Source organism: Oerskovia sp. 140933 (assembly GCF_059651515.1).
Window position 1 is genome coordinate 1 of record NZ_JAMXIO010000028.1, and the last position, 57,671, is coordinate 57,671.

Sequence of the window (57,671 nt, forward strand, 5' to 3'; positions counted from 1 at the left end):
ATCGAGCACTACAACACCCACCGTCGCCACCAAGCCCTCGACGGCCAACCCCCGATCAGCAGGCTGTAACCAACCTCCTGGCCGGGTACACCTAGTCGGTCACGCCGACGCGGGGAGCGGACGGAGCGGGTGGAGTGGTCGGCACGCGGACACGACGACGGAGCGGACCGAGATGTTCCTCGGTCCGCTCCGCGGTTCGCTGTCTCAACGAGTGTCCGGAGGGGGACTTGAACCCCCACGCCCGATAAAGGGCACTAGCACCTCAAGCTAGCGCGTCTGCCATTCCGCCACCCGGACGGGTGTTCCGGTGTCGCCACCGGGTGTCGCACAACGAAGCGGACCGAGGTTTCCCTGGTCCGCTCCGCGGTTCGCTGTCTCAACGAGTGTCCGGAGGGGGACTTGAACCCCCACGCCCGATAAAGGGCACTAGCACCTCAAGCTAGCGCGTCTGCCATTCCGCCACCCGGACAGGTGTCAGGTCCCGGCGTTCCCGCCGGGGGCCTTGCGGGGAAAAACATAACACGTTTCGGGCGCCGAGCGTGCATCCGGCCCGTGGTGCAGACTGGGGAGCGTCCCCGGACCTCGGGCACCGGTCGGTGCAGGTCAGGGGTGGTTTCACGTTCGGACCGACACTGGATGGGGTGCTCGTGACTGAGGACAGGGACGCGCGGCCGGAGGATGCCATGACGGCGAGCCCAGGGATCCCGAGCGAGCGACCGACGGCCTCGATGAAGCACCTGGCCGGGCTGAGTCCCGCCGCCAAGAAGGTCGCGGGCGCACGGAGGAACCCGTCGGTCGTGGGCGTCGACGAGTCGGTGCCCGCCTGGTTGCGCACGAGCGCGGGCTGGTCGTGGCGGATCCTGCTGCTGGTCGCGGCGGTCGGGCTGATCTTCTACGCGACCGCGCAGGTGCAGATCGTGTTCATCGCGGTCTTCCTGGCGCTGGTCATCACCTCGGTGCTGCGGCCGGTGACCGACTGGTACGCGAAGATCATGCCGCGTGCTCTCGCGACCGCGTTGGCGATCCTCTCGGCGTTCCTGGTGCTGGGCGGCCTGCTGACCTACGTCATCACGTCGGTCGCGGGCCAGTGGGACAGCCTCGCGGGCCAGTTCAACAGCGGCATCGAGAAGATCTTCGACTTCCTCGAGAACGGTCCGCTGCCCGTGACGATCACCTCGGCCGACATCGAGACCTGGATCGAGAACGCGCGCACGTGGATCGCGGAGCACGGCGGGGACATCGCGAGCCAGGCCGCAGCCAGCGCCGGCTCGGTGTTCGAGGGCTTCGCCGTCCTCGCCCTCGCCATCTTCTGCACGATCTTCTTCCTGGCGCGCGGCAAGGACATGTGGACCTGGTTCCTCAACCAGCTCCCGTCCCGCTCGCGGGAGACGTGGATCGCGGCCGGCGGGGCGGGCTGGTACACGTTCTCGGGCTACGCCCGCGGCACGGTCATCATCGCTCTGGCCGACGGCATCCTCGCGGCGATCGTCCTGGTGATCCTGGGCGTCCCCCTCGCGGCGCCGCTCGCGGTCCTCGTGTTCATCGGCGCGTTCATCCCGCTCATCGGTGCCCCGGCCGCGATGGTCGTCGCGATGGTCGTGGCGCTCGCCGCGAACGGCGTCGTGAACGCTGCGCTCGTCGGGATCTTCATCGCCCTCATCGGCCAGTTCGAGGGGCACATCCTGCAGCCGCTCGTGATGGGCAAGCAGGTCTCGCTGCACCCCGTGGTGGTCGCGCTCGCGGTCACGGCCGGGACGTTCATCGCGGGCATCCTCGGGGCCGTGGTGTCGGTCCCGCTGGTCGCGGTCGCGTGGGCCGTGTTCAGCAAGCTGAGGCGCAAGGACCCGCCCATGGAGGAGGACATCCCGACGGCCAAGGAGATCGCGCTGTCCGGGCGCGGCCGTTCCTCGAACGGCGGCGCGAGCGGGGGCTCGGGCGGCCGGGGGAGCGACAGCGAGGCGACCGCCGAGGCCTAGACCAGCCGGACCAGGGGACGGCCTCGCCCGTCGCCGCGGCACGACGCTGCCGAATAAACCTCGCCGCGGACCGCAGCGGCCTGCCACAGTTCTCGCCATGACCACGAGCACCCGGGCGACCGTGAAGACCACGCCGACTCGCCTGACCAAGACCCTCTGGAGCTGGGCCTCGATCCTCGACGACGGCGCCCGCGAGCAGGCCGAGCGCACCTCGACCATGCCGTTCGTCTACCCGCACCTCGCTCTCATGCCCGACGCGCACCTGGGGCTGGGCGCGACCGTCGGCTCGGTGATCCCGACGCTGCGCTCGATCATCCCCGCCGCGGTCGGCGTCGACATCGGGTGCGGCATGGTCGCGGTCCGGACCCGGTACACGGCCGGCGACGTCGCCGGGCCCGCGCTGCGCGACCTGCGGATCGCGATCGAGCAGGCCGTGCCGACGAGCGCCGGCTCCTACAACCAGCGCCTGACCGACACGGCGGCGGCCCGTGTGGCCGAGCTCGAGGCGCTCGCGGAGGAGGCGGGCTTCGATCCCGCGCGGTACGCGGGGAACTGGCGTCTGCAGCTCGGGTCGCTGGGGTCCGGGAACCACTTCATCGAGGTCAGCCTCGACGAGGAGGACCGGGTCTGGTTCTTCCTGCACTCCGGGTCGCGCGGGGTCGGCAACAAGATCGCGCAGCACCACATCGCGGTCGCGCGCGAGCTCATGGCCCGGTACTGGATCGACCTGCCGGACAAGGACCTCGCGTACCTCGTCGAGGGCACCGACGAGTTCTGGGCGTACATCCGCGAGCTGCGGTGGGCCCAGCACTTCGCGCTCCTCAACCGCGAGGAGATGATGGACCGCGTCGTGGCCGCGTTCGACGCCTGGTCGGGGCTCGCGCCGGTCGAGGAGGCCGAGCGCATCAACTGCCACCACAACTTCACCGAGCGCGAGCACCACTTCCACCAGGACGTGTGGGTCTCGCGCAAGGGTGCGATCCGTGCCCGCGAGGGGGACCCGGGGCTCATCCCGGGGTCCATGGGCACGGCGTCGTACGTGGTCGTGGGCACGGGGAACCCGCTCGCGCTCGACTCGGCGCCGCACGGCGCGGGGCGGGAGTACTCGCGCAGCAAGGCGCGCAAGACCTTCACGCACGAGCAGCTGCGCGAGGCCATGGCGGGCATCGAGTACCGCGACACCGACGCGTTCGTCGACGAGATCCCGGCGGCCTACAAGCCGATCGACCGGGTCATGCAGGACGCGGCGGACCTCGTCGAGGTGCGGCACACGCTGCGGCAGATCGTCAACGTCAAGGGCGACTGACCGGTCGTCGAGGCGTGCCGAGAGCAGGGTCGAGGTCGTCGTGGCCCGGGGACGGCCTCGACCTCGTTCTCGGCGCCACGACCCGGCCCGACGGCGCAGCGCGCCTTCCCGCGGCGGTGCGCTCCGCCGTCGGGCAGCACGGGCGGGCGCGGTCCCGGCGGTCGCGCCCCGGGCGGCGCGGTGCTCTCGACGCGCGGGATCCGCGCGCACGCGACACGCTGGGCGGCATGAGGATCGGGATACCCGCCGAGGTCAAGAACAACGAGTACCGCGTCGCGCTCACCCCGGCGGGCGCGCACCACCTGGTCGCTGCCGGGCACGAGGTGCTCGTCGAGGCGGGCGCGGGGGCGGGGTCGGCGATCTCCGACGAGGACTTCGCGTTCGCGGGCGCGCACGTCCTGGACACCGCCGAGGAGGTCTGGGGTCGGGCCGAGCTGGTGTGCAAGGTCAAGGAACCCGTCCCGAGCGAGTACCCGCTGCTGCGCGACGACCTGCTGCTCTTCGCCTACCTGCACCTCGCCGCGGACCCCCGCGGCACGGCCGCGCTGCTCGACGCCGGGACCACCGCGGTCGCCTACGAGACCGCGCAGGCGCCCGACGGGTCGCTCCCGCTGCTCGCGCCCATGAGCGAGGTGGCCGGGCGCATGGCGACCCAGGTCGGGGCGTACCACCTGATGCGCCCCGCGGGCGGTTCGGGCGTGCTGCTCGGAGGGGTGCCCGGCAGCAGGCCGGGGCGTGTCGTGATCCTCGGCGGCGGGACCGCCGGGCGCCATGCGGCCGAGATCGCGGTCGGCATGCGGGCCGAGGTCACGATCCTCGACCTGTCGCTGCCCGTGCTGCGCGGGCTCGACCGCGAATTCGCGGGCCACGTGCGGACCGTCGCGTCGAGCGCGTACGCGATCGAGCAGGAGGTGCTCGCGGCCGACCTGGTGATCGGTGCGGTCCTCGTCGCGGGCGCCCGGGCCCCGCGCCTGGTCACCAGCGACCTGGTGTCCGGCATGAAGCGGGGGTCGGTGCTCGTGGACGTGGCGGTCGACCAGGGTGGCTGCTTCGAGGACACCCGGCCCACGACGCACGACGACCCCACCTTCACCGTCCACGGGTCGACGTTCTACTGCGTCGCGAACATGCCCGGTGCGGTGCCCGTGACCAGCACGCACGCCCTGACGAGCGCGACGCTGCCCTACCTCGCGCTCCTCGCGGACGGCGGTGCTCGCGCGCTGGCGGACGTGCCGCTGCTGCGCAACGGGCTGTCGACCGTGACGGGGACGCTCGTCAACGAGCAGGTCGGGGTTGCGCTCGGGCTGCCCTGGACCCGTGCCGAGGACGTGCTGCGGGAGTAGGGCCGGTCGCCGGAATGCTCTGGGGCTCGGCCCCGAGGAGTGGCATCCTGTCCGGATGGAGCCTTTCGTCCTCGCCAACGAGCACGTCCGTCTCGCGATGCCCACCGCCGCGGACGTCGATCGCATCACCGAGCTCTGCCAGGGGCAGGACGTCGCGGACTGGACCACGGTCCCCAGCCCGTACTCGCGGGCGGACGCGGCGTCGTTCATCGAGGAGATCGTGCCCGAGGCCTGGCGGACGGGCCGCGGGAACACGTGGGCGATCCGTCGACCCCAGGACCCGGAGGGGCCCGTGCTCGGCATGATCGGTCTCACGAGCGACCAGGCACCGACCACGGACGCGTCGGCCGAGATCGGGTACTGGCTCGCTCCCGAGGCGCGGGGCGAAGGCCTCATGTCGGAGGCCGCGCGCCTCGCGGTCGACTGGGCGTTCGACCCCGAGGGGCTGGGGCTGAGCCGCATCGTGTGGACCGCGTACACGGGCAACTGGGCGTCCCGCCGGGTCGCGTGGCGCCTCGGGTTCCGTGTCGAGGGGACGGTGCGCGGCCACGGGATCCAGCGGGGTCGGCGCCGCGACGCGTGGATCGGCACGCTCCTGGCGGACGACCCGCGCGAGCCCGTGGAACCGTGGCCGTCGGCCGAGGCGGGGGAGCGGGTGGGCTCCGGGGCGCACCCCGGGGCCTCGCCGCACGGGTGACGGCCGAGCGCGTGGCCGTCACGGGGCGGTGCGGGCGTCCCGGCGGGTGCCGCGCCGGGAATGATGTCGTGAGCAGGCCGTGCGCCGGGTGAGGATAGGACGCATGACGAGCACTCTCGACCCGGCCAACCCGTTCGCCGCGGCGTCCACCCTCCCGTACCAGCTCCCCGACTTCACGACGATCCGCGAGGAGCACTACCTCCCTGCCCTCCGCGCCGGCATGGAGGCCGAGCGCGCGGAGATCGAGGCGATCGTCACCGACCCCGAGGCACCCACGGTCGCCAACACGCTCGAGGCCCTCGAGTCCGCCGGGCAGCTCCTGACGCGTGCGGTCACGGCCTTCTACAACGTCGCGAGCTCCGACTCGACGCCCGGCCTCGAGGAGATCGAGGAGACCGTCGCCCCCGAGCTCTCGGCCCACCACGACGCGATCTACATGGACGCGCGCCTGTACGCGCGGGTCCGCGCCCTCCAGGAGGCGGTCGACGCGGGCGAGCTCACGCTCGACGCCGACACGGCCTGGCTCCTGCACACCCTGCTCGTCGACTTCCGCCGCTCGGGCATCGAGCTCGACGCCGCGGACCAGGAGCGCCTGCGCGAGCTCAACGGGAAGCTGACCTCGCTCGAGGCCGCGTTCGGCCGCAAGCTGCTCGCGGGGGCCAACGCCGCGAGCGTCCTCGTCGACGACGCCGCCGAGCTCGACGGCCTGCCCGAGGACGCGATCGCGGCCGCTGCGGCCGCGGCCGCGACGCGCGGGCACGAGGGCAGGTACCTGCTCGAGATGCAGCTCCCGACGCAGCAGGGCGTCATCGCGTCCCTGGCCCGCCGCGACACGCGTGAGCGTGTCCAGCAGGCGTCCATGACGCGCGGCGCGACGGGCGACGACAACGACACGCGCCAGATCGTGATCGACCTCGCGCGGCTGCGTGCCGAGCACGCCCGGCTCCTCGGGTACGACCACCACGCGGCCTACATCGCCGAGGACGCGACGGCCAAGACGACCGACGCCGTCAACGCGATGCTCTCGCGCCTGGCCCCGGCGGCCGTCGCGAACGCCCGCCGTGAGGCCGGCGACCTCGAGGTCGCGCTCGCCCGTGAGGCCGGTCGGCACGCCGAGCTGCGCGCGTCCGACTGGGCGTACCTCGCCGAGCAGGTCCGCAAGGAGCGCTACTCGCTCGACGACGCCGCGCTGCGCCCCTACCTGGAGCTCGACCGCGTCGTGACCGACGGCGTGTTCAAGGCCGCGAACCTGCTCTACGGGATCTCGTTCGCCGAGCGCACCGACCTCGTGGGCTACCACCCCGACGTCCGGGTGTTCGAGGTCTTCGACGGACCGGTCGGCGAGCCCGACCAGGGCCTCGGGCTGTTCCTCGCCGACTTCTACACGCGCGAGTCCAAGCGTGGCGGGGCGTGGATGAACAACCTGGTCGACCAGAACCACCTGCTGGACCAGCCGCCCGTGGTCGTGAACAACCTCAACATCGTCAAGCCTCCGGCGGGCGAGCCCACGCTCCTCGTGTGGGACGAGGTCATCACGCTCTTCCACGAGTTCGGCCACGCCCTGCACGGGCTGTTCTCCGACGTGCGCTACCCGTCGCAGTCGGGTACCGAGGTGCCGCGCGACTTCGTCGAGTACCCCTCGCAGGTCAACGAGATGTGGGCCTGGGAGCCCACGATCCTCACGTCCTACGCGGTCCACCACGTCACGGGCGAGCCCATGCCGGCCGCGTGGGTCGACACCATGCTCGCCTCGCGCCTGTTCAACGAGGGCTTCGGGACGACCGAGTACCTCGCGGCCGCGCTGCTCGACCAGGCCTGGCACCAGCTCGCCCCCGAGCAGGTGCCCACGAGCGTCGACGAGGTCCTGCCGTTCGAGGCCGCGGCTCTCGAGGCGGCCGGCGTCGCGTTCGCGCCCGTGCCGCCTCGCTACCGCACGACGTACTTCAACCACGTGTTCGGTGGCGGGTACTCGGCCGGTTACTACTCCTACATCTGGTCGGAGGTCCTCGACGCGGACACCGTGACCTGGTTCGAGGAGAACGGCGGCCTGAACCGGGCCAACGGCGACGCGTTCCGCAAGAAGCTGCTCGCGCGCGGCGGCTCGGTCGACCCCATGGTCGCGTTCGCCGACCTGCGGGGCCGCGCCCCGGAGATCGCGCCGCTGCTGACGCGTCGCGGTCTCGACGCGTAGTCGTCCCCGCGGCGCCGAGGCGGACCCGTACGGGTCCGCCTCGGCGCCCCGCCGTCCGGGCCGGTCCAGGGTCGGGTCAGGGCGCGGGTGGGGGACACCCCCGATGCGCCCGACGGCGCGCCCTCCCTAGCCTGGAGACGAGCCACCCCGGTGGTTCGCCGAGCGCGGAGCCGTCCGCACCGACCTGACCTGGGAGCCGCGCGACCGACATGACCACCCTGCCCGACGACGACGCCGCCGTCCCCGAGCCCCCCGCGGAGGGCGACGGGCCTTCCCGGCCCGAGCCTCGCCGTCGGCGTCGCCGGGTCGTCGTCCTCACGGCGCTCGCGGTGCTCGTGGTCGGCGGGCTCCTCGCCGGTGCTGCGGTGGCCTTCTCGCGCGGGGTGACGTCCACAGCCGGCGAGGTCGAGTTCACGCGCCCGCTCGCGATCCCGCCTCTCGCGTCCTCGACCGTCCAGGACGGGGTCCGGGTCTTCACGCTCGACATGCAGGAGGGGGAGACGGACCTGGGGCAGGGCGGCCTCACGCCCACGCTCGGGGTCAACGGCTCGTTCCTCGGCCCGACGCTGCGCGCGACGCGCGGCGAGCAGGTCCGCATCGACGTGACGAACTCGATGAGCGAGACGAGCACGCTGCACTGGCACGGCATGAAGCTCCCCGCGGTCATGGACGGCGGCCCGCACCAGCAGGTCGAGCCCGGGCGGACGTGGTCCCCGACCTGGACGGTCGCCCAGCCCGCGGCCACGCTCTGGTACCACCCGCACCTGCACGGCCGCACGGCGGACCACGTGTACCGCGGCCTGGCCGGTCTCTTCGTGCTGGACGAGCCCGCCGGGTCGCCCGAGGCCGCGGTCCAGGACGCGCTGCCGCACGAGTACGGCGTCGACGACGTCCCGCTCGTGGTCCAGGACAAGAAGTTCCACGCCGACGGCCGCCTCGACGACGCCGACCCGTTCCTGTCGAGCACGGGCGTGCGGGGGTCCGTGGTCCTCGTGAACGGCACCGCCGACCCCTACCTCGACGTCACGACCGAGCGTGTCCGCCTGCGGGTGCTGAACGGCTCCAACGCGCGGATCTACAGCTTCGGGTTCGACGACGGCCGCGACTTCCAGGTGGTCGGCTCGGACGGCGGTCTCCTCGAGGCGCCCGTCACGACCGACCGCCTCCGGCTCACCCCCGGAGACCGGGCCGAGGTCGTGGTCGAGGTGGAGCCCGGCGAACGGACCGTGCTGCGCAGCTTCCCGCAGGAGCTGGGCGTGAACCCCTTCACGGCCCGGTTCTCGGGCGGGGACGACACCCTCGACGTCCTCGAGCTGCGGGCCGCTCCCACGCTGGAGCCGTCGGCCCCCGTCCCGACCACGCTCGCCGGCATCCCCTCCGCGGACGAGGGGGCGGCGACCACGACGCGCCGCTTCGAGCTGTCGGGCACCTCGATCAACGGGCAGGACATGGACCTGCGCAGGATCGACGAGGTCGTCGACGCCGGCGCGACCGAGGTCTGGGAGGTCACGAGCCTCGACGACTCGCCGCACAACTTCCACGTCCACGACGCCCAGTTCCAGGTGCTCGACGTCGCGGGCGAACCGCCACCCCTCGATCTCCGCGGCTGGCAGGACACCGTCTACGTGCGGCCGGGCAAGGTCACCCGGCTCCTGGTCACGTTCGGCACGACACCCGACGCCGAGCACCCCTACATGTTCCACTGCCACCTGCTCCGCCACGAGGACCAGGGGATGATGGGCCAGTTCGTGGTCGTCGACCCGTCGGCAGCCCCCGGTACGGCGGGGCGCCCCGCCCCGGGCGACCTGCTGCCGGGGGTGAGCGGCGGCGTCGGGCAGGAGGGCGGGCACGGGGACACGCACGCCGACGACGCGCCGCGCGGCGGGACCGGCCCTCGGCTCCCCGCCCAGGGGCACGCCACGGCCCGAGGGCACGGCTGAGGTCCGACCACACGCCCCGGTGAGTGCCCGACCGCAGGGCGAGACACCCCGCAGACGCTTCGAGGGCGGCGAACCCAGCGGGTACCGTGTGGCCATGACGACCCGTGCCCACCCCGCGAACCCGCCCCAGACCCACCCGACCGCCGAGCAGGAGGTCGCGCGCATCTGCCAGGACCTGCTCCGCATCGACACGTCGAACTTCGGGGACGGCTCCGGCCCGGGGGAGCGCGCCGCCGCCGAGTACGTCATGGCCTCGCTCCACGAGGTCGGCCTGAGCCCCGAGCTCTTCGAGTCCGCGCCCGGCCGCGCAAGCGTCGTCGTCCGGCTGCCGGGGCAGGACCCCACGCGGCCCGCGCTCGTCCTGCACGGTCACCTCGACGTCGTGCCCGCGCAGGCCTCGGACTGGTCCGTGGACCCGTTCGCGGGCGAGGAGAAGGACGGGCTGCTGTGGGGGCGCGGCGCCGTCGACATGAAGGACATGGACGCGATGATCCTCGCGGTCGTGCGGCAGATGGTCCGCGAGGGGCGCAAGCCCGCGCGGGACGTCGTCGTGGCGTTCTTCGCCGACGAGGAGGCGGGCGGCACGTACGGCGCGAGCTGGGCCGTCGACCACCGCCCCGAGATCTTCGAGGGAGCGACCGAGGCGATCAGCGAGGTCGGCGGCTTCTCGGTCGACATCGACGGCAGGCGGGCCTACCTGCTCCAGACCGCGGAGAAGGGCATCGCCTGGCTGAGGCTCGTCGCCGACGGCCGCGCCGGGCACGGCTCGCAGGTCAACACCGACAACGCCGTGACCCACCTCGCGGCCGCGGTCGCGCGCATCGGCGCCTACCAGTGGCCCTACACCGTGACCCCGACCGTCGACGCGCTCCTGCGCGGCGTCGCCGACCTCACCGGGCTGCCCTACGACCCGCACGACGAGACCGGCATCGACGCGCTCGTCGCGGCCCTCGGCCCGGCCGCGAAGTTCGTCGGCGCGACCGTGCGTCACACGTCCAACCCGACCCAGCTCGGCGCGGGCTACAAGGCCAACGTCATCCCCGGACGCGCCGAGGCCGCGATCGACGTGCGCCTGCTGCCGGGGCACGAGGACGAGGGCTTCGCGGTCATCGAGGGACTCGTGGGCGAGCACGTGCGCATCGAGCCCATCCACCGCGACATCTCGCTCGAGGTGCCCTTCGAGGGCGACCTGGTCGACGCCATGGTCGCGTCGCTGCACGCCGAGGACCCGGGGGCCACGGTCCTGCCCTACACGCTCTCGGGCGGCACCGACAACAAGTCGCTCGCGCGGCTCGGCATCACGGGCTACGGGTTCGCGCCGCTCCAGCTCCCCGCGGACCTCGACTTCTCGGGGATGTTCCACGGCGTCGACGAGCGCGTGCCCGTCGAGTCCCTGCGGTTCGGCGTGCGCGTCCTGGACCGCCTGCTGCGGACCTGCTGAGACACCCGACCCCCGACCCCGACCCCGCCCACGTGCGGGGGCGGGGGCGGGGGCCGGTCGGGCGGCCCTGCCGCCTCAGAGCGTCGAGCGCACCCGCATGATCTTGCGGCGCAGCCACACCCGGCGCTCGCCGCCCACGTACAGCCGGGTGCGCTCGAGCTCCCAGCGTCCGTACTCGGCCTCGTCCGTCAGGAGACGGACGGCGTCGTGGCGGCTCACGGACCTGTCGATCGTGAGCACGCGGTACTCGTACTGGCTCCCGGGCTCGGTGCGGCCCGCCCGCTGCGGGGGAGGAGTGCTTGCCATGCGTCACCGTCCTCGAGTCGTCCTGGGCCCGGCGAGCCGTGAGCCGTACCTCACTCTGCCGCGCCGGGATTCCGAGTGCCATTGTGCCTCGCGCAGGGCTACCGTCAGGGTATGACCGCTGACCCGCGTGCCGCCCTCGACCGATTCATCGCTGCCCTGGAGGCCCACTACAACGCCGTCGCGGCACGGCGCGGCGAGGACGACCCGGCGGTCGACGACGCCTACTACGTCCTGGCCGACGCCTACGAGGTGTACGACGAGGCGCTCGCGCAGGTCCACGGCGAGGCGACGCCGTTCTACCTCGCGGAGGACGACGACGATGACGACGACAACGATGACGACGACAACGATGACGACGACGACCGCGACGAGTCGGACGAGGACGACGACGAGCGTGACGACGAGGAGTCCGACGAGGAGTTCGACGAGGTCGACCTGCACGACGGCGCCAGCCGCTGAGCGCCCCCGCGCGTCCCTGACGCGGCGTCCTACCAGCGTTCGGGGTAGCCGAACGAGAGCGCGCTGACGTCGTCGAGCGCGTGGTGGACGGCGTCGGGCAGCTCGAGGTCGCTCGCCGCGAGCGAGGCCCGCAGCTGGGACGGCGTGCGCGCGCCGACGATCGCGCTCGACACGGCGGGCCGCTGCAGGAGCCAGGCGAGGGCCACGTCGAGCGGAGCACGCCCCAGGCCGTTCGCGGCCGTCACGACCGCCTCCACGATGCCCGACGACGGACCGTCCAGGTACGGCTGGACGAACCCCGCGAGGTGCGAGGACGCCCCGCGGGAGTCGGCCGGGAGCCCCCCGCGGTACTTGCCCGTGAGCACCCCACGGCCCAGGGGCGACCAGGCCAGGACGCCGAACCCCATCTCGGTCGCGGCAGGCACGACCTCGCGCTCGACGCCGCGCTGCAGCAGCGAGTACTCGAGCTCTACCGCCGCGAGCCCGACGTCGCCGCGCCCGTCGAGCGTCGCCGCCGCGCGCGCAGCGGCCCACCCGGGGTGGTTGGAGAGGCCCACGTACCGGGCGCGACCGGTCGTCACGGCCAGGCGCAGCGCGGAGAGCGTCTCGTCGAAGGGCGTGCGCGGGTCCGGGGTGTGCACCAGGAACAGGTCGACGTGGTCGGTGCCGAGGCGCGCGAGCGAGGCGTCGAGCGAGTCGAGGAGCGCGCCGCGCGACGCGTCGACCGTGTTGCCGTCCGCGGTCGTGCGGATGCCGGCCTTGGTGCACAGCAGCACCTCGCTGCGGTGGACCTTCCCGGCGCTCAGGAGCGAGCCGATCATCGACTCGCTCGCTCCGCCGCCGTACGACGCCGCGGTGTCGACGAGGTTGCCGCCGGCGTCGACGAAGTCGCGGAGCTGCTCGGCCGCGTCGATCTCGTCGGTGTCCCGTCCCCACGCCATGGTCCCGAGGGCCAGGGGAGAGACGCGAAGGCCGGTCCGGCCGAGCTGACGAAGTTCCATGCGCGGCAGGCTACCGGCGAAGAGGGCGTCATGCCCGGAGACGAGCCGCCGTGAGAGGGTGAGGTCCGTCGCTGCGCGACGCGGCGTCCCGGTGCCCCGGCCTGTCCGACGGGGCCGCGACCCGCTCCGCCGGTAGGGTGCGGTGCGTGAACGCGTGGGAAGCCGCACTCCTCGGCCTCGTCCAGGGCCTGACCGAGTTCCTGCCTGTCTCCTCGAGCGCGCACCTGCGCATCGTGGGAGAGCTCATCGGCTCGTCGGACCCGGGGGCCGCGTTCACGGCGATCACCCAGATCGGCACCGAGACGGCGGTCCTGCTGTACTTCCGCAGGGACATCGCGACCATCTGCCGTGCCTGGTGGCGTGCCCTGCGGGGGGCCAACGGGACGGACTGGCGGGCCCGGCTGGGCAGGGGGGACCACCACGCGGCCATGGCCTGGTTCATCGTGCTGGGCTCGATCCCCATCGTGGTCCTCGGGCTGCTCTTCCAGGACGCGATCGAGGTGTCGCTGCGCAACCTGTACATCACGGCGTTCATGCTCGCGGCGTTCGCCCTGCTGCTCGGGCTCGCGGACCGCGTCGGGGCCAAGAGGCGCACGCTCGACGAGCTGACCCCGCGCCAGGCGGTCGGGTTCGGCCTCGCACAGGCGCTGGCCCTGGTCCCCGGCGTCTCCCGGTCCGGCGGCACCATCACGGCGGGCCTGCTCATGGGCTTCACGCGCGAGGCCGCGGCACGCTACTCGTTCCTGCTGGCGATCCCCGCGGTCCTGGGCTCGGGCTTCTACCAGCTCGCGAAGTCGGTCGCGGCCGACCCGGTGCCGGGCTCGCCCGGGTTCGGCGCGACCCTGATCGCCACGCTCGTCGCGTTCGTGGTCGGGTACCTGGTGATCATCGTGTTCCTGAAGATCGTCTCGACGTTCAGCTACACGCCGTTCGTGGTCTACCGGCTCGTGCTCTCCGGGGTCGTGGTGCTGCTGCTCACGCTCGGGGTGCTGCAGCCCCTCGCATGAGGGGTCCCGGGCCGCAGCGGGGGACCGGCTACATCCACCCCGCCTTCTTGAACACCCGGTACAGCACGAAGCACCCGACGGCCATGACACCGAGCGCCAGGGGGTAGCCGAGCGTCCAGTGCAGCTCGGGCATGTGGTCGAAGTTCATGCCGTAGATGCCGCCGACGATCGTGGGGAACACGAGGATCGCGGCCCACGCGCTGATCTTGCGCATGTCCTCGTTCTGGCGCACGGAGACCTGTGACAGGTGCACCGAGAGCATGTCGGACAGCAGGTCGTCGTGCGCGTCGAGGTGCCGGTCGATCCGTTCGACGGTCGACACGAGACGGTCCATGAGCCTCTTGTCGAACGTGATGTGCGACCGGGCGCTGCCCGGCACGAGCTCGGGCAGCTCGGCCGTGATGGGCAGCAGCGCCCGCCGCGCCTCGGTGATCTCGCGCTTGAGGTCGTAGATCGGCAGGACCGGGTCCGAGTGCCGCCTGGGCTCGAACACGATCTTCTCGACCTCCGCGACCGCGTCCCCCAGGGCGAGCTCGACGTCCGTGGCGGTCGCCACGAGCGAGAACAGGGCCTCGCCCGCGACGTGCTGAGCACCGGTGCTGCGGCCGTGCGACGGGCCGGTGAGGTGCTCGCGCATCCGGTCGTGGACGCCTGCGGCCCCCTTCTCGACGGTCACCACGACCTCCGGTCCCACGAGGAGGCAGAAGCTGCCGGTGCTGACCTGCCGGTCCTGCTCGGAGAAGGCGACGGTCGGGGTCACGACGAGCAACCAGTCCATGCCGACGTGCTCGACGTGCGCCAGCGGGTGCCTGCCGTGGTGCACGGGCAGGTGGCCGTGCACCGTCTGGGCGCTCAGCCCCGCCCCCAGGGCGTCGGCGGCCGCCACGAAGTCGTCGAGCGTGCGGACCTCGTACCAGCGTGCCCGCGGTCTCGGTGCCGGGGGCCCGCCGGGGCTGCCGTCCGGTCCGCTGCCCGCCGAGGTGCCCCGCTCGACCGGCCGGACCCGCCCGTCGTCGCCCTCGACCCACAGCTCCTTGTAGTGCACGGGTTCGGCGCGGGGTGCGTCCGGTGCGGGCTCGTCGGGGGCGGGCGGGTGGTCGCCCGTGGGGCGTGTGGGTTCTGTCACCCCTGCATTCTTGCCCGACGGCGCAGGCGCGCCACCCAGGACCGGTGAGCTGCGCCGTCGGGCAGCGGGGGACACGGAGGGCCCTCGCTGCGGCGAGGACGCGCGCCGGCACCGCGCCGGTTCGCGGCTAAGGTTGTCGCGTGCACAGCTGGCCCATGCCTCAGATCCCGTCCCTGCCCGGCCGAGGACTCCCGATCCGGGTGCACGACAGCACCACGGGGGAGCTCGTCGTCGCCGCGGAGGGGAAGACCGCGACCATGTACGTGTGCGGGATCACCCCGTACGACGCGACCCACATCGGGCACGCCGCGACCTACGTCGCGTTCGACCTGCTCAACCGTGCCTGGCGCGACGCCGGGCACGAGGTCACCTACGCCTCGAACGTGACCGACGTCGACGACCCGCTGCTCGAGCGCGCGACCGCGACCGGCGTCGACTGGTGGGACCTCGCCGTCGAGCAGACGGCCCTGCTCGCCGAGGACATGACGGCCCTCGGCGTCGTGCCCCCCGACGTGTACCGCGGCGCGGTCGAGGCCATCCCCGACGTCGTCCAGGCCGTCGAGGCGCTCATCGAGGACGGCTTCGCGTACCGCGTGCCCGTCGAGCCCGGCGCGGGCGGCGACACCCCCGAGCTCGGCGACGTGTACGCCGACCTCAGCGCCGACGCGCGCTTCGGCGCCGTGTCCCGCCTCAGCCGCGAGGACATGCTGCGCCTGTTCGGCGAGCGCGGGGGAGACCCCGGGCGCGACGGCAAGAAGGACCCCCTCGACCCGCTCCTGTGGCGGCGCGAACGCCCGGGCGAACCCACCTGGGACGGCGCGAGCCTCGGCACCGGACGCCCCGGCTGGCACATCGAGTGCGCCGTCATCGCCCGTGACGGCCTGGGCCTGCCCTTCGACATCCAGGGCGGCGGAGCGGACCTCCTCTTCCCGCACCACGAGATGTCGACCTCGCACGACCGCCTCCTCGACCACGGGTTCGGCGCGCGCAACCACGTCCACGCGGGCCTCGTCGCGTACCAGGGCGAGAAGATGAGCAAGTCGCGCGGGAACCTCGTGTTCGTCTCCGCGCTGCGCGCCACCGGCGTCGACCCCATGGCCATTCGCCTGGCCCTCCTGGCGCACCACTACCGCTCCGTGTGGGAGTGGACCGACGCTGACCTCCCCGCCGCCGTCCAGCGCCTCGAGCGCTGGCGCTCGGCCGTCTCCGGGAACGGTGGGCCCGACGCCGACGCGACCCTCGCGGCCGTGCGCGCGGCGCTCGAGGACGACCTCGACGCCCCCACCGCGCTCGCGGCCGTCGACGCGTGGGCCGACGTCTCGCTCGCCGAGGGCCGTGACACCTCGGGCGACACCGAGGGCGCGCCCGGCGTGATCTCGCGCGCCGTCAACGCCCTGCTCGGGGTGCGGCTCTAGGCGTTCTGGCTCGTGACCTCGGTGACGCCCGGAGGGTGGTCACGATGCCGGGGCACGGTCCCGAGGGTGGTGCGTGGCCAACGGGACACGCGACGGCCTGGTCAGGGACGTCCGGTGACGATCCTGCCCTCGGTGAGCTCAAGGCGCTGAGGGTGCGGGATGCTGGCGAGCGCTTCTTCCAGCTGTGTCCAGACGCGGTGTCGCCGGCGGAACGATACGTCGTGGCGACCGACACGACCTCGCGGACCGCACCGAGGGCTCGACCCGCTCGCCGTACCCGACGACGGCCCGCACCCCCCGAGCCGGGGTGCGGGCCGTCGTCGGTGGAGGCTACGCGAGCGGGCCGCCCGTGCCGTCGTCGCGGCGCTTGAGGTAGCGCTCGAACTCGCGCGCGATGGCCTCGCCGCTCGCCTCGGGCAGCTCGGCAGTGTCCTTGGCCTCCTCGAGCTGGTGCACGTACTCCGCGATCTCCTCGTCCTCCGCGGCGAGCTCGTCGACGCCGTGCTGCCACGCCTCGGCCTCCTCGGGGAGGTCGCCCAGGGGGATCGGGTCCGACAGCAGCTCCTCGACCCGCGACAGGATCGCGATCGTCGCCTTGGGGGAGGGCGGGTTCGCGACGTAGTGCGGCACCGCGGCCCACAACGACACGGACTGCATGCCACGCTCGGCGGCGGCGTGCTGCAGGACGCCGACGATCCCCGTCGGCCCCTCGTACGCGTTCGGCTCGACGTCGAGCACGGCGCGCAGGCCCGCGCTCTCCGACGTGGCCGTCATGGGGATGGGCCGGGTGTGCGGGACGTCGGCCAGCAGCGCACCGAGCGTCACGACCGTGGTCACTCCCTCGCGCTCGGCGAGGTCGAGCAGCTCACGGCAGTAGCGGCGCCAGCGCATCGACGGCTCGATCCCGTGGACCAGCAGGACGCGGCGCCCGCTGCCCGGGACGGTCGCGGAGACGACGGTCGTCGCGGGCCACGTGATCTCGCGGCGCCCGTCCTCGTCGGTCCCGACGACGGGCCGGATGACCTGGAAGTCGTGATACTCCTCGGGGTCCAGCGTGGCAAGGTCCTGGGCGTCCCAGAGGTCGTGCAGGTGCAGGAGGGCGGCGGTCGCGGCGCCGCCCGCGTCGTTCCACCCCTCGAAGGCGGCGAGCATCACGGTCTCGCGGTGCTCGGCGGCTGCTTCCGGGAGAGTCGGCTCGGGCAGGTCGGCCGGGTCGAGCGGTTCCCTGGTCTCGTTCATCGTCCCAGCCTAGGACGCGGCGGGTCCGGCGGCTGACGCGGCGGGCCCGGCGCGTGCGCCACCGGTCACCGCAGGGTGGGCTCCGGGAGTCGCGCACAGGGGCGCGGGCTAGGGTGGCAGGACGGCCACGAACCGTTCCCCGAAGCATGGAGTACCCGTTGAACCCCCTGGAATCACCCGATCTCGCACGCCCCGACGCCGCCTCTCGCGAGGCGCTCGACCTGCCGCAGGCCGTCCTGTGGGACATGGACGGCACGCTCGTCGACACCGAGCCCTACTGGATCGCCGCCGAGCACGAGCTCGTCGAGGCGCACGGCGGGACCTGGTCGCACGAGCAGGCGATGCAGATGGTCGGAAACCCGCTGACCGAGTCGGCCAAGATCCTCCAGGCCGAGGGCGTCGACCTTCCCACCGACCAGATCGTGGACTTCCTCCTCACCCGCGTGAAGGAGCAGGTCCGGGCCGAGGTCCCGTGGCAGCCCGGCGCACGTGAGCTGCTCACCGAGCTGCGCGAGCGCGGCGTGCCGTGCGCGCTCGTCACGATGTCCTACCGCTCGCTCGCCGAGCAGGTGGTCGAGAACGCCCCGCCCGGGGTGTTCGAGACGCTCGTGTGCGGCGACGAGGTCACGCACGGCAAGCCCCACCCCGAGCCGTACCTCGTGGCGGCCCAACGCCTGGGCGTGGACGTGACGCGGTGCGTCGCGGTCGAGGACTCGCCCACGGGCATCGCGTCAGCCCGGGCTGCGGGCGCCACGACGGTCGGCGTCGAGGCGGTCGTGCCCGTGCCGGTCCTGCCGGGCCTGAGCCGCACGCCCTCGCTCGCGCTGCTCGACGTCGACGCCCTGGCCCGCATCCTCGCGGGCGACGTGGTCGACCTCATCGGGGGCTGACACCGGCACAGGAACCCGCAGGCGCCGGGCGCGCCGGCAGGAGAGGGGTGCTGTTGCTGCGGCGCGCCACCGATCGTTGGCGCTCCGCAGCAACAGCAGCCACCCCCCGAGGGGGGCCGACCGACGTCCGGGCGGGTCGCAGGGCGGCGCCGCAGGGTGGCCGCGACCAGCGCTCAGGACGCCACGGCCTCCGGTGAGATCCCGAGCGTCAGCTCGACCGCGCCGTCGGGGATCTCCGGCGGCGTCCCGCCGAACTGCGGGCAGATCGCCTGGTGCGCGCACCACCCGCACAGCGGGGTCCTGCGCGGCGTCCACTGCCCGGTGCGCGCCGCGGACGTGATGGCCGACCACAGGTCGCGCACCTGCTCCTCGACCGCGACGAGGTCCGCCTCCTGGGGCTCGGCCCGCAGCACCTGGCCGTCGCCCAGGTAGACGAGCTGGAGCATCTTGGGGATCTCGCCCCGCTCGCGCCACAGCACCAGGCCGTAGAAGCGCATCTGGAACAGGGCCGACCCCTGGTACTGCGGGCGGGGCGACTTGCCCGTCTTGTAGTCCACGACCCGCATCGCGCCGTTCGGGGCGACGTCGAGACGGTCCACGATGCCGCGCAGCAGCGGTCCGTCCTCCAGCTGGGTCTCGACGAACATCTCGCGCTCGGCCGGCTCCAACCTGTTGGGGTCCTCGAGCGTGAAGTAGGTGCCCAGGAGGTCACCGGCCCCGTCGAGCCAGGCCTGCACCCCGCCCGTGCCCGGGCCCTCGGCGCCCGGAGCGTCCCCCGCGAACAGCTCCGCGTACCTCGGCTCGGCCTCCTGCAGCCGCTCCCACTCGCCCGGCAGCATGGCCTGCGCGGCGTCGAGCGTGCGCTCTCCCAGCGGTGCGTCGTACAGGCGCTCGAGGACCGAGTGGACCAGGGTCCCGCGCGCCGCTGCGGAGCTGGGAGGCTCGGGCAGCCGGTCGACCACCCGAAAGCGGAACAGCAGCGGGCACTGCATGAAGTCGTTCGCGCGCGAGGGCGAGAGCGCCGGACGGCGGCGCTCTCGCGGGGCGCGCCCCAGGAGCTCGGCCGTCTCGACCGACTCGAGCGGCTCCGCCGCGGCCGCCGGGCCGCCCGGCACCACGGGCCCGTCTGGAGGGTTGCCGGCGAGGTCGGGGGCGAGAGACGTCATGCGTCGAGCCTACGTGTCGACGCCCACACGTCCGCCACGCTCCACAGCCCAGGTTCGGCACAGGTGCCCGACATAGGGTGTCGACGTGGAGACCACCCCGGCAGCCGCCCGTCGCGCCCCCCGAGACCCGCAGCTCACGAAGGGCTGGATCATCGGGAGGGTGTCGGGCGCCCCCGTCATCCTGACCCCGTCCTGGTTCCTCGCGGCCGCGGTCCTGACCATCCTGTTCGTGCCCACGGTCAACAGCTTCGCGCCCGGCCTGGGCGTGGGCACCTACCTGGTGTCCTTCGTGTTCGTGCTGCTGCTGTTCGTCTCGGTCTTCCTGCACGAGGTCGCGCACGCCGTGGTCGCCAAGTCCCGCGGGCACCAGGTCACGGAGCTCGCCGTGACCCTCTGGGGCGGGCACACCGCGTACTCGGGCACCTCGCGCCGCCCGCTCGACGGCATCCTCGTCTCGGTCGTGGGCCCGCTCACGAACCTGGCGCTCGCGGCAGTGTGCTGGCTCGCGTTCCAGGCGCAGCCGACCATGACGATCCCGGCCCTGCTGCTGTACGCGGCCGCGTTCTCGAACGCGTTCGTGGGCGTCTTCAACCTGCTGCCCGGCCTGCCGCTCGACGGCGGCCAGATCCTCGAGTCCGCGGTCTGGGCCGCGACCGGGTCCCGGACCACGGGCACCATCGTCGCCGGCTGGGTCGGGCGCCTCGTGGCCGTCGGGGTCGTGGCCTGGGCACTCGGGTGGCCGCTGCTCAGCGGCTACGACGTGTCGATGTTCACGGTCGTGTGGGCCGCGCTGATCGGTGCGTTCCTGTGGTCCGGGGCCGGTGCGGCCATCCGGAACGGGCGCACGCGCGAGGCGGTCGCGGGGCTGTCGGTCGCGGCGCTCGCGTACCCGGCCGTGGCGGTGCCCGTGGCGAGCACGGTGTCCGACGCCGTCGCCGCCGCCCAGCGTGCGGGCGCGGCGCACGTCGTGCTCGTCGAGGCCGACGGCCACCCCGTGGCCTATGCCGACCCCGCAGCCGTCTCGGCCGTCCCCGCCGCCCAGGCGCCGCTGACCCCGGTCGGTGCCGTCGCCGTCGGGCTGCCTCCCACCGCGTGGGTCGACGTCCACCTGCGCGGCCAGGCCATGCTCGACGCCGTGGCCGCGGTCACGCGCGACGCCCAGGTGCTCGTCGTGACCGACGGCGGGCGCGTCGTCGGGCTCCTCGACGTCTCGCACGTCGTGGCGGCGCTCAAGGGCGCCCGCGCGCGCTGACGGACCGGACGAGGGCTCGCCCGGCCTGTCCGGGCGGGGCGAGCGCCCGGCCCGACTAGGATGGTCGCCCGTGACCCACGACCCCGCGCACGACGCCCCCGCATCGCCCGTCCCGGCCGACGACCACCCGGCCGAGCCCGCGGCCGAGCCCACGACGCCGGCCCCCGAGGCGACCGGCGCTGCTGCGCGCCGCGGCCCGCTGCGCCTGGGGGACAAGGTCCAGCTGACCGACCCTCGTGGCCGGCTCCACACCATCACGCTCGCGACGGGCGCCACGTTCCACACGCACCGCGGCTACCTCAACCACGAGGACCTCGTAGGGCTGCCCGAGGGGTCGGTCGTGCGCAACACCGCAGGCATCGAGTACCTCGCGCTGCGTCCGCTGCTCGCCGACTACGTGCTGTCGATGCCGCGCGGCGCGGCCGTCGTCTACCCCAAGGACGCCGGCCAGATCGTCGCGATGGCCGACATCTACCCGGGCGCGCGCGTCGTCGAGGCGGGCGTGGGCTCGGGCGCGCTGACCATGTCGCTCCTGCGCGCCGTCGGCGACCAGGGCTCGGTGCACTCGATCGAGCGTCGTGAGGACTTCGCCGCGATCGCCCGCGGCAACGTCGAGCTGTTCTTCGGCGGGGAGCACCCCGCGTGGGAGCTGTCGGTCGGCGACCTGTCCGACGTCCTGCCGCAGGTCGCGGAGAAGGGGTCGATCGACCGGGTCGTGCTCGACATGCTCGCGCCGTGGGAGAACCTCGACGCGGTGGCCGACGCGCTCGCGCCCGGCGGCGTCCTCATCTGCTACGTCGCGACCGCGACCCAGCTCTCGCGCCTCGCGGAGGACCTGCGGGCCGACGGCCGCTACGCCGAGCCCTCGGCATGGGAGTCCCTCGTCCGCGGCTGGCACCTCGAGGGCCTCGCGGTCCGGCCGCAGCACCGCATGGTCGGGCACACGGGCTTCCTCCTCACGGCGCGTCGCCTCGCGGACGGCACGGCCGCCCCGCTGCGCAAGCGCCGGCCGGCCAAGGGCTCGTACCCCGTGGCCGAGGAGTGGACCCCCGAGGACCTGGGGGAGCGCTCGGTGTCCGACAAGCGCGTGCGCCGCGTGCGCCGCGACGTCGGTCAGGGACCCCAGCTCGACCCGCGAACGGGGCAGCCGCTCGAGCCCGTCGCCCCCGAAGACGCCGACGCGACGGCGCCGGACACCCAGGACGAATCGGGCACCGCCGCCGACAACGATTGAGGAACGGTCGTCTCATCCCGGGTGCTCCTGCAGCGCTCGCGAGAGACTTGTGCGTAAGGTCGTGCCTCGATCACCGGGGCGCCGGGGATCGGTGACGCGCCGGTGACGGGGTCGACAGCACGACCTCCTGACGGTGCCTGCGAGAGGGAGAAGCCGGATGACCGACACACCTGGACTGACACCTGGACAGAGCCCCAGCCGTGACGCGGAGCGCCAGCAGGCGATCCTGTCCGCCAAGAACGAGCGGCTCGCGGAGGCCCTGCGGGCCGCACGAGACCAGATCGTCGACCTCAAGCGGCAGATCGACGAGCTCGCCAAGCCGCCGGGCACCTACGCGCTCTTCCTCGGCGCACACCCCGACGGCACCGTCGACGTGTCCGCCGCGGGCCGCAAGATGCACGTCGGGGCGAGCCCGGGCCTCGACCTGTCGAGGCTGCAGCCGGGCCAGGAGGTCAAGCTCAACGAGGCCATGACCGTCGTGTCCGCGGGCGGCTACGAGCAGGTCGGCGAGCTCGTGACGGTCAAGGAGCTCCTGGGCTCGGACCGGGCGCTCGTCGTCGGGCGGTCGGACGAGGAGCGGGTCGTGCGGCTCGCGGGCTCGCTCGCCGACTCGCCCCTGCGCGTCGGGGACTCCCTGACGATCGACACCCGCAGCGGGTTCGTGTTCGAGATCGTGCCCAAGTCCGAGGTCGAGGAGCTCGTCCTCGAGGAGGTCCCGGACATCGACTACTCGGACATCGGTGGCCTGGGCCCGCAGATCGAGCAGATCCGCGACGCGGTCGAGCTCCCGTTCAGCCACCCGGACCTGTTCCGCGAGCACGGGCTGCGCCCGCCCAAGGGCGTGCTGCTCTACGGCCCGCCCGGGTGCGGCAAGACGCTCATCGCCAAGGCCGTCGCGAACTCGCTCGCGCACACCGTCGCCAAGGCACGGGCCGCGGCGGGCGAGCTCGCCGGGGAGACGGTCGTCTCCGACCCGCAGGGCGCCAAGAGCTACTTCCTCAACGTCAAGGGTCCCGAGCTCCTCAACAAGTACGTGGGGGAGACCGAGCGTCACATCCGGCTCATCTTCGCGCGTGCCCGGGAGAAGGCCTCGCAGGGCACTCCCGTCGTGGTGTTCTTCGACGAGATGGAGTCCCTGTTCCGCACACGCGGCACCGGGCTGTCCTCGGACGTGGAGACCACGATCGTGCCCCAGCTCCTGAGCGAGATCGACGGCGTCGAGCGCCTCGACAACGTGATCGTCATCGGGGCGTCCAACCGCGAGGACATGATCGACCCCGCGATCCTGCGGCCCGGGCGGCTCGACGTGAAGATCAAGATCGAGCGCCCCGACGCCGAGGGCGCCAAGGAGATCTTCGCGAAGTACCTGACCACGGACCTGCCGATCCACCCCGACGACCTGGCCGAGCACGGCGGCAGCCCGCAGGAGGCCCTCGACGCGATGATCACGAGCGTGGTCGAGCGCATGTACTCCGAGGAGGACGAGAACCAGTTCCTCGAGGTCACGTACGCGAGCGGCGACAAGGAGGTCCTGTACTTCAAGGACTTCAACTCGGGTGCCATGATCCAGAACGTCGTGGACCGGGCCAAGAAGTCCGCGATCAAGGACCTCCTGGCGACCGGGCAGCGCGGCATCCGGGTCGAGCACCTGCTCTCGGCGTGCGTCGACGAGTTCAAGGAGAACGAGGACCTGCCGAACACGACCAACCCCGACGACTGGGCCCGCATCTCCGGCAAGAAGGGCGAGCGCATCGTCTTCATCCGCACGATCGTCCAGAAGAAGGGCGACGGGGCGGGCGGGGTCGCCCGCACGGTCGACACGGTCACGAACACGGGCCAGTACCTGTAGCCGGCACCCGGGCACCGGGCACCGGGCACCACGGGCAACCGTGCGGCGGTGCGCCCCGCGCCAGGACCGGCCCCAGGGGGAGGCCTCCGCTGCGTGGACACGTCGACCCCTGACGGGCGCCCCGGCATAGGGTGGTCCTCGTGACCGTGCGACGCGTGATGGGGATCGAGACCGAGTACGGCGTGCTGCAGCCCGGGCGACCCCTCGCGAACCCGATGCTCATGTCGAGCCAGGTCGTCACGACGTACCGGGCGCTCGCCGCCCGCGCCGACGGTGCCCGCGGCAAGGCCCGGTGGGACTACGACGACGAGGACCCGTTGCAGGACGCCCGGGGGTTCCACCTCCAGCGCGCGGCGGCCCACCCCTCGCTGCTGACGGACGACCCGACCCGGCCGGCGCCGTCGGGCCCCGTGCCCCGGAACCCGGCGAGCGCGGCGTCGTTCCAGGAGGTCGCCCGCCCCACGCACGAGGAGTACGACGACCCGAGCGCGGCGAACGTCATCCTGACCAACGGGGCACGCCTGTACGTCGACCACGCCCACCCCGAGTACTCCTCGCCCGAGGTCACGAACCCGGCCGACGCGGTGTGCTGGGACGTCGCGGGCGAACGCATCATGCTCGCGGCCTCGCGCGAGCTGAGCGCGGTGCCGGGCTCGGAGGTCGTGCTCTACAAGAACAACGTCGACGGCAAGGGCGCGTCCTACGGCACGCACGAGAACTACCTCGTCGAGCGGGAGGTGCCGTTCGGGACGATCGTCGAGCTCCTGACGCCGTTCCTGGTCACGCGCCAGGTCTTCACGGGCTCGGGACGCGTGGGGCTGGGGGCCACGGGCCAGGAGCCCGGGTTCCAGCTCTCGCAGCGCGCGGACTACATGGAGGCCGAGGTCGGCCTCGAGACGACCCTGCGCCGGCCCATCGTCAACACGCGCGACGAGCCCCACGCCGACCGCCAGCGCTGGCGCCGCCTGCACCTGATCATCGGGGACGCGAACCTGTTCGAGGTCGCGACGTACCTCAAGCTCGGGACCACGTCGCTCGTGCTGTTCGTGATCGAGCAGCTCGACGCGCTCGCGTCGGTCGAAGGGCCGACAGGTGCCTCGCTGCGCGCGGAGCTCGCCGGGCTGCGCCTGCACGACCCGGTCGCGGACGTGCAGCGCGTCAGCCGGGACCTCGAGCTCACGGCCCCGCTCCTGCTCGCCGACGGCCGCCGGCTCACGGCCCTGGAGATCCAGCGCGTCTACGCCGACGTGGCGCGCCGCGCGGCCGAGCACCTGGGCACGCTCGACGACGAGACCCGCTCGGTCCTGGACCGCTGGGACTCCGTCCTCGACCGGCTCGGGACGGACCCCGGCTCGTGCGCCAAGGAGGTCGAGTGGGTCGCGAAGCTGCGCCTCCTGGACCGTCTGCGCCGACGCGACCACCTCGACTGGGACCACCCGCGCCTGGCCGCGATGGACCTCCAGTGGTCGGACGTACGCCCTGAGCGCAGCATCTACCACCGGCTGCTCGCCGCGGGGGCCGCCGAGCGCGTCGTCGACGAGCGGGCGGTCGCGCAGGCCGTGCACCACGCCCCCGAGGACACGCGCGCGTACTTCCGGGGCGAGGTCATGGCCCGGTTCGGCGACCAGGTCTCGGCCGCGAGCTGGGACTCGGTGATCTTCGACGTCGCGGGCGCCCCGTCGCTCCAGCGCGTGCCCATGCTCGACCCGCTGCGCGGTACGCGGGCGCACATCGGCGCGCTGCTCGACGCGAGCGAGGACGCCGGTGCGCTGCTCGCGGGCCTCTCGGGCGCCCGATGACGGGCCCGGGGCGGCCCGTGCGGCTCGTCGCACCTCGCGAACCGCACGCAAGAGCCTAGGCTTCAAGAAGACGCGGGCCTCGCGCACGGGACCCGTCACGGACCAGCAGGACAGCACGAGACACCCAGGAGGCGAAGATGGCCCAGGAACGCACCAGCGCATCGCACGAGGACCGGCGTCCCGACGACGACGCGGGCACCCCCGCGCCCGTCGCACCGCAGGCGCAGAGCCGGGACGCCGAGGTCGACTCGCTCCTGGAGGAGATCGACGAGGTGCTCGAGTCCAACGCCGAGTCGTTCGTCCGAGGTTTCGTCCAGAAGGGCGGCGAGTAGCCGGGACCGGCCAGGAGCTGATGACCATGGACTTCTCAGGGCGTCTGCCGCACGCCTTCACCACGCCGGGCTCGTCCTCGTTCGTGGAGTTCCTCGCGAGCCATGCCCCTGACCTCCTGCCGTCGGCGCGAGGCGCGGCCGCGGGCTCCTCGGCCGGTCACGGTGCGGGCGGTGCGCAGCTCGCGCCGCACGCGACGACGATCGTCGCGCTGACCTTCGGGACCCCGGGCGGCCCGGGCGACGTCGGCGTGGTCATGGCGGGAGACCGCCGGGCGACCATGGGGTCGATGATCGCCAACCGGGAGATCGAGAAGGTCTTCCCGGCCGACGAGTTCTCCGCGGTGGGCATCGCCGGTACCGCGGGCATCGCCGTCGAGCTGGTCCGGCTCTTCCAGCTCGAGCTCGAGCACTACGAGAAGATCGAGGGTGCCCTGCTGTCGCTCGACGGCAAGGCGAACCGGCTCTCGACCATGATCCGGCAGAACCTCGGGCTGGCGATGCAGGGGCTGGCCGTGGTGCCGCTGTTCGCGGGCTACGACCTCGACAGCGGGGTCGGTCGGATCTTCTCCTACGACGTCACGGGGGGCCGCTACGAGGAGCGCGACCACCACAGCGTCGGCTCGGGCTCGGTGTTCGCGCGTGGTTCCCTCAAGAAGCGCTGGCACCCGGGGCTCGACGCCCAGGGGGCCGTGCACGTCGCGGTCGAGGCGCTGTACGACGCGGCCGACGACGACTCGGCGACGGGCGGACCGGACTCGGTCCGCCAGATCTGGCCGGTCGTGGCGACGGTCACGGCCGACGGGTACCACCGGGTGCCCGACGACGACCTCGCGACGGTCGCGGCGCAGATCGTCGCCGCTCGGACCGAGCAGGCCGACGACAACCGAGCGGCGCGCGGGAGGCCCGGGCGTCCGGGCGACCGGGCCGTGCCCGCGGACCAGACTCGCGCCATGGGCCGGACCCGCCCCACGGAGCACGGAGGTGACGCGCAGTGAACATGCCGTTCTACGTCTCGCCCGAGCAGCTCATGAAGGACCGGGCGGACTTCGCGCGCAAGGGGATCGGCCGGGGCAGGTCGGTCGTCGTGATCGCCTACGACCAGGGCATCGCGTTCGCGACGCACAACCCGTCGAGGTCGCTCCACAAGATCTCCGAGATCTACGACCGCATCGCGTTCGCCGCGGTCGGCAAGTACAACGAGTTCGAGAACCTGCGCGTCGCAGGCGTCCGGTACGCGGACCTGCGGGGCTACTCGTACGACCGTGCGGACGTCAACGCGCGCGGTCTCGCGAACGCCTACGCCCAGACCCTCGGCACGGTCTTCACGACCGAGTCCAAGCCGCTCGAGGTGGAGCTCGTCGTGGCCGAGGTGGGGCCCAGCCCCGCACAGGACCAGATCTACCGCCTGTCCTACGACGGGTCGGTGGCCGACGAGACGGGCTTCGTCGTCATGGGAGGTCAGGCCGAGCAGCTCGGTCGCGACCTGGGCGAGGTCTGGCACCCGGGCCTGACGCTGCCGGAGGCGCTGCGTCTGGCGGTCGCGACGCTCGGCGGCGCGGACGCCCACGACGGAGACGCGGCCCAGGGGATCCCGGCCAACCAGCTCGAGGTCGCGGTGCTCGACCGCACCCGTCCCCGCCGCGCGTTCCGCCGCCTGACCGGCGCCGTGCTGGCCGGGCTGCTCGAGGAGATGCCCGAGGAGGCTCCGGATGGACCGTAGGATCTTCGGTCTCGAGACCGAGTACGGCGTGACGTGCGCGTCGGACGACGGGCGGGGACTGTCCGCGGACGAGGTCGCCCGCTACCTCTTCCGCAAGGTCGTGGCCTGGGGGCGCTCGTCGAACGTCTTCCTGCGCAACGGCTCGCGCCTGTACCTCGACGTCGGGTCGCACCCCGAGTACGCGACGGCGGAGTGCGACGACGTCCGCCAGCTCGTGGCGTACGACCGCGGCGGCGAGCGCATCCTGGAGGGCCTCGTGGCCGACGCCCAGGAGCGGCTCGAGCACGAGGGCCTGCCGGGGCGCATCCACCTGTTCAAGAACAACACCGACTCCGCGGGCAACTCCTACGGGTGCCACGAGAACTACCTCGTGCGTCGCCAGGGGGACTTCGCGCGTCTCTCCGACGTGCTGGTGCCGTTCCTCATCACGCGTCAGGTGCTCACGGGGGCCGGGAAGATCCTCGCGACGCCCCGGGGCGCGATCTACGCCCTGTCCCAGCGTGCGGACCACATCTGGGAGGCGGTCTCGAGCGCGACGACCCGCTCGCGCCCCATCATCAACACGCGTGACGAGCCGCACGCCGACGCAGAGCACTACCGGCGCCTGCACGTGATCGTGGGCGACTCGTCGATGGCGGAGACCACGACGATGCTCAAGGTCGGGGCGACCGACCTCATCCTGCGCATGATCGAGGCCGGCGTCCCCCTGCGGGACATGGCCCTCGAGAACCCCATCCGGGCCATCCGCGAGATCAGTCACGACATGACGGGCAAGCACCCGGTGCAGATGGCGAACGGGCGCACCGTGACGGCCGTGGACCTGCAGGGCGAGTACCTCCAGCGGGTCAAGGAGTTCGTCGACGCGAACGAGACCCCCACGCCGGTCGTCAAGCAGGTCCTGGACCTGTGGGAGCGGGGGCTGCGGGCGCTCGAGACCGACGACCTGTCGCTCGTGGACCGCGAGCTCGACTGGGTCATCAAGCTCAAGATCCTGCGGCGGTACCAGGAGAAGCACGGGCTCGAGCTCGACGACCCGCGCATCGCGCGCCTGGACCTGGCGTACCACGACATCTCGCGGACGGACGGCCTGTACAACATGCTCGCGGCGCGCGGCATGGTCGAGCGCATCACGACCGACCTCGAGGTCTTCGAGTCGACGGCGATCCCGCCCCAGACCACCCGGGCCAAGCTGCGGGGGGACTTCGTCCGCAAGGCGCAGGAGGCCAGGCGGGACTACACGGTCGACTGGGTGCATCTCAAGCTCAACGACCAGGCCCAGCGCACGGTGCTGTGCAAGGACCCGTTCCAGAACGTCGACGAGAGGGTCGAGCGGCTCATCGAGTCGATGTGACGGCACGTGCCGGACCCGCCGACGGGCGCGGCCCCGCACCGCGCTCACCGGACGGACGCGCGCCGGGACGGGGGTGCCACCCCGGTTCGGGTGGGGCCACCCCGTCCCCCGCTCGTTCCGAGGAGCTTCGTGCGTCGCCAGCACCACCGGCCGTCCGTCGTCGTCGTCCTGGCGCTCGCGCTGGCCACCACGGCCTGCTCCGAGCTGCCCGAGCGCGAGGAGCCGGACGCCAACACCGAGGTCACCGTCACGGGCCTGATCGGGGAGCCTCCCGTGGTCGAGTTCGAGCAGCCGCTGAGCGTCCCCAAGGAGCGCGGCGAGGTGGTGGTCCCGGGGACCGGGGCGCAGGTCGTCGAGGGTCAGGACGTCCTGGTGAACATGTACGCGATCGACGGGCGCGACGGGACGGTGCTCCAGAACACCTACACCGACGCCCCGCAGACGCTCGAGCTCACCGACGAGGGGGCGGGGTCGCAGATCGTCGACCTCCTGGTCGGCCAGCGTGTCGGCGCGCGGTTGGTGTACCTGGAGGAGGCGAACGACGTGCCCCTGGTCCTGGTCGTCGACCTGCTCCCGACCAGGGCGTCGGGAGAGGTGATCCCTCCCGTCGCGGGGCTGCCCGTCGTGACGCTCGACGAGGAGGGGGCGCCCACGATCACGATCCCGGCCGACTCGGCCCCTCCCGGCGACCTGGTCGTGCAGCCGCTCGTGCGGGGTGGCGGCGTCCAGGTCGAGGCCGGGCAGGTCATCACGGTCCGCTTCACCGGGGTCTCGTGGTCGTCGGGCGAGGTCTTCGACTCGAACTGGACGGGGGGCACCCAGCCCGCGTCGACCATGATCGGGATCGGGCAGATCATCGAGGGCTGGGAGCAGGGTCTCCTGGAGCAGAGCGTCGGCAGCCAGGTGCTGCTGGTCGTCCCGCCCGCCCTCGCGTACGCGGGCACGGGCCGTTCCTACGCCGACGAGACGCTCGTGTACGTGGTGGACATCCTGGACGCACACTTCCCGGTGGTCGACGAGACGCCGGGCCAAGAAGGTCAGACGGAAGGTCAGTAGCTCATGTCGGTCACGGTCCGTGTCATCCCTTGCCTCGACGTCGACGCGGGGCGCGTCGTCAAGGGGGTCAACTTCGAGAACCTGCGCGACGCGGGCGACCCCGTCGAGCTCGCGGCGCGCTACGACGCAGAGGGGGCGGACGAGATCACGTTCCTCGACGTCTCGGCCTCGTCGGGGAACCGGGAGACCACGTACGACGTGGTGCGTCGGACCGCGGAGCAGGTCTTCGTGCCGCTCACGGTCGGTGGGGGCGTGCGCACGACCGACGACGTCGACAAGCTGCTGCGGGCGGGCGCGGACAAGGTCGGGGTGAACACCGCGGCGATCGCGCGCCCCGAGCTCATCGCGGAGATCGCCGACCGCTTCGGCAGCCAGGTCCTGGTGCTCTCGGTCGACGCGCGGCGCGTGAGCGGCGAGACGCGGACGCCGTCGGGCTTCGAGGTCACCACGCACGGCGGGCGCCGGGGGACCGGGATCGACGCGGTCGAGTGGGCCGTGCGCGCGGCCGAGCTGGGCGCGGGCGAGATCCTGCTGAACTCGATGGACGCCGACGGCACCACGGCCGGGTTCGACCTGGACATGTTCGGCGCGGTGCGCTCGCAGGTGCAGGTCCCGCTCATCGCGAGCGGGGGAGCGGGCACGTCGGAGCACTTCGTCGAGGCGGCGCGCGCCGGCGCGGACGCGGTCCTGGCCGCGAGCGTGTTCCACTTCCGGACGCTGACGATCGGCGACGTCAAGGAGCACATGCGCGAGGCGGGTCTGCCGGTCCGCTGACGGGCGGTGCCGCCGTCGGGCAGCCCTGCCCGACGGCGGCACGCCACTCAGCGAGGTCCGGGCACCACCGCGTCGAGCGCGTCGCGGTCGGCGGCAGCCCCCTGGAGCGTCACCCCGGCGTGCCGGCCGCGCCCGAACGCGTGGAGGACGAGCTCGGGGACCGGGCCCGTCACGACGACCGTCCCACCGAGGCGCCCGTCCGGCGTCGGGCGGCTCGGCGGTGCCTTGACCGCGGCACGCCGTCCGCCGGGCACGACCAGGACGACGCCCACCGGGGCCTTGCGGTAGAAGGCGCGCGCCGCGAGGCGCAGCTGGTTCCAGAGCGCGTCCTGCAGCGCGGGCGGCAGGTCGCGGGCACGCACGTCGGCCCCGGCGTCCCCTGCGCCCGCCGTGCCCGCTCCGACCCCGGCGGACCCGTCCCCCCGGGAGGCTCCCGGGCCCGCGACCCAGGCGCCGCGCCGCACGTCCTCGGTGTGCACGAAGTACTCGGTGAGGTTGACCACGTCCCCGGCCCACGACCACGGGCTCCAGGCCGCGGGCTGCTCCTCGACCCGGGCCAGGAGCGCGGCGTAGCCGCCGGGTTCGAGCGCGGTCGCGGCCAGGTCCTGCAGCGCGCCCTCGGACCAGTCGTGCAGGGGGCCGCCGTTGGCGCCCGCCTGCGTCCAGGGACGGTGCTCGCGCAGGATCATGTGCGCCGCGAGGTGGCGTGTGCGCCACCCCTCGCAGAGGGTCGGGGCGTCGGGGCCGGCCTGCGTGAGGGCGTGGACGAGCGCGGCTCGCTCGTGGGGGTGCCAGGTGGTGGGCTGCATCCGGCCATGCTCGCACGGGTGGGCGGTGTCCCGTGTGAGAAGATCGTGCCCACCCCACGAAAGACGAGGATCGTCCGTGTCCGCGCGCCGGAGCACCCCCACGAACACCCCGCCCCGGACCCAGGACGCGCCCGTCGGCGACGTGCCGGGTCCTCAGGCCGCTGCCCACCCGCACCCCCGCCCGGCGTCCACGACGCCACGACCCACCGCGCCCGCGGCGCTCCGCGAGCGGCACGCGCTGACCGGTTCGCGCACGCGCCGCTCGCTCCAGCTCATGGGGCGCGGCATGCGTGCGGAGTGGCGCATCTACGTCCTGGCGATCGGGGCGTCGGCGCTGTTCGGCGCGACGACCGTGGGCATCAGCCTCGCGGTCGGCCGCGTCACGGACGAGGTCGTGGTCCCGGCGCTCGCGGGCGACGCGGACGCGCGGGCGGACCTCTGGGTCGCGGGGCTCGTGCTCGTCGGCATCGCCGTGACGCTCGCGCTGACGGTCGCCGCGCGCCGGATCTTCGCGGGCTACGGGTACGCGAACATCCAGGCATGCCACCGCACCGCGGTCACGCACCAGTACCTGCGCCTGCCCATGTCCTGGCACCGCGCCCACCCGGCCGGCCAGCTCCTGTCGAACGCGAGCTCGGACGTGGAGGCCGCGACCGGGGTGTTCAACCCGCTGCCCTTCGCCCTGGGCGTGGTCGTCATGATCGGCGTGTCCGCGGTCATGCTGTTCCGCATCGACGTGTGGCTCGCGTGCGCCGCGCTCGTCGTGATCCCGCTCGCGGTCGCGGTCAACGTCGTCTTCCAGCGGTACATGTCGCCCGCGATCACGCGCGCGCAGCAGCTGCGCGCCGAGGTCGCGGACGTCGCGCACGAGAGCTTCGAGGCCGCGCTGCTGGTCAAGTCGCTCGGTACCGAGGCGCGGGAGGAGAGCCGGTTCGCGGCCCGGACCGACGAGCTGCGCGCGGCCAACGTCCGGGTGGGCGTGGTCCGGGCGTTCTTCGACCCGGTCATCGAGCTGCTGCCCTCGCTCGGCACGCTCCTGGTCCTCGGCGTGGGGGCCGCCCGGGTGTCGGCGGGCGCGGTCGACACCGGTGAGGTCGTGACGGCCGCGTACCTCCTGACGATCATGGCGGTCCCCGTGCGTGCGTTCGGCTGGGTCCTGGGCGAGCTGCCGCGTGCCCTGGTCGGGTACGAGCGCATCGCGAGCGTGCTCGACGCCCCGGGCATCCCGGCGGCGGGCGACCGCCCCCTGCCCGCCGCGACGGGCGGCGCCGCGGTGCGGTTCGAGGGCGTGGGCGTGGACGTCCGTGCGGGCGGGCGCGACGTGACCCTGCTCGACGACGTCGAGCTCGACCTGGCGCCGGGGCGCACGGTCGCGGTCGTCGGGCCGACGGGGGCGGGCAAGACCACTCTCGTCTCGCTCCTGGCGCGGCTGTCCGACCCGACGCGCGGCCGGGTGCTGATCGACGGCGTGGACGTGCGCGAGGTGCTCGCGTCCGACCTCACGGGCCAGGTCGCGCTCGTCGCGCAGTCGACGTTCATCTTCGAGGACACGGTCCGCTCCAACGTGACGCTGGCCGACGCGGGCGTCGGCCCCACGGACGAGCAGGTGTGGGACGCGCTGCGCCTGGCAAAGGTCGACGACGTCGTCTCCCGCCTGCCGGGAGGGCTCGACTCGCCCCTGGGCGAGCGCGGCTCGAACCTGTCCGGCGGGCAGCGCCAGCGGCTCGCGATCGCCCGCGCCCTCGTGCGCTCCCCGCGGCTGCTCGTCCTCGACGACGCGACCTCCGCCGTCGACCCGCGCGTGGAGCAGCAGATCCTGGCGGGCCTGCGCGGCGAGGGCCCCACGGCCCCGAGCGCACGCCCGACGGCGGACCACCCCACGGTCGTCATGGTCGCCTACCGCATGTCGAGCGTCGCGCTCGCGGACCAGGTGGTCCACGTCGAGTCGGGGCGCGTGGTCGACGTCGGGACCCATGCCGAGCTCCTCGAGCGCGACCCCGGCTACCGGGACCTCGCCACGGCCTACCAGCGCGAGGCCGAGCGGCGCGCGCAGGCCGCGGAGCTCGACGGCGGTGAGGTCGAGCGCGAGGACGTCGAACGGTACGAGCAGGAAGAGGCCGACGAGATCGTGCGCGAGACCGAGGAAGGGACGGTGACCGAGTGAGCACCACGAGCGCCACCCCCGTGACGGGGACGGGCGAGCCCCGTGGGCGTCGCCGGCGCCGAGCGGCGTCGCCCGAGGTCGTCGTCGAGGACGCGACCGGCGCCCGCATCGCCTCGGCGAGCACGCTCGGTGTCTTCGCGACCCTGCGCAAGGGCGTGCAGATGTCCCCCGAGATCGTCCAGGGGATCTGGGTCACGCTGCTCCTGGCGGTCGTGGCCGCGCTGGGTCGCATCGTCGTGCCGATCGCGGTCCAGCAGACGGTCGACACCGGCATCATGGCGCCCGGCGGCCCCGACACGAGCCGCGTGACGCTGCTCGTCGGCGCCGCGGCCCTGGTCCTGGTGGTCGCGGGCCTGTGCTCGGCGCTGGTCAACGTGCGCCTCTTCCGGTCGACCGAGGCCGGGCTCGCGAGCCTGCGCGTGCGCGCTTTCCGCCACGTGCACGACCTCTCGGTCCTCACGCAGAGCACCGAGCGTCGCGGGGCCCTCGTCTCGCGCGTCACGAGCGACGTCGACACCATCTCGCTGTTCGTCCAGTGGGGCGGCATCATGCTGCTCGTCTCGGTGCTGCAGATCGGCGCCGCCACGATCCTCATGGCGTTCTACTCGTGGCAGCTCACGCTGCTCGTCTGGGCGTGCTTCGTCCCGCTCTTCCTGATCCTGCGGCCCGCCCAGAAGCACGTCAACGCGGCGTACACCGCGCTGCGCGAGCGCGTGGGCGCGATGCTGGGCGCGATCTCGGAGTCGGTCGTGGGTGCGGAGACCATCCGCGCCTACGGCGTGGGGGAGCGCACGGGGCGCCGGATCGACGCGGCCGTCGAGAGCACGCGCACGGGCATGGTCCGGGCGCAGAAGCTCGTCTCGACGGTCTTCTCGAGCGGCGTCCTCGTGGCGAACCTGGTCCTGGCGGCCGTGGTCGTCGTGGGCACGCTGCTCGGCATCGACGGGAACATCACGGCGGGCAAGCTCCTCGCGTTCCTCTTCCTGGTCCAGCTCTTCACGGGGCCCGTGCAGATGGCGACCGAGATCCTCAACGAGCTGCAGAACGCCGTCGCGGGCTGGCGTCGCGTCCTCGCGGTCGTCGAGACTCCGATCCAGGTCGTCGACAAGGGCGACCAGGGCGTGCGCTCGCCGCGCGGCCCGGCCCGCGTGACGCTCGAGGACGTCCGGTTCGCGTACCCCGACGGCCCCGAGGTGCTGCACGGCGTGGACCTCGACTTCCCGGCCCGGACCTCGGTCGCGGTGGTCGGTGCCACGGGCTCGGGCAAGACCACGATCGCCAAGCTCGTCACGCGCCTCATGGACCCCACCTCGGGCGCGGTCCGGCTCGACGGGGTGGACCTGCGCGACCTGTCGGCCGCGAGCCTGCGCGAGCGCGTGGTCCTCGTCCCGCAGGAGGGGTTCCTGTTCGACGGGACGCTCGCCGAGAACATCGCGTACGGCGTGCGGGACCCCGCGAGCGGCGCTGCGGGGGAGACCCCGGGGCAGACCGCGGCCCGGCACGCCGACCGCATCGACGCCGCGGTCGCCGAGCTCGGCCTGACCGACTGGGTCGCGGACCTGCCGGACGGGCTGGGCTCCGCCGTCGGGCAGCGCGGCGAGGCCCTGTCCGCCGGGGAGCGCCAGCTCGTCGCGATCACGCGCGCCTACCTCGCGGGCGCCGACCTCCTCGTGCTCGACGAGGCGACCTCGGCCGTGGACCCCGCGACCGAGGTACGCATCGCGCGCGCCCTCGACTCGTTGACCGCGGGCCGCAGCACCATCACGATCGCGCACCGCCTGTCGACCGCGGAGTCCGCCGACCTCGTGGTCGTGGTCGACGCGGGGCACGTCGTGGAGGTCGGGCCGCACGCCGAGCTCGCGGCCGCAGGGGGCGTCTACGCGTCGATGCACGCGTCCTGGGTCGCGCAGACCCGATGAGCCCCGCACGGCACGACGAGGCGCCGGCGCCCGGGAACGACGACCGACGGGCCGCAGGACGGACCGCGGACCCGCGCGCGCCGAGGATCTGGCAGGATTCTCGGGTGCCCCGGAACACCGCCCCGTCAGACCAGCCCGACGCCGCAGCCACGATCCTGCCCGCGGACCTCGCCGCGCGGCTCAAGCGCGACGCGGACGGGCTGGTCGCCGCGATCGTCCAGCAGCACGACACGGGCGAGGTGCTCATGCTCGGCTGGATGGACGACGAGGCGCTGCGCCGCACGCTGACGACGGGCCGCGTCACGTTCTGGTCGCGCTCGCGGCAGGAGTACTGGCGCAAGGGCGACACGTCGGGCCACGCGCAGTGGGTCAAGTCCGTCCAGATCGACTGCGACGGCGACGCGCTGCTCGTCCGTGCCGACCAGGTCGGCGCGGCGTGCCACACGGGTGCCCGGACCTGCTTCGAGGCGGGCGGGGACCTGGGCGCCGTCGTCGGGAACCGCCCCCAGACCGAGACCTCCGAGGAGAAGACGCAGTGACCGGACCGTCCCCCGTGACCAGCACGCCCGTCCCCGTGGTGCCCGCAGCGGGCCTCCCGTGGGGCGAGACCTGGCCTACGGTCGAGGGCTTCCGTGCGCTCGCGGCCTCGCGCCGCGTGGTCCCGGTGGTCCGTCGTCTCCTGGCCGACGACGTCACGCCCGTGGGCCTGTACCGCACCCTCGCGCAGGGGCGCCCGGGCACGTTCGTCCTGGAGTCCGCCGAGGTCGACGGATCCTGGGCCCGCTACTCGTTCGTGGGCGTCGCGTCGCGCGCGACGCTGACCGCGCGCGACGGCCAGGCCGTGTGGACGGGCGACGTCCCCGCGGGCGTCCCCACCACGGGGGACGTCGTCGACGTGCTCGAGCGCACCCTCGACGCCCTGAGCACGCCCGCGATCGACGGTCTGCCGCCCCTCACGGGCGGGCTCGCGGGCGCCCTGGGCTGGGACGTCGTCCGCCACTGGGAGCCGACGCTGCCGGCGCACGCGCCCGACGAGCTGGGGGTCCCCGAGGTCACGCTCTGCCTCGCGACGGACCTCGCGGTCGTGGACCACCGCGAGGGCAGCGTGTGGCTCGTGGCCAACGCGATCAACTTCGACGACACCGACGAGCGCGTCGACGAGGCCTATGCCGACGCCGTGGCGCGCCTCGACCGCATGCAGGGCGAGCTCGTGGCCGGGACGGGAGGCGGCTCCTCCGCGTCGGTCGTCGTGGACGTCGCCGAGCCCGAGCTCGAGTTCCGCTCGACGCGCGAGGAGTTCGAGGACGCCGTGCTCGCGGGCAAGGACGCGATCCGTGACGGGGAGGTCTTCCAGATCGTGATCTCCCAGCGGCTCGACCTCGACTGCCCCGCGCCGCCGCTCGACGTCTACCGGGCCCTGCGGACCATCAACCCGAGCCCGTACATGTACTACTTCCAGCTCACCGACGCCGACGGCTCGGACTTCGCCGTGGTCGGCTCGAGCCCCGAGACGCTCGTCAAGGTCGACGACGGGCACGTGGTCACGTTCCCGATCGCCGGGTCGCGTCCGCGCGGCGCGACTCCCGAGGACGACGTCGCCCTGGGGGAGGAGCTGCTGGCCGACCCCAAGGAGCGGGCCGAGCACATCATGCTCGTGGACCTCTCGCGCAACGACCTCGTGAAGGTGTGCGAGCCCTCGTCGGTCGAGGTCGTCGAGTTCATGGCCACCAAGCGGTTCAGCCACATCATGCACCTGTGCTCGACCGTCGTCGGGACCCTGCGCCCCGGGGCGCGGGCCCTCGACGTGCTCCGTGCGACGTTCCCCGCGGGCACGCTCTCCGGCGCGCCCAAGCCGCGCGCTATCGCCCTGATCGACGAGCTCGAGCCCGCCTCGCGCGGCATCTACGGCGGGACCGTCGGCTACTTCGACTTCGACGGCAACATGGACATGGCCATCGCGATCCGCACGGCCCTCATCCGCGACGGACGCGCGAGCGTCCAGGCGGGCGGCGGGATCGTCGCCGACTCGGTCCCGGCTCTCGAGTACGAGGAGTCGCGCAACAAGGCCGCGGCCGCCGTGCGCGCCGTGCAGCTCGCGGCCCGGCTGCGGAGCCTGTCGTGACCGGCGCCGGCCCCTCGGGGGGCGACGCCGGGGCACCGGGGGCGGCGCCCGCCCCTCGCACGCCGCGCTCGTGGCGCCTCGCGCGCCGCAGCGCGATCCTGCTGCTGCTCGTGCTCGGGGGCGGCGCCCTCGCGGCGGCCGCGCCCACGTGGCTGCGCACGTCCGGATCGACGGCGCTCGACGCCGAGGTCCTGGTCCAGGTCACCGGGACGTCGGCCGCGCCGGGCGTCGGCGCGGGCGCGCTGGTCGTCGTGGCCAGCGCCCTGGCCCTCGGCCTGGTCGGTCGGATCGGCCGGTGGCTCGTGCTGGCCGTGACCGTCGCGAGCGGCGTCGTCGTCGCCGCGTCGGCCGCCGCGATCCTGCGCGACCCGACGCAGGCCGCCCGGACCGCGGTCGCCGAGGCGACCGGCGTACCCGACATGACGAGCGGCATCACGCTCACGCCCTGGCCGTACGTCGCGTGCGCGGTGGGCGTGCTCGTGGTCGTCGCGGCCCTCTGGACGGGCGTGTCCTCGCCGTCGTGGGCCCGCGTCTCGGCGCGCCACGAGATCGTCCGGCCCGACGCCGCGTCGACGACGGGCCCGACCACCAGCGGGGCCGGGTCGACCGGCCGCCCGACCGGTGCGGGCGACGCCCGCGGGGGCGTCACGTCCCCGACGGGCACCGACGGCGGCGCGGACGACGGCCCCGACGAGCAGGAGACCTGGGACTCGCTGACCCGCGGCGAGGACCCCACCGATCGCTGAGCACCACGCCCTGCCAGCAGGAACAGACCGACCCGCGTCCGATAGGCTGGGCGCACATCTTGACGAAAGGCACACCCCCATGGCCGAGAAGCCGCAGACCACCGAGATCTCCTACCTGCCGCCGTCGGCACCTCCCACGAACCACGGGCACACCGTCGCGGCCTGGTTCACCATGATCGGCATCATCGTCGGCGCGATCGTCGCGGGCGTCGCCGTGGCCCTCCCGCTCGTCTGGCTCTTCTGGGTCGGCATGGGCATCGTCGTCCTGGCTCTGATCGGCGGCGCGGTGCTGCGCAACATGGGGTACGGCCAGCCGAAGCCCGGGGTCACGCCCCGGACCTCGACGCAGCACTGACCCCTTCCGGACGAGAGTCCGCACGTGCCTCCACGCGCCGCGCACCTTCCCGGGTGCGTGGCGCGTGTCGTACCACCGGCAGCAGCCAGGCGTCGCACGGCCCGCTGACGGCTCCTCGTAGAGAGCAGGACCGATCATGAGCTACCCACCCACCCCGCCGAACGACCCCTACCGCCCCGAGGGCGAGCCTGCGGGGACCCCGAGCGAGCAGCCTGGTGGCGAGCCCGCTCAGGCTCAGCCGCCCGCCCCCGACCAGGCGCCGCCCGCGGCACCGGGCTATCCCGCGTACCCCGGGACGCCGCAGCAGCCCGGCTCGCCGTACTCGGCCCCGACGGGTCAGCCCGCCCCGGGCTCCGCGCCCTACGGCGGCGAGCAGGGCGGGTACACGTCGTACCCGCCGCCCGCGCAGCCCGGCTACGGGGCCCCCGGCCAGGCGCCGTACGGTGCGTCTCCCTACCCGGCGCCGGCCGCACCGGGCGGGTACGGGTACTTCCCGCGCAACGACCTGGGCGTCTGGGCCCTCGTCCTGGGGATCGCGTCGTTCGTCCTGTCGTGCGGGTTCCTCACGGGTATCCCGGCCATCATCGTCGGTACCAAGGCCAAGCGAGCGGTCGAGGCCGGCGAGGCGAACAACGGCGGGCTCGCGCAGGCGGGCGTCATCCTCGGCTGGGTCGCCTCCGCCCTGTCGGTCGTCGCGATCATCGTCTTCGTGGTCCTGCTGGTCATCGGCGTGGCCTCCGCGGAGTTCGACCCCTCCTACTACTGAGGGGCGACCTCCTGAGGAGCGAGCGGACCACGCGAGGGGACGCCCTGATGACGGACCCACCTGCGTCCCCCCGGGCGCCGTCCCCCGCGCAGCAGCCGGGGGAGCCGTCGTCGACCCCTGCCGTGCCGGACCCGCCCGGGTGGCGTGCGCTGCGCGCGCCACCCGCGGTGGGAGCGGGCGTGGCCGGGGCCACGCTCGTGCTCGCGCTCGTGGACCCGCACGAGGGCGGCTACCCGCTGTGCCCCCTCCTCGCGCTCACGGGGTGGGCCTGCCCGGCCTGCGGCGGGCTGCGCGCGACCCACGACCTCGCGACGGGCGACCTGGCCGGCGCGTGGGCCATGAACCCCCTGTGGGTGCTCGTCGTCCCCGTCCTCGTCCTGGCCTGGGCGCTGTGGGCCCGACGGTCGTGGCGGGGCACCCGGGCCCGGCCCGTGCCCGTGTGGGTCGGCATCCTCGGTCTGGTGGTCCTGATCGGCTTCGGGATCGCACGGAACGTCCCGGCCCTGGTGCCGTTCCTGGGGCCCTCGTGACCGCGCCGCGCGGCCCCGGGGCACGTCTCGCGAGATGACACGTGTCCCTGGTCACTCCCGGGCGGCCCTACGATGGCAGGTATCTCCCTGTCAATGGTTCGCGGACAGATGCTGCCGGTGACTCGTCACGGTCCCCGCAGACGGCCCCGCGGACCGCACGTGGCACGGAGTCGACGACGAGCACGGGGAGAGGGCACATGACGGTTCTGGAGGACATCGTCGCGGGAGTCCGCGAGGACCTGGCGGAGCGCCAGGCGAGGACCACCCTGGACGAGCTGAAGGAACGCGCCTCGCGCGTCCACGGAGCGCTCGACTGCATCAGCCGGCTCAAGGCGGAGGACGCCGTCGCGGTGATCGCCGAGGTCAAGCGGTCCAGCCCCAGCAAGGGGGACCTGGCGGCTATCACCGACCCCGCTTCGCTCGCCTCGGAGTACGAGAAGGGCGGCGCCGCCGTGATCTCGGTCCTGACCGAGCAGCGGCGGTTCAACGGGAGCCTCGCGGACCTCGACGAGGTGCGCGGCAAGGTCGACATCCCTGTCCTGCGCAAGGACTTCGTCGTCACGCCGTACCAGGTCTGGGAGGCCCGCGCGCACGGTGCGGACCTGGTCCTGCTCATCGTCGCGGCGCTCGAGCAGACGGTCCTGACCTCCCTCGTCGAGCGCGTCCACTCGCTCGGCATGACGGCTCTCGTCGAGGTCCACACGCTCGAGGAGGTCAGCCGTGCGATCGACGCCGGGGCGCGCGTGATCGGCGTCAACGCGCGCGATCTCAAGACGCTCGAGGTCGATCGCACGACGTTCGCGAGGCTCGCGCCCGCGATCCCCGACGAGTACGTCCGGATCGCCGAGTCCGGCGTGCGCGGTCCGCACGACGTCATGGACTACGCCCGCTCGGGCGCGCACGCGGTGCTCGTGGGCGAGGCCCTCGTCACCGACGCCGCCCCGCGCGCGTCGGTCGCCGACCTGGTCGCGGCCGGCTCGCACCCCTCGCTCTGGTCCGTCCGCCGCTGAGCCCAGCCCCCGACACCCCGCACATCCCGTACCGAGGAGGTCAGGCCGCGTGCCCGACGCATCATCTTCCCTGCAGAACCAGCAGGGCCCCTACTTCGGGGACTTCGGTGGACGCTTCGTCCCGGAGGCCCTGATCGCCGCGCTCGACGAGCTCGAGTCCGAGTACCGCAAGGCCGTCGACGACCCGACGTTCCAGCAGGAGCTCGCCCGTCTTCACCGCGAGTACACGGGGCGCCCCAACCCGCTCACCGAGGTGCCTCGCTTCGCCGAGCACGCCGGCGGCGCCCGGGTCTTCCTCAAGCGCGAGGACCTCAACCACACCGGGTCGCACAAGATCAACAACGTCCTCGGCCAGGCGCTGCTCGTCAAGCGCATGGGCAAGAAGCGTGTGATCGCGGAGACCGGTGCGGGCCAGCACGGGGTCGCGACCGCGACGGCCGCAGCGCTCATGGACCTCGAGTGCGTCGTCTACATGGGCGAGGAGGACACCGAGCGTCAGGCGCTGAACGTGGCGCGCATGCGCCTGCTCGGCGCGACCGTCGTCCCCGTCACGATCGGGTCGCGCACCCTCAAGGACGCGATCAACGAGGCGCTGCGCGACTGGGTCGCCAACGTCGACACCACGCACTACCTCCTGGGGACGGTCACCGGTCCGCACCCCTTCCCGGAGATGGTCCGCGACTTCCACCGCATCATCGGCGAGGAGGCGCGCGCCCAGATCCTCGACCGCATCGGCCGCCTGCCCGACGCGCTCGCGGCGTGCGTGGGAGGCGGCTCGAACGCGATGGGCCTGTTCAACGCGTTCCTCGACGACCAGGACGTCGCGCTCTACGGCTTCGAGGCCGGGGGAGAGGGCGTCCCGACGGGCAGGCACGCTGCCCGCTTCAGCGGCGGCGCCCCGGGCGTCCTGCACGGCGCGAGGTCCTACCTCATGCAGGACGAGGACGGCCAGACCCTGCCCAGCCACTCGATCTCCGCGGGCCTCGACTACCCGAGCGTCGGTCCGGCGCACTCCTGGCTGCACGACCTGGGCCGGGCGACGTACGAGCCCGTGACGGACGTCGAGGCCATGGAGGCCTTCCGCCTCCTGTGCCGCACCGAGGGCATCATCCCCGCGATCGAGTCGGCGCACGCGCTGGCCGGTGCGCTCCGGATCGGGCGCGAGGCGCGCGCCGCGGGCAAGGAGGACACCGTGATCCTGGTGAACCTCTCGGGCCGCGGGGACAAGGACGTCGCGACCGCGGCGCGGTGGTTCGACCTGATCGACGCGGACACCGTGGTCGACGGCGAAGGGAGCAGCTTGTGAGCGGGATCGTCGGGGGCGTGCGCGCCCCCCGCGCGACGGCGGGACGCCTCGAGGAGGTGGCCGCCGAGGGGCGCGCCGCGCTCATCGGCTACCTGCCCGTCGGCTACCCGAGCGTCGAGGGCACCGTGCAGGCCGCGACGGCTCTCGTCGAGTCCGGGGTCGACATCATCGAGCTGGGCCTGCCCTACACCGACCCCGTCATGGACGGTCCCGTCATCCAGCGAGCCGTCGAGCACTCGCTCGCCGCCGGCACGCGGGTGCGCGACGTCGTCACCGCGGTCGAGGCCGTGGCCGCGCTCGGCGTCCCGGTCCTCGTGATGACCTACTGGAACCCCGTGCTGCGCTACGGCGTCGAGGCGTTCGCGCGCGACCTGGCCGCTGCCGGAGGGGCCGGGCTCATCACGGCCGACCTCATCCCCGACGAGGCCGGCGAGTGGATCTCCGCGGCGGACGCGCACGACCTGGACAAGGTCTTCCTCGTCGCGCCGAGCTCGACCCCCGAGCGCCTGCGCCTGACGGCCGCCGCCTCGCGCGGCTTCGTGTACGCCGCCTCGACCATGGGCGTCACGGGCATCCGCGCCGAGGTCGGCAGCAAGGCCGAGGAGCTGGTCGCCGCGACCCGCGCCGCGGGCGCCGAGCACGTGTGCGTGGGCCTGGGCGTCTCGACGAGCGCCCAGGCGGCCCAGGTCGCCCGCTACGCCGACGGCGTCATCGTCGGCTCGGCCTTCGTCCGCCCGCTCCTCGGCGACGCGCCGTGGGAGGACCGCCTCGAGAACCTGCGTGCGGTCGCGCGCGACCTCGCCGAGGGCGTCCGCACGGCGCGCGCGCCCGAGTCGGCCTCGGGGCAGGTGACGGCATGAACGGGCTGATCGCCGCCGTCGGGCCCGTGGTCGCCTCGATCCCCAGCCCGTCCCAGCACACCTGGAGCATCGGCCCCTTCCCGCTGCGCGCCTACGCGCTCGCGATCCTCGCGGGCATCGCGGTCGCGGTGTGGCTCACCCGCAAGCGCTGGGTCGAGCGCGGCGGCGACCCCGACGACGTCCTGGAGATCGCCTTCTGGGCCGTGCCGTTCGGGATCGTGGGCGGGCGCATCTATCACGTGATCTCCTCACCCGACGCGTACTGGGGCCCCGACGGTGACCCCGTCAAGGCCCTGCGCATCTGGGACGGCGGGCTCGGGATCTGGGGCGCGATCGCCCTGGGAGCCGTGGGCGCCTACATCGGGTGCCGCCGGCAGAAGGTCAGCTTCCCTGCCTTCGCGGACGCCCTCGCCCCGGGGCTCCTGCTGGCACAGGCGATCGGGCGCCTCGGCAACTGGTTCAACCAGGAGCTGTTCGGCAGCGCCACGACCCTGCCGTGGGGGCTGGAGATCAGCGACCGGTACCTTCCGAGCGGCTACGAGTCCGGGACGCTGTTCCACCCGACGTTCCTCTACGAGATGCTCTGGAACGTCGCGGCGGCCTTCCTCCTCATCTACCTCGACCGTCGCTTCAGGCTGGGTCACGGTCGGGTATTCTGGCTGTACGTTCTCTTCTACACGCTTGGTCGTGTGTGGATCGAGATGCTGCGCATCGACGACGCCGAGCTGGTGCTCGGTCTCCGGCTGAACGTCTGGACCTCCATCCTGGTCGGCGTCGGTGCGTTGATAGCGTTTATCGTTGTCGGGCGCCGCCATCCGGGGCGCGAGGAGACAGTATCGCTCGGTGCTGCGGAGCCCGAGCAGGCAGATGCTGCCAGACCCGAACCAGGTCGCTGAGGCATCCGTCTTTTCATAGGCGAACCCGCTGGACAACCGTCGAGCAGGTTCGATCATGTCCGTTGGGCCGATGAAGTCCCACAATCCCCCAAGTTGGATCAAAGCCCGGCCCATGGCCGGGCGCCTGTGAGGACGGTGTTGATGACCACGCCGCTGCACCGGGCCGCTGCGCCTTCGGCACAGGGCCTGTACGACCCTGTGGCCGAGCACGACGCGTGCGGCGTCGCCTTCGTGGCGACGCTGCGCGGCACACCCGGACGAGACATCGTTGACGCGGGGCTCACGGCCCTGCTCAACCTGGACCACCGCGGCGCCGTCGGCGCCGAGGAGAACAGCGGTGACGGGGCAGGCATCCTGACCCAGATCCCCGACGCCTTCGTGCGGGACGTCGTCGACGTCGACCTGCCGCCCGCAGGCCACTACGCCATCGGCATGGCCTTCCTGCCGCAGGACCCCGTCGCCGCGGCCGAGACGGTCCGGCAGGTCGAGGCCATCGCGGCCGAGGAGAAGCTCGTCGTCCTCGCCTGGCGAGACGTCCCCGTCACCGCGGACCTCGTCGGACCGAGCGCGCGCGCCTCGATGCCCAGCTTCCGGCAGATCGTCGTCGCGGACCTGACGCGCGAGCTGTCGGGCCTCGACCTGGACCGCCGGACCTACCGGCTGCGCAAGCGGGCCGAGCACGAGCTCGGCCTGTTCTTCGCGTCGTTGTCCTCACGCACGCTCACCTACAAGGGCATGCTGACGGTCGCGCAGCTCGAGCCGTTCTTCCCGGACCTCTCCGACCCGCGCTACGCGAGCGAGCTGGTCCTGGTGCACTCGCGCTTCTCGACCAACACGTTCCCGTCCTGGCCACTCGCCCAGCCGTTCCGCATGATCGCGCACAACGGCGAGATCAACACGGTGCGGGGCAACCGCAACTGGATGGCCGCCCGCCAGGGCATGCTGGAGAGCGACCGGCTCGGCGACCTCGCCCCGCTGCTGCCCGTCTGCTCGGAGGGGTCGAGCGACTCCGCGAGCTTCGACGAGGTGCTCGAGCTCCTGCACCTGTCGGGACGCTCGCTGCCGCACGCGGTCCTCATGATGGTCCCCGAGGCGTGGGAGAACCACGCCGAGATGGACCCGGACCGCAAGGCCTTCTACGAGTACCACTCCACGCTCATGGAGCCGTGGGACGGACCCGCCTGCCTGAACTTCACCGACGGCACCCTCATCGGCGCCGTGCTGGACCGCAACGGGCTACGCCCGGGCCGGTACTGGGTGACCGAGGACGGGCTCGTCGTCCTGGCGTCCGAGGCCGGGGTCCTCGACCTCGACCCCGCGACGATCGTGCGCAAGGGCCGCCTCGAGCCGGGCCGCATGTTCCTGGTCGACACCGGCCAGGGCCGCATCATCGAGGACGACGAGATCAAGGGGCAGCTCGCCGCGCAGCGTCCGTACGCGCAGTGGGTCGCCGACAACTCGGTCTACCTCGACCGCATGCCCGAGCGCGAGCACGTCGCGCACAGCCCGGCGTCGGTGCAGCGTCGTCAGCGCGCGTTCGGCTACACCGAGGAGGAGCTGCGGATCCTGCTCACCCCCATGGCGAACACGGGCGCGGAGCCCTTGGGCGCCATGGGCACGGACACGCCCATCGCGGTGCTGTCCAGCAGACCCCGGCTGCTGTTCGACTACTTCACGCAGATGTTCGCCCAGGTGACGAACCCTCCGCTCGACGCGATCCGCGAGGAGCTGGTCACCTCGATCGGCGGGGCGATCGGCCCCGAGCCGAACCTCCTGGACGACAGCCCGCTGCACGCCCGCAAGCTCATCCTGCCGTTCCCGGTGCTCGACAACGACGAGCTCGCGAAGATCCTGCGCGTGGACCGGGACCCGGCCCTCGAGGGCATCTTCCGGGCCGTGACGGTCAAGGGTCTCTATCCCGTCAGCGGCGGGGGAGAAGCCCTCCAGGCGCGGCTCGAGGAGATCTTCGCCGAGGTCGACGCGCACGTGGCCGAGGGAGCGAGCTTCATCGTGCTCTCCGACCGCGACTCCAACCAGGAGCTCGCGCCGATCCCGTCGCTGCTCCTGTCCAGCGCGGTCCACCACCACCTGCTGCGTCGGCACACGCGCACCCAGGTCTCGCTCGTCGTCGAGGCCGGCGACATCCGCGAGGTCCACCACGTGGCCCTGCTCATCGGGTACGGGGCGGCTGCGGTCAACCCGTACCTCGCGATGGAGACCGTCGAGGACCTCGCCAAGTCCGGCTTCGTGTCGGTCAGCCCCGAGCGTGCCGTCAAGAACCTCATCAAGGCGCTCGGCAAGGGCGTCCTGAAGGTCATGAGCAAGATGGGCATCTCGACCATCTCCTCCTACCGGGGTGCGCAGGTGTTCGAGGCCCTCGGGCTCTCGCACGAGCTGGTCGCCGACTACTTCGCCGGGACCACGAGCCGCCTCGGCGGCATCGGTCTCGACGTCCTCGCGGCCGAGGTCGCGGCCCGGCACGCGGAGGCCTACCCGGCCTCCGGCAACCACCAGGCGCACGTCCGCCTCACCACGGGCGGCGAGTACCAGTGGCGCCGGGACGGCGAGGAGCACCTCTTCGACCCGGAGACGGTCTTCCGCCTGCAGCACGCGACGCGCGAGCGCCGCTACGACGTGTTCCGCCAGTACACCCAGCGGGTCGACGACCAGTCGACACGTCTGATGACGCTGCGCGGCCTCCTGGAGTTCCAGGAGGGGCAGCGCCCGGCGCTGTCGGTCGACGAGGTCGAGCCCGTCAGCGAGATCGTCAAGCGGTTCAACACCGGCGCGATGTCCTACGGCTCCATCTCGGCCGAGACGCACGAGACCCTCGCGATCGCGATGAACCGGCTCGGCGGCCGGTCCAACACGGGCGAGGGCGGCGAGGAGCCGGAGCGCCTGTACGACCCGGAGCGCCGCTCGAGGGTCAAGCAGATCGCGTCGGGCCGCTTCGGCGTGACCTCGGAGTACCTGACGAACGCGGACGACATCCAGATCAAGCTCGCTCAGGGCGCCAAGCCCGGCGAGGGCGGTCAGCTGCCCGGCCACAAGGTCTACCCGTGGATCGCCCGGACGCGTCACTCGACGCCGGGCGTGGGGCTCATCTCCCCGCCGCCGCACCACGACATCTACTCGATCGAGGACCTGGCGCAGCTCATCCACGACGCCAAGAACGCGAACCCGTCGGCCCGTGTGCACGTCAAGCTCGTGAGCGAGTTCGGCGTGGGCACGGTCGCGACGGGCGTGTCCAAGGCGCACGCGGACGTCGTCCTCATCTCGGGGCACGACGGCGGGACGGGCGCGAGCCCGCTCACGTCGCTCAAGCACGCGGGCACCCCGTGGGAGCTCGGCCTGGCCGAGACCCAGCAGACGCTCGTGCTGAACAACCTGCGCGACCGCATCGTGGTCCAGGTCGACGGCCAGATGAAGACGGGCCGCGACGTCGTGATCGGCGCGCTGCTCGGCGCGGAGGAGTTCGGTTTCGCGACGGCCCCCATGGTCGTCTCGGGCTGCGTCATGATGCGCGTGTGCCACCTGGACACCTGTCCGGTCGGTGTCGCGACCCAGAACCCCGAGCTCCGTGCCCGCTTCACGGGCAAGCCGGAGTTCGTCGTGAACTTCTTCGAGTTCATCGCCGAGGAGGTGCGCGAGCACCTGGCGCGGCTCGGGTTCCGCTCGATCGAGGAGGCTGTCGGCCACGTCGAGGCGCTGGACACCCGCAAGGCGGTCGAGCACTGGAAGGCGCAGGGGCTCGACCTCGGGCCCGTCCTGGAGAGGCCGCAGCCGGTCGAGGGGGCGTCGCTGCGCAACACGACGACGCAGGACCACGGCCTCGACCGGGCGCTCGACAACCAGCTCATCACGCTGGCGACCGACGCGCTCGAGGACCGTGAGCCCGTCCGCATCGCGCTGCCGATCCGCAACGTCAACCGCACCGTGGGCACCATGCTCGGCCACGAGGTGACCAAGCGGTACGGCGGCGAGGGGCTGGCCGACGACACGATCGACGTCTCCCTCACGGGGTCGGCCGGTCAGTCGATGGGGGCCTTCCTCCCGCGCGGCATCACGCTGCGGCTGTTCGGCGACGCCAACGACTACGTCGGCAAGGGGTTGTCGGGCGGACGCATCATCGTCCGGCCGGACCGTGCCGCGGTCCTCACGGGATCGAGCAACGTGGTCGCGGGCAACGTGATCGGGTACGGCGCCACGTCCGGGCAGATCTTCCTGCGCGGTCTCGTGGGCGAGCGGTTCGCGGTCCGCAACTCGGGGGCGACGCTGGTCGTGGAGGGCGTGGGCGACCACGGCCTCGAGTACATGACCGGTGGGTCCGTCGTGATCCTCGGACCGACCGGCCGCAACCTGGGTGCGGGCATGTCGGGAGGGACGGCCTACGTGCTCGACCTGCGCCCGCAGGCGATGAACACGTCGGGCGTGGCCTCGGGCGAGCTGCTGCTCGACCCGCTCGACGACGCGGACGCCGCGCTGGTCGAGGGCCTGGTCCGCACGCACCTCGAGGAGACCGGCTCGCCGATCGCGGCCGAGCTGCTCGAGGACTTCGACGCGGCTCGCGCTCGCTTCACGCGCATCCTGCCGGCCGAGTTCGCCCGCGTGCGCAAGGCGCTCGCGCAGGCCGAGCTCGACGGGCTCGATCCCGCCGCCCCGGGCGTGTGGGACCAGATCTTGGAGGTGGCCCGTGGCTGATCCCCGCGGATTCCTGAAGGTGCGGGAGCGTGAGCTCCCGCCCAACCGTCCGGTCGAGGTCCGTCTGCGGGACTGGCGCGACGTGCACGAGCACCTGGTCGAGGGGCAGCCGTTCCTCAAGGAGCAGGCGGGGCGCTGCATGGACTGCGGCATCCCGTTCTGCCACCAGGGCTGCCCGCTCGGGAACCTCATCCCCGAGTGGAACGACCTGGTGTGGCGCGACCAGTGGGCGGAGGCCAGCGAGCGGCTGCACGAGACGAACAACTTCCCGGAGTTCACGGGGCGCGTGTGCCCGGCCCCGTGCGAGTCGAGCTGCGTGCTGGGCATCAACCAGCCGGCCGTGACGATCAAGAACGTCGAGGTCTCGATCATCGACGAGGCGTTCGAGCGCGGGCTCGTCACGCCGCACGTGCCGCAGCGCCTCACGGGCTCGACCGTGGCGGTCGTCGGCTCGGGCCCTGCCGGGCTCGCGGCGGCGCAGCAGCTCACGCGGGCCGGCCACACGGTCGTCGTCTACGAGCGCGACGCCGCGATCGGCGGCCTGCTGCGGTTCGGCATCCCGGACTTCAAGCTCGAGAAGATGCACATCGACCGTCGCCTCGCGCAGATGGAGGCCGAGGGCACGCGCTTCCGCCCGGGCGTGGAGATCGGTACGGACATCACCTGGGACGAGCTGCGTCGTCGGTTCGACGCCGTCGTCCTCGCGACCGGGGCCACGATCCCGCGCGCGCTGCAGGTGCCGGGCAACGACCTGGACGGTGTCCACTTCGCCATGGAGTTCCTGCACCAGGCCAACACGGTCGTCGCGGGCGGCACGGTCGAGGACCAGATCGTCGCGACGGGCAAGGACGTCATCATCATCGGTGGCGGCGACACCGGGTCCGACTGCCTGGGCACGTCGCTGCGTCAGGGCGCGAGGAGCGTCACGACCCTCGCGATCGGCAAGCAGCCGCCGCGCGAGCGTGCCTCGAGCCAGCCCTGGCCGACCGACCCGATCCTCTTCGAGGTCTCGTCCTCGCACGAGGAGGGCGGTGAGCGGGCGTACCTGGCCTCGACCGTCGAGTTCCTCGCGGGCGAGGACGGCCGCGTGCGGGCGCTCGTCGTCGCGGAGACCGAGTACCTCCCCGACGGGCGACGGGTCCCCAAGCCCGGCACCGAGCGCGAGATCCCTGCCGATCTCGTCCTCGTGGCCATGGGCTTCACGGGACCGGAGACGGACACGCTCTCGGCCCAGTCCGACATCGGGCTGACGACGCGCGGGCTCGTGGCGCGGGGCGACGACTTCGCGGCCACCACGCCGGGTGTCTTCGTCGCGGGCGACGCGGGTCGCGGTCAGTCGCTCATCGTGTGGGCGATCGCCGAGGGACGTGCCGCGGCGGCGTCGGTCGACGCGTACCTGCAGGGCAGCAGCGAGCTGCCCGCTCCGGTGCGCGCGTCGACCGTGTCGCTGAGAGCATGACAGGACAGTGAGACGCGCCCCGGCGTCCGTCAGGACGTCGGGGTGGAGACGGGGCCCAGGCAGGGGCCCGAAGCGGTCCGGTTCCGCCGGACACGAAGGAACAACGAGGCTGGAGAAATGCGCAGAGCAAAGATCGTTTGCACCATCGGACCCGCGACCGAGTCGAAGGAGCAGCTCCGGGCGCTCGTCGACGCCGGGATGGACGTGGCGCGGATCAACCGCAGCCACGGCAGCGCCGAGGAGCACGCAGCCGTCTATCACGGCGTGCGCGAGGCAGCCGAGGCGTCGGGCCGTTCGGTCGCGGTGCTCGTCGACCTCCAGGGGCCGAAGATCCGCCTGGGCCGCTTCGGCGGCGACGAGAAGCACTGGCTCAACGAGGGTGACACGTTCACCATCACGACCGAGGACGTCGTCGGCACCAAGGAGCTCGTCTCCACGACGCACAAGGGCCTGCCGGGCGACGCTCGCGTCGGCGACCCCATCCTCATCGACGACGGCAAGGTGCTCGTCCGCGTCACCGCCGTCGAGGGCCCGCGCGTCGTGACGCGCGTCGAGGTCGCCGGCCCGGTGTCGAACAACAAGGGTCTCAACCTCCCGGGCGTCGCGGTCTCCGTGCCGGCGCTGTCCGAGAAGGACCGCGACGACCTGCGCTGGGCTCTTCGCCTGGGTGCGGACCTCATCGCGCTGTCGTTCGTGCGTTCGGCTGCGGACTTCGACGACGTCAAGGCGATCATGGACGAGGAGGGCCGCACGGTCCCCGTCATCGCGAAGATCGAGAAGCCGCAGGCTGTCGAGAACCTCGCCGAGATCGTCGACGCGTTCGACGGTGTCATGGTCGCGCGTGGTGACCTCGCGGTCGAGCTGCCGCTCGAGCAGGTCCCGCTCGTGCAGAAGCGCATCGTCGAGATGGCTCGCCGCAACGCCAAGCCGGTCATCGTCGCGACGCAGGTCCTGGAGTCCATGACGAACTCGCCGCGCCCCACGCGCGCCGAGGCGTCGGACTGCGCGAACGCCGTCCTGGACGGGGCCGACGCGGTCATGCTCTCGGGCGAGACGAGCGTGGGCGACTTCCCGATCCTCACGGTCGAGACGATGGCCCGCATCATCGAGGCGACCGAGGAGGCCGGCCGCGAGCGCATGGCGCCGCTCGGCTCGACCCCGCACACGCGTGGTGGCGCCATCACGCGCGCCGCGGCGGAGATCGGTGAGATCCTCGGCGCGAAGTACCTCGCGACGTTCACGCAGTCGGGTGACTCGGCGCGCCGCATGTCGCGTCTGCGTTCGGCGATCCCGCTGCTCGCGTTCACGCCGCGTGAGCACGTGCGCAACGTCCTGTCGCTCTCGTGGGGCACCCAGACCTACCAGGTCCCCGAGGTGCAGAACACGGACGCGATGGTCAGCCAGGTCGACACGACCCTGCAGGCCAACGGTCTCGCCGAGGTCGGCGACCTCGTGGTCGTCGTCTCGGGTGCGCCCGTGGGCCAGCCGGGTACGACGAACTCGATCCTCGTGCACCGGATCGGTGACAGCACGGACGTCTGATCCGCGCTGACTCCTCGACGACGGCCCCGGTGGTCGGTCGCGCTCCTCGCGCGGCCGGCCACCGGGGCCTCGTCGTTCCTGCCCGACGGCGGCGCCCGCCCTCCGGGGACCGGGCTGCCCCGTGTCCTGCGGTCGGCGGTCGTGAGGCACGACCCGGCACGCGTCGCCGTGCGGTGACGCCTCGGGGGCGGGTGCGCGGCTGCTCCGTGCGGGCCGTCAGGCCCCGATCGCCAGGTGCACCGCGAGGCCCAGGATCACGAGTCCGCCGACGGCCGCGGTCACGCGCTGGCCGGTGTCGTTGGTCAGCGCGCGCCCGAGCACCGCGCCGCCTCCCGCGACGACCATCTGCCAGCTCGCGGACGCGAGGAACGCCGCAGCGACGAACACGGCCCGCTCGGGCCCGGTCGCGTCGGGGCTCAGTGCCCCGCCCGCGACGAGCACCGCGAAGTAGACGACGGTCGCGGGGTTGACCAGGGTCAGCCCGAGGAGCGTCGCGTAGGCGCGCACGGGAGTGGTGTCGCTCGTCGCGGGGCGGGGTGTGGCGCCGTCGGGCAGGACGCGCTGGAGCGCGGGGCGGAACGTGCGCCAGGCGAGGAACGCGAGGACCGCGACCGACGCCCACGTGAGCGGCGTGCGGACCGTCGCGACGAGCGGGGCGACGAACGCGCCCGCGACCACGGCGATCGTGGCGTAGATGCCGTCGGCCGTCGCGGTCCCCAGGCCTGCGGCGGCGCCCACGGTGAAGCGCGTGCGCGCCGTGAGCGTCACGAGGTAGACCGCGATGGCACCTACGGGGATCGCGATCGCGTACCCGGCGACGAGTCCCGCGACGAGTGCGGCCGTCATCGGGACGGGCGGTGTCGCCGGGTCGGGGGGGCCTGCTGTCGGCCCGCAGGTCGCACGGTAGCGGCGTACGGGTGCGGGGCGGGCGTCGTCGGCATGGATCGAGGATCACCCCTGGGAGCCGGGTCGTCAAGGGTTCCGGGAGGCCCGACGGCGCCGCCGGCCCGGGCGTACGGTGGCGGCTCCGGGTCAGCCCACGAGCAGCGCGGCGGCCCCCGCACCGACGACCGCGCCCAGTGCGAGCCCGGTGACGACCTCGGGGCGGGTGTGGTCGCGCACGCCGAGCCGGGCCAGACCCACGACCACGGCCACGGCGAGCAGCCCGGCCGCGAGGCACCACGAGAGCGTCGTCGCGACGCCTGCCGCGACCGAGAACACCCCCGTGTGGACCGACGCCCGGACGACGGGGGTCACGAGCGCGAGGGCCACGACCCCCGCGAGGTACGCCGTGAGGAGCGCGGGCAGCAGGGGCGGTGCGCCCGTGAGGTGCAGGACGACGATGGCCGTGACCTCGATGACGACGAGCCCCGCGAAGACGACCATGCGCTGGGCCCGCGGGCGCACGTGCCGGGACTCGAGGACCCGCAGGCGCGCCAGACCGTGCACGAACAGGTACGGCAGCCCGCCGCACAGGAGCACGGCGAGCACCACGTGACCCAGGCCCGCGAGACCGGGGGAGGCGTACAGGGCCGTCGCGAGGACCAGCGCGGCGACCGTGTACCCGGGCGCGAGGACCTCGGTCACGACGACGGCCCACCGAGGGTGCTGGGCGGCGGGGAGCGTGCCGGCGGCCGGCGCGGCCGGCGCGGGAGGGGTGGGCGGCGCGGCGGGGGCAGGGTGGGACATGGCTCTCCGGGTGCGGCGGGGGGTGTACGGGCGGGCGTCGTCGGCGCGTGTCAGGGGTGGTCGGCCGGTGCGCCCGGTCGGCCGTGGGCGTCGCCGCTGCCGTCGTGGCCGAGGACTGCCACCAGGACGTCCGCGCGCCGCGACGGGGTCTGCTCGCGGAACGCGCGACCCAGGTGGCGCAGGGACTCGTCGTCGCTGACCCATGCACCCCAGTCGGCCGGGGTCGGCGGCCGGTCGTCCATCCCGCGCCGGGTCGCGGCGAGGTCGATCTGCAGGGCGCGCAGGACGTGCTCGGGCGCCTCGCCGACGGTGCGGCGGACGCGGTCCGCGTCCTGCGGCTCGGAGTAGTGGGCGAGCGCCGCCAGGGCGTCCATGATCTCGATCGTGCGGTGGTACTCCGCGACCTCGGGCCGGACGGCGGGCAGACGGGACTCCGCGACGGTGTCGACGAGGTGGGCGTGCAGGGCGTCCAGGTCCGCTCGTCGGCTCCGGCGGGTGCGGGCCGCGGTGAGCAGGTGCCCCATGATCCCGACCGTGAGCAGCAGGCTCGCCGCGGCGATGAGGTACCGGGTGCGGATCCCGAGGAAGCGGTACGGCTCGGCGGCGCCCGGCTCCAGCATGATCACGTTGACGACGCTGCACAGCGCCCACAGGACGCCGACGAACGCCCCGGCCGCGGCCAGGTCCATGCCCCACCGCCCGCCGCGAGGCCGCTCGCCGCGGGCCCGCAGGGTCGAGACGCCGAACGTCGCCGTCGCCCAGAGGAACGCGCCGTAGTAGGCGGCCCAGTACAGGGCCATCCAGGGCTTGCCCGCGGTCTGGAAGTCGAGGTCGCGGCGCTCCCAGGGGCCGTTGAGCACGAACACCACGACGAGCACGCCCACCATGGTCAGGACGCCCGTGACGACGTGGCGGGGTCGGGGGCGTCGGCCCTGGGTGCCCTGGACCCACGCGGCGATGCACAGGCAGCCCGCGACGAGGAGCGCGTGCTTGGCGACCTCGTGGACCCCGGCCGGGGCGCTCGTCAGCATCGCGGACTCGACCGTGTCGATCCGCAGCGCCGAGGCGGCCGCGACGAGCCCGAGCCCCCAGGTGATCGCGCGGTCCCCGTCGAGGTGGGAGCGGTGCCGGACGGCGGTCCAGGCCGCGGCCCCGGCGAACAGGAGGAAGGCGATCTCGGTCACCGGTAGCGCTCCATCCCGGCGAGCCGGTGCCCGACGCCGCCCGTGGCCTCGATCGACATCATGAGCTCGCTCGCGAGGAGCTCCGCGCGGTGCTCGACGGGGTCCTCGTAGCGGTTGCGCCACTGCGGACCGGGCGCAGGTGCCGAGGGGTCGGCGCACGCGTCGAGGATGTGGACGAGCTCGTGGGCGATGATGTGGCGCCGGTGGTGCGCGGAGAGCGCGGCCTGGGGGCTCACGACGATCGTCTCGGCGTCCGGCCGGCTGAGCCACAGGCCGGACACGCCCTCGCCGAGCGGGGCGTCGACGACGTCGACGGGCCGCCCGCGCAGGCTTGCGACGATCTCGCGGGCCTCGTCGATGGTGCTCGCGCGGTCGAGGCCCGCCGAGGTGAGCCACGCGCGATGGTCCGTCACGGTTCGTCGGCCGGCTCGACGGCGGGCAGGGACTGCATGCGCCGCATCTGGTCGAGGAGCTGGGTCACGGCGCGCACGTTCTCGGCGGACAGGCCCTCGGCGCGCATCGCGAAGGCCTCGACGCCGTGGTCCGACAGGGCCAGGCGGAGGTCCTTCTTGGGGTCCTCGCCCGTGTCCAGGAGGTCCTTGGGCTCGACGCCGAAGTACGCGGCGAGGCCTTCGATGATGCGCAGCGAGGGCGAGGTGCGGTGCCCGCCGCGCAGCGCGCTCAGGTACGCCTCCTTGACGGCGTAGCCGTGCTCGGTCATCCAGGTCGCGACCTCGCGGTTGGTCGCGCCGCGTCCGGCGCGCTGCCTCTTCGCGAACAGCTCGTTCAGCCGGTGCTGGAACGCGCGGCTGAGTCGCTCTCCCGGGGGGTTCTCATGTGTCGTCACGCTTCGATTGTCCCAGGATCGTGGGCGTGCTGGCAGCAGGTGGGGACACGTGGCGGCGGGTCGTGGCTCCGTGCCCGACGGCGTCGCGCGGCCTGGTCTGCCGGGTGGGAGGAGGCACGGGGGCGGGTGGGTACCGTCTCCACGGCGTGCCGCCGTGACTCAGCCGTGACTCAGCCGTGACGTGGCGGCGGGGTGCGGCCCGGATGTGCATGTGGTGGAGTTCACATGAGAGGTCTCTCATCTGTTGGTGCATCGGCACCGCAACGGCGTTGCCCTCAGTAGAGTACGAGGTGTCGCTGCTCGTGACGGTCGAGGCCTTGGGGGTCGTGCGTCCCGTCACGGCGCGGCGGCCCGGCGCCTCCGGGGGAGCAGGGGGTCCTCGGACGGCGCCGGGGCCGGTCCGGCTCCGGTGCGCGTCTACCGCGAGCCGCGGACGCCACCCGAGGCCCCCGACGCGAGCCGTGCGTGCTCCGCGGTCAGCGCCAGGTCCAGGTCGTCGAGGATGCGGCGCGCCTCCTCGACGTCCCACGACGTGCCCTGCAGCTCGAACTCGAAGAGCACAGGACGCCCCGACGTGCGCGCGATCTGCCGGCACGCCGCCTGGTAGTGCTCACCGAAGTTCCTGTTCCCCGATCCCATGACCCCCACGAGGCGGCGCCGCGCGAGCGGGCTCGAGAGGAAGCGGCGCACGGGCTCGGGGATCGTGTCGTTGTCGACGTTGCCCGTCTTGTAGGACGGGGTGAGCAGCACCCAGGGGCCCGCGGGCACCGAACGACGGACCTCGCGCTCGCTCAGGTCGAACACCTCGCGGCCGAGCCGCTGCGCGAACGAGCGCACCATGCCCGACGCCGACGAGTAGAAGTAGACCGCAGTCCGTACCGGGCTCACCCAGGCGGACCGCAGCATCCCTTCCCCCGCGCCCGGAGCCGCACCCGGACCCGCGGACGGCTCGGGTACGAGCCGTGGCCGGAAGGGGCGGGAGGGACGGACGGCGTCGGGCACGGGGGAGCGCTCCTCTGTTCGGGGGGACGCCTCCAGTCGACACCGGAGAGGTGCGGTCGCGCCAGAGCCCAAGGTCCCGAGCCTGGCGAGGGACCCGAGCGGGGCTCCTGACGACGGGCGGACCTCGGTCCGGTGCGCCCCCTCGGGGGCGGGGGCGCACCGGACGGTCAGGGGGTCGAGGCCAGGACGGCCCGGCGCGCGGCGTGGCGGGCGCCGAGGTAGCCGAACACGACGGCGGGTCCGATCGTGGAGCCGGGGCCGGGGTAGGTGCGACCGGTGACCGCGGCCGTCGAGTTCCCGGCGGCGTAGAGCCCGGGGACCGGCGTGAGGTCCTCGCGGAGCGCCGCTCCGTGCTCGTCGGTGAGGAGGCCCCCCTTGGTGCCCAGGTCGCCCGGCACGATCTTCACGGCCGTGAACGGGCCCTTCTCGATCGGGCCGAGGTTGGGGTTCGGTCTGACCCCGGGGTCGCCGTAGTAGCGGTCGTAGAGCGAGTCGCCACGGTGGAAGTCCTCGTCGACGCCCGAGCGGGCGAAGCCGTTGAACCTCTCGACGGTCGCCGCGAGGTTCTCCGGCGCGATGTGCAGCAGCCGGGCGAGGTCCTCGAGCGTGTCCGCGACGACGAGCGTGCCGGCCTTCTCGAGCTTCTTGGTCCCCGACGGTGCGATCGTGAACAGGTACTTGCGGCGGGCCCGGGCGTCCAGGACGAGCCAGGACGGGATCGACGGCGTGGCGCTGTCGTGCTCGAGCATGGCGTGGCCGAAGTCGATGTAGCTCGCCGACTCGTTGGTGTACCGCCGACCCTCCTGGTCCACCAGGATGCTGTAGGGCATGCTGCGCTCGCTCAGCACGAACCCGTTCATGCCGCCCTCGACGGGGACGCCGGCTCCCCACCAC

General features: G+C 73.1%; 49 protein-coding genes and 2 tRNA genes (1 of these 51 running past the window's edge). 36 read left to right on the plus strand and 15 right to left on the minus strand.

All coding sequences use genetic code 11. The features are described 5' to 3' along the window. Nucleotides 1-212: 212 nt before the first annotated feature. Together NHG27_RS14210 and NHG27_RS14215 are read right to left on the minus strand one after the other, a co-directional pair. A tRNA-Leu gene (locus NHG27_RS14210) sits at nucleotides 213-297 on the minus strand. An 87-nt stretch (nucleotides 298-384) separates the two neighbouring features. Then, a tRNA-Leu gene (locus tag NHG27_RS14215) sits at nucleotides 385-469 on the minus strand. A 214-nt stretch (nucleotides 470-683) separates the two neighbouring features. Between NHG27_RS14215 and NHG27_RS14220 the strand changes: the two genes are divergently transcribed. The 7 genes from NHG27_RS14220 (at nucleotide 684) to NHG27_RS14250 (ending at nucleotide 10,894) form a co-directional block, all read left to right on the plus strand. Next, complete coding sequence (locus NHG27_RS14220; protein ID WP_497016723.1) at nucleotides 684-1,976, plus strand: AI-2E family transporter; 1,293 nt, start codon at nucleotides 684-686, stop codon at nucleotides 1,974-1,976. A gap of 97 nt (nucleotides 1,977-2,073) precedes the next feature. Beyond that, on the plus strand, nucleotides 2,074-3,282 hold the full coding sequence (locus NHG27_RS14225) for an RtcB family protein (RefSeq protein WP_497016724.1): 1,209 nt from the start codon (nucleotides 2,074-2,076) through the stop codon (nucleotides 3,280-3,282). Nucleotides 3,283-3,509: 227 nt separating this feature from the next. Then, a complete protein-coding gene (ald, locus tag NHG27_RS14230; protein WP_193721021.1) occupies nucleotides 3,510-4,625 on the plus strand; it encodes an alanine dehydrogenase in 1,116 nt (371 codons plus the stop codon). 55 nt (nucleotides 4,626-4,680) lie between these two features. Further along, nucleotides 4,681-5,322 (plus strand): GNAT family N-acetyltransferase, encoded by a 642-nt coding sequence (locus NHG27_RS14235; RefSeq protein ID WP_497016725.1) that lies wholly within the window; start codon nucleotides 4,681-4,683, stop codon nucleotides 5,320-5,322. A gap of 103 nt (nucleotides 5,323-5,425) precedes the next feature. Then, a complete protein-coding gene (locus NHG27_RS14240) occupies nucleotides 5,426-7,513 on the plus strand; it encodes a M3 family metallopeptidase (RefSeq protein ID WP_497016726.1) in 2,088 nt (695 codons plus the stop codon). Nucleotides 7,514-7,722: 209 nt separating this feature from the next. Then, entirely contained in the window at nucleotides 7,723-9,453 is a 1,731-nt protein-coding gene (locus NHG27_RS14245; protein WP_497016727.1) for a multicopper oxidase family protein, read from the plus strand. A 94-nt stretch (nucleotides 9,454-9,547) separates the two neighbouring features. Beyond that, entirely contained in the window at nucleotides 9,548-10,894 is a 1,347-nt protein-coding gene (locus NHG27_RS14250) for a M20/M25/M40 family metallo-hydrolase (protein ID WP_497016728.1), read from the plus strand. Between the two features lie 75 nt (nucleotides 10,895-10,969). On the opposite strand, the gene NHG27_RS14255 is transcribed toward NHG27_RS14250, so the two are convergent. Then, nucleotides 10,970-11,200, minus strand: a complete 231-nt coding sequence (locus NHG27_RS14255; RefSeq protein WP_193721026.1) for a DUF5703 family protein — start codon at nucleotides 11,198-11,200, stop codon at nucleotides 10,970-10,972. A gap of 111 nt (nucleotides 11,201-11,311) precedes the next feature. On the opposite strand from NHG27_RS14255, the gene NHG27_RS14260 reads away from it, so the two are divergent. Continuing rightward, on the plus strand, nucleotides 11,312-11,659 hold the full coding sequence (locus NHG27_RS14260; protein ID WP_193721027.1) for a primosomal protein: 348 nt from the start codon (nucleotides 11,312-11,314) through the stop codon (nucleotides 11,657-11,659). Nucleotides 11,660-11,688: 29 nt separating this feature from the next. On the opposite strand, the gene NHG27_RS14265 is transcribed toward NHG27_RS14260, so the two are convergent. Continuing rightward, nucleotides 11,689-12,660, minus strand: coding sequence for an aldo/keto reductase (locus NHG27_RS14265; protein ID WP_193721028.1), 972 nt, complete (start codon nucleotides 12,658-12,660; stop codon nucleotides 11,689-11,691). A 146-nt stretch (nucleotides 12,661-12,806) separates the two neighbouring features. On the opposite strand from NHG27_RS14265, the gene NHG27_RS14270 reads away from it, so the two are divergent. Further along, nucleotides 12,807-13,667 carry an undecaprenyl-diphosphate phosphatase gene (locus NHG27_RS14270; protein WP_193721029.1) on the plus strand — a complete coding sequence of 287 codons (861 nt, stop codon included), beginning with the start codon at nucleotides 12,807-12,809 and terminating at the stop codon, nucleotides 13,665-13,667. A gap of 28 nt (nucleotides 13,668-13,695) precedes the next feature. Here NHG27_RS14270 and NHG27_RS14275 read toward each other — a convergent pair whose 3' ends face one another. After that, nucleotides 13,696-14,793, minus strand: coding sequence for a CorA family divalent cation transporter (locus NHG27_RS14275; protein ID WP_193721030.1), 1,098 nt, complete (start codon nucleotides 14,791-14,793; stop codon nucleotides 13,696-13,698). Nucleotides 14,794-14,933: 140 nt separating this feature from the next. On the opposite strand from NHG27_RS14275, the gene mshC reads away from it, so the two are divergent. Continuing rightward, nucleotides 14,934-16,208 (plus strand): cysteine--1-D-myo-inosityl 2-amino-2-deoxy-alpha-D-glucopyranoside ligase, encoded by a 1,275-nt coding sequence (gene mshC / locus NHG27_RS14280; RefSeq protein ID WP_497016729.1) that lies wholly within the window; start codon nucleotides 14,934-14,936, stop codon nucleotides 16,206-16,208. Nucleotides 16,209-16,538: 330 nt separating this feature from the next. Here the strand turns inward: mshC and NHG27_RS14285 are convergent, their stop codons facing one another. Continuing rightward, a complete protein-coding gene (locus tag NHG27_RS14285) occupies nucleotides 16,539-17,447 on the minus strand; it encodes a PAC2 family protein (protein ID WP_193721244.1) in 909 nt (302 codons plus the stop codon). 146 nt (nucleotides 17,448-17,593) lie between these two features. On the opposite strand from NHG27_RS14285, the gene NHG27_RS14290 reads away from it, so the two are divergent. Beyond that, on the plus strand, nucleotides 17,594-18,337 hold the full coding sequence (locus NHG27_RS14290; RefSeq protein WP_497016730.1) for an HAD family hydrolase: 744 nt from the start codon (nucleotides 17,594-17,596) through the stop codon (nucleotides 18,335-18,337). A gap of 173 nt (nucleotides 18,338-18,510) precedes the next feature. Here the strand turns inward: NHG27_RS14290 and NHG27_RS14295 are convergent, their stop codons facing one another. After that, a complete protein-coding gene (locus tag NHG27_RS14295) occupies nucleotides 18,511-19,503 on the minus strand; it encodes a RecB family exonuclease (RefSeq protein ID WP_497016731.1) in 993 nt (330 codons plus the stop codon). 85 nt (nucleotides 19,504-19,588) lie between these two features. Here NHG27_RS14295 and NHG27_RS14300 point away from each other — a divergent pair, with 85 nt between their 5' ends. The 10 genes from NHG27_RS14300 (at nucleotide 19,589) to hisF (ending at nucleotide 30,870) form a co-directional block, all read left to right on the plus strand. After that, nucleotides 19,589-20,755, plus strand: coding sequence for a site-2 protease family protein (locus NHG27_RS14300; RefSeq protein WP_497016732.1), 1,167 nt, complete (start codon nucleotides 19,589-19,591; stop codon nucleotides 20,753-20,755). A gap of 199 nt (nucleotides 20,756-20,954) precedes the next feature. Next, a complete protein-coding gene (locus tag NHG27_RS14305; protein WP_227748843.1) occupies nucleotides 20,955-21,989 on the plus strand; it encodes a tRNA (adenine-N1)-methyltransferase in 1,035 nt (344 codons plus the stop codon). A 157-nt stretch (nucleotides 21,990-22,146) separates the two neighbouring features. After that, a complete protein-coding gene (gene arc, locus NHG27_RS14310; protein ID WP_497016733.1) occupies nucleotides 22,147-23,838 on the plus strand; it encodes a proteasome ATPase in 1,692 nt (563 codons plus the stop codon). Between the two features lie 158 nt (nucleotides 23,839-23,996). Beyond that, the gene (gene dop, locus NHG27_RS14315; protein WP_497016755.1) at nucleotides 23,997-25,637 is read left to right on the plus strand and encodes a depupylase/deamidase Dop; all 1,641 of its coding nucleotides are present in this window, start codon (nucleotides 23,997-23,999) and stop codon (nucleotides 25,635-25,637) included. Nucleotides 25,638-25,774: 137 nt separating this feature from the next. Further along, the gene (locus NHG27_RS14320) at nucleotides 25,775-25,969 is read left to right on the plus strand and encodes a ubiquitin-like protein Pup (RefSeq protein ID WP_497016734.1); all 195 of its coding nucleotides are present in this window, start codon (nucleotides 25,775-25,777) and stop codon (nucleotides 25,967-25,969) included. 20 nt (nucleotides 25,970-25,989) lie between these two features. Next, entirely contained in the window at nucleotides 25,990-26,964 is a 975-nt protein-coding gene (gene prcB, locus NHG27_RS14325; RefSeq protein WP_497016735.1) for a proteasome subunit beta, read from the plus strand. Next, nucleotides 26,961-27,689, plus strand: coding sequence for a proteasome subunit alpha (prcA, locus tag NHG27_RS14330; protein WP_193721237.1), 729 nt, complete (start codon nucleotides 26,961-26,963; stop codon nucleotides 27,687-27,689). The genes prcB and prcA overlap by 4 nt, the downstream gene beginning before the upstream one ends. Next, nucleotides 27,679-29,040: a Pup--protein ligase gene (gene pafA / locus NHG27_RS14335; RefSeq protein WP_193721236.1), complete on the plus strand. Its 1,362-nt coding sequence runs from the start codon at nucleotides 27,679-27,681 to the stop codon at nucleotides 29,038-29,040. Before prcA ends, pafA begins: the two co-directional genes overlap by 11 nt. Before the next feature lie 129 nt (nucleotides 29,041-29,169). Then, a complete protein-coding gene (locus tag NHG27_RS14340) occupies nucleotides 29,170-30,096 on the plus strand; it encodes an FKBP-type peptidyl-prolyl cis-trans isomerase (RefSeq protein ID WP_497016736.1) in 927 nt (308 codons plus the stop codon). A 3-nt stretch (nucleotides 30,097-30,099) separates the two neighbouring features. Further along, complete coding sequence (gene hisF / locus NHG27_RS14345; RefSeq protein WP_193721234.1) at nucleotides 30,100-30,870, plus strand: imidazole glycerol phosphate synthase subunit HisF; 771 nt, start codon at nucleotides 30,100-30,102, stop codon at nucleotides 30,868-30,870. 47 nt (nucleotides 30,871-30,917) lie between these two features. Here the strand turns inward: hisF and NHG27_RS14350 are convergent, their stop codons facing one another. Continuing rightward, complete coding sequence (locus tag NHG27_RS14350; protein WP_497016737.1) at nucleotides 30,918-31,679, minus strand: TIGR03085 family metal-binding protein; 762 nt, start codon at nucleotides 31,677-31,679, stop codon at nucleotides 30,918-30,920. Nucleotides 31,680-31,953: 274 nt separating this feature from the next. Here NHG27_RS14350 and NHG27_RS14355 point away from each other — a divergent pair, with 274 nt between their 5' ends. The 15 genes from NHG27_RS14355 to pyk all read left to right on the plus strand — a co-directional run bounded on the left by NHG27_RS14355 (nucleotide 31,954) and on the right by pyk (nucleotide 52,055). Beyond that, the gene (locus tag NHG27_RS14355; protein WP_497016756.1) at nucleotides 31,954-33,843 is read left to right on the plus strand and encodes an ABC transporter ATP-binding protein; all 1,890 of its coding nucleotides are present in this window, start codon (nucleotides 31,954-31,956) and stop codon (nucleotides 33,841-33,843) included. Between the two features lie 107 nt (nucleotides 33,844-33,950). Beyond that, a complete protein-coding gene (locus tag NHG27_RS14360; protein WP_497016757.1) occupies nucleotides 33,951-35,762 on the plus strand; it encodes an ABC transporter ATP-binding protein in 1,812 nt (603 codons plus the stop codon). Between the two features lie 104 nt (nucleotides 35,763-35,866). Further along, entirely contained in the window at nucleotides 35,867-36,301 is a 435-nt protein-coding gene (gene hisI, locus NHG27_RS14365; RefSeq protein ID WP_497016738.1) for a phosphoribosyl-AMP cyclohydrolase, read from the plus strand. After that, nucleotides 36,298-37,884 carry an anthranilate synthase component I gene (locus tag NHG27_RS14370; RefSeq protein WP_321575510.1) on the plus strand — a complete coding sequence of 529 codons (1,587 nt, stop codon included), beginning with the start codon at nucleotides 36,298-36,300 and terminating at the stop codon, nucleotides 37,882-37,884. The genes hisI and NHG27_RS14370 overlap by 4 nt, the downstream gene beginning before the upstream one ends. After that, nucleotides 37,881-38,630, plus strand: a complete 750-nt coding sequence (locus NHG27_RS14375) for a Trp biosynthesis-associated membrane protein (RefSeq protein ID WP_497016739.1) — start codon at nucleotides 37,881-37,883, stop codon at nucleotides 38,628-38,630. The genes NHG27_RS14370 and NHG27_RS14375 overlap by 4 nt, the downstream gene beginning before the upstream one ends. A gap of 79 nt (nucleotides 38,631-38,709) precedes the next feature. Next, on the plus strand, nucleotides 38,710-38,985 hold the full coding sequence (locus NHG27_RS14380; RefSeq protein WP_193721230.1) for an HGxxPAAW family protein: 276 nt from the start codon (nucleotides 38,710-38,712) through the stop codon (nucleotides 38,983-38,985). Nucleotides 38,986-39,121: 136 nt separating this feature from the next. After that, nucleotides 39,122-39,751 carry a DUF4190 domain-containing protein gene (locus tag NHG27_RS14385; protein WP_497016740.1) on the plus strand — a complete coding sequence of 210 codons (630 nt, stop codon included), beginning with the start codon at nucleotides 39,122-39,124 and terminating at the stop codon, nucleotides 39,749-39,751. Between the two features lie 47 nt (nucleotides 39,752-39,798). Then, nucleotides 39,799-40,281, plus strand: a complete 483-nt coding sequence (locus NHG27_RS14390; protein ID WP_497016741.1) for a DUF2752 domain-containing protein — start codon at nucleotides 39,799-39,801, stop codon at nucleotides 40,279-40,281. 197 nt (nucleotides 40,282-40,478) lie between these two features. After that, nucleotides 40,479-41,291, plus strand: coding sequence for an indole-3-glycerol phosphate synthase TrpC (trpC, locus tag NHG27_RS14395; protein ID WP_497016742.1), 813 nt, complete (start codon nucleotides 40,479-40,481; stop codon nucleotides 41,289-41,291). Nucleotides 41,292-41,340: 49 nt separating this feature from the next. Next, nucleotides 41,341-42,597 carry a tryptophan synthase subunit beta gene (gene trpB / locus NHG27_RS14400; RefSeq protein ID WP_193721226.1) on the plus strand — a complete coding sequence of 419 codons (1,257 nt, stop codon included), beginning with the start codon at nucleotides 41,341-41,343 and terminating at the stop codon, nucleotides 42,595-42,597. A 17-nt stretch (nucleotides 42,598-42,614) separates the two neighbouring features. Further along, nucleotides 42,615-43,457, plus strand: coding sequence for a tryptophan synthase subunit alpha (gene trpA / locus NHG27_RS14405; protein ID WP_497016743.1), 843 nt, complete (start codon nucleotides 42,615-42,617; stop codon nucleotides 43,455-43,457). After that, a complete protein-coding gene (gene lgt, locus NHG27_RS14410) occupies nucleotides 43,454-44,353 on the plus strand; it encodes a prolipoprotein diacylglyceryl transferase (protein WP_193721224.1) in 900 nt (299 codons plus the stop codon). Before trpA ends, lgt begins: the two co-directional genes overlap by 4 nt. A gap of 141 nt (nucleotides 44,354-44,494) precedes the next feature. After that, nucleotides 44,495-49,054 (plus strand): glutamate synthase large subunit, encoded by a 4,560-nt coding sequence (gene gltB / locus NHG27_RS14415; RefSeq protein ID WP_497016744.1) that lies wholly within the window; start codon nucleotides 44,495-44,497, stop codon nucleotides 49,052-49,054. After that, nucleotides 49,047-50,513, plus strand: coding sequence for a glutamate synthase subunit beta (locus NHG27_RS14420; protein ID WP_497016745.1), 1,467 nt, complete (start codon nucleotides 49,047-49,049; stop codon nucleotides 50,511-50,513). The genes gltB and NHG27_RS14420 overlap by 8 nt, the downstream gene beginning before the upstream one ends. A gap of 117 nt (nucleotides 50,514-50,630) precedes the next feature. Beyond that, nucleotides 50,631-52,055, plus strand: coding sequence for a pyruvate kinase (gene pyk, locus NHG27_RS14425; RefSeq protein WP_193721221.1), 1,425 nt, complete (start codon nucleotides 50,631-50,633; stop codon nucleotides 52,053-52,055). Nucleotides 52,056-52,271: 216 nt separating this feature from the next. Here pyk and NHG27_RS14430 read toward each other — a convergent pair whose 3' ends face one another. From NHG27_RS14430 to NHG27_RS14460, 7 genes are all read right to left on the minus strand, one after another. Beyond that, nucleotides 52,272-52,901: a LysE family transporter gene (locus NHG27_RS14430; protein WP_497016746.1), complete on the minus strand. Its 630-nt coding sequence runs from the start codon at nucleotides 52,899-52,901 to the stop codon at nucleotides 52,272-52,274. Between the two features lie 186 nt (nucleotides 52,902-53,087). Continuing rightward, entirely contained in the window at nucleotides 53,088-53,744 is a 657-nt protein-coding gene (locus NHG27_RS14435; RefSeq protein ID WP_497016747.1) for a hypothetical protein, read from the minus strand. 50 nt (nucleotides 53,745-53,794) lie between these two features. Then, nucleotides 53,795-54,928: a hypothetical protein gene (locus tag NHG27_RS14440; RefSeq protein WP_193721218.1), complete on the minus strand. Its 1,134-nt coding sequence runs from the start codon at nucleotides 54,926-54,928 to the stop codon at nucleotides 53,795-53,797. Further along, complete coding sequence (locus NHG27_RS14445; RefSeq protein ID WP_497016748.1) at nucleotides 54,925-55,341, minus strand: M78 family metallopeptidase domain-containing protein; 417 nt, start codon at nucleotides 55,339-55,341, stop codon at nucleotides 54,925-54,927. The genes NHG27_RS14440 and NHG27_RS14445 overlap by 4 nt, the downstream gene beginning before the upstream one ends. Then, entirely contained in the window at nucleotides 55,338-55,775 is a 438-nt protein-coding gene (locus tag NHG27_RS14450) for an XRE family transcriptional regulator (protein ID WP_193721216.1), read from the minus strand. The genes NHG27_RS14445 and NHG27_RS14450 overlap by 4 nt, the downstream gene beginning before the upstream one ends. Nucleotides 55,776-56,192: 417 nt before the next feature. Continuing rightward, a complete protein-coding gene (nrdI, locus tag NHG27_RS14455) occupies nucleotides 56,193-56,663 on the minus strand; it encodes a class Ib ribonucleoside-diphosphate reductase assembly flavoprotein NrdI (RefSeq protein WP_497016749.1) in 471 nt (156 codons plus the stop codon). A 281-nt stretch (nucleotides 56,664-56,944) separates the two neighbouring features. Beyond that, nucleotides 56,945-57,671 carry the 3' end of an FAD-dependent oxidoreductase gene (locus tag NHG27_RS14460; RefSeq protein WP_497016750.1) on the minus strand. It continues 935 nt past the right edge of the window, so 727 of the gene's 1,662 nt are visible here — the last part of the coding sequence; its start codon lies off the right edge, out of view — the gene reads right to left on this strand; it ends in the stop codon at nucleotides 56,945-56,947.

Bases quoted from the DNA above. Each gene is read 5' to 3' on its own strand.
- NHG27_RS14220 (WP_497016723.1), top strand. From the start codon at position 684: ATGACGGCGAGCCCAGGGATCCCGAGCGAGCGACCGACGGCCTCGATG.
- NHG27_RS14225 (WP_497016724.1), top strand. From the start codon at position 2,074: ATGACCACGAGCACCCGGGCGACCGTGAAGACCACGCCGACTCGCCTG.
- ald (WP_193721021.1), top strand. From the start codon at position 3,510: ATGAGGATCGGGATACCCGCCGAGGTCAAGAACAACGAGTACCGCGTC.
- NHG27_RS14235 (WP_497016725.1), top strand. From the start codon at position 4,681: ATGGAGCCTTTCGTCCTCGCCAACGAGCACGTCCGTCTCGCGATGCCC.
- NHG27_RS14240 (WP_497016726.1), top strand. From the start codon at position 5,426: ATGACGAGCACTCTCGACCCGGCCAACCCGTTCGCCGCGGCGTCCACC.
- NHG27_RS14245 (WP_497016727.1), top strand. From the start codon at position 7,723: ATGACCACCCTGCCCGACGACGACGCCGCCGTCCCCGAGCCCCCCGCG.
- NHG27_RS14250 (WP_497016728.1), top strand. From the start codon at position 9,548: ATGACGACCCGTGCCCACCCCGCGAACCCGCCCCAGACCCACCCGACC.
- NHG27_RS14255 (WP_193721026.1), bottom strand. From the start codon at position 11,200: ATGGCAAGCACTCCTCCCCCGCAGCGGGCGGGCCGCACCGAGCCCGGG.
- NHG27_RS14260 (WP_193721027.1), top strand. From the start codon at position 11,312: ATGACCGCTGACCCGCGTGCCGCCCTCGACCGATTCATCGCTGCCCTG.
- NHG27_RS14265 (WP_193721028.1), bottom strand. From the start codon at position 12,660: ATGGAACTTCGTCAGCTCGGCCGGACCGGCCTTCGCGTCTCTCCCCTG.
- NHG27_RS14285 (WP_193721244.1), bottom strand. From the start codon at position 17,447: ATGAACGAGACCAGGGAACCGCTCGACCCGGCCGACCTGCCCGAGCCG.
- NHG27_RS14290 (WP_497016730.1), top strand. From the start codon at position 17,594: ATGGAGTACCCGTTGAACCCCCTGGAATCACCCGATCTCGCACGCCCC.
- NHG27_RS14295 (WP_497016731.1), bottom strand. From the start codon at position 19,503: ATGACGTCTCTCGCCCCCGACCTCGCCGGCAACCCTCCAGACGGGCCC.
- arc (WP_497016733.1), top strand. From the start codon at position 22,147: ATGACCGACACACCTGGACTGACACCTGGACAGAGCCCCAGCCGTGAC.
- dop (WP_497016755.1), top strand. From the start codon at position 23,997: ATGGGGATCGAGACCGAGTACGGCGTGCTGCAGCCCGGGCGACCCCTC.
- NHG27_RS14320 (WP_497016734.1), top strand. From the start codon at position 25,775: ATGGCCCAGGAACGCACCAGCGCATCGCACGAGGACCGGCGTCCCGAC.
- prcB (WP_497016735.1), top strand. From the start codon at position 25,990: ATGACCATGGACTTCTCAGGGCGTCTGCCGCACGCCTTCACCACGCCG.
- pafA (WP_193721236.1), top strand. From the start codon at position 27,679: ATGGACCGTAGGATCTTCGGTCTCGAGACCGAGTACGGCGTGACGTGC.
- hisF (WP_193721234.1), top strand. From the start codon at position 30,100: ATGTCGGTCACGGTCCGTGTCATCCCTTGCCTCGACGTCGACGCGGGG.
- NHG27_RS14350 (WP_497016737.1), bottom strand. From the start codon at position 31,679: ATGCAGCCCACCACCTGGCACCCCCACGAGCGAGCCGCGCTCGTCCAC.
- NHG27_RS14355 (WP_497016756.1), top strand. From the start codon at position 31,954: ATGGGGCGCGGCATGCGTGCGGAGTGGCGCATCTACGTCCTGGCGATC.
- NHG27_RS14380 (WP_193721230.1), top strand. From the start codon at position 38,710: ATGGCCGAGAAGCCGCAGACCACCGAGATCTCCTACCTGCCGCCGTCG.
- NHG27_RS14385 (WP_497016740.1), top strand. From the start codon at position 39,122: ATGAGCTACCCACCCACCCCGCCGAACGACCCCTACCGCCCCGAGGGC.
- NHG27_RS14390 (WP_497016741.1), top strand. From the start codon at position 39,799: ATGACGGACCCACCTGCGTCCCCCCGGGCGCCGTCCCCCGCGCAGCAG.
- trpC (WP_497016742.1), top strand. From the start codon at position 40,479: ATGACGGTTCTGGAGGACATCGTCGCGGGAGTCCGCGAGGACCTGGCG.
- lgt (WP_193721224.1), top strand. From the start codon at position 43,454: ATGAACGGGCTGATCGCCGCCGTCGGGCCCGTGGTCGCCTCGATCCCC.
- gltB (WP_497016744.1), top strand. From the start codon at position 44,495: ATGACCACGCCGCTGCACCGGGCCGCTGCGCCTTCGGCACAGGGCCTG.
- pyk (WP_193721221.1), top strand. From the start codon at position 50,631: ATGCGCAGAGCAAAGATCGTTTGCACCATCGGACCCGCGACCGAGTCG.
- NHG27_RS14430 (WP_497016746.1), bottom strand. From the start codon at position 52,901: ATGACGGCCGCACTCGTCGCGGGACTCGTCGCCGGGTACGCGATCGCG.
- NHG27_RS14435 (WP_497016747.1), bottom strand. From the start codon at position 53,744: ATGTCCCACCCTGCCCCCGCCGCGCCGCCCACCCCTCCCGCGCCGGCC.